Consider the following 57,671-nt stretch of genomic DNA (forward strand, 5'->3'; position numbering starts at 1 on the left):
CCGCTAAAGTCGCGGTTTTGCTCAATGCCGTTGATCCCCTGGAAATCGAGCAACGCAGCCGGCAGAAGCCGGCGACCCTTGCATCACTGAATTTTTCGTTTCCCTGGGTGGTCATGGTCGGCAGGCTTGACGCTCAAAAAGGCTTGGGGTATCTCTTGAAGGCTTTGCGTCTTGTTTGGGATCGCGGTCATCGTTTGGGGTTGGCGTTTATCGGCGACGGCCCGCAGCGACGCGGCCTTGAGGCCGCAACCCGCGAGTTAGGATTATCCGATGCGGTGCGTTTTATGGGTTTCGAGGCCAATCCCATGCCCTACCTTGCGCAAAGCCGGGCCTTGGTTCTTTCTTCGCTGGAAGAAGGCTTGCCCTTGGTGATTCTTGAGGCCATGGCCCTGGAAAAACCGGTGGTCGCCACTTCGGTCGGCGCCGTGCCGGAAGCCGTGGAGCACGGACGCACCGGATTGCTTGTGCCCGCGAAAGACGCGGAGGCCTTGGCAGAAGCCATGATCAGCCTAATTCAGAATCAGGACCGGGCGCGGGTCATGGGAGAGGAAGGAAGAAAATTATTGGAAAAGGTATTTTCCCTGGAGGCCGCCCGTCAAAGGCTGGAAGCTCTTTACGCTGAAACGCTTTCCGACGCCGGCCTCTCTTAAGAGCGAACCGGTTATTTGCCGGTTTTAAAATCGAGGCCGCAAAAAAGAGTTCTGAGCCGGTACCACAAGATCAGGCCGATCATATTCATGCCGGTTTTAAACGTCCCTTTCCAAGAGCCCGTGATCTTGGAAACGCCGACGCGTTCTTTATAGTTGATGGGTATTTCGATGACGCGGGAGCCGCTTAAAAAAGCCAGGATGGTGATTTCCGGAAGGCAGTGGCTGGCGCCCACGCTGAAGAATGGTTTGATGCGTTCCAACGCGCTTCGCCGGATCAGCCGGAACGTGCAGCCGCAATCCGTCAGGCAGGAGCCGCTGAAAAGAAACTCCAGCATTTTGGCCACGGCCACGTTGCCCCAGCGCAGAAAAAATCCCATATTGGCACCGCTCCAAATCAGTTCTTTGGCCGTCCGGGTGCCGATAACCACGTCAAAATCATCCGCATAAGCCAAAAATTTGTGGATGTCATTGGCCACAAAAGTCCCATCGGGCTCGGCCAGAACCACAATCTCTCCCGTGGCCTCGGCTAATCCCCGGTGCACGGCATTGCCCAGGCCTTGTTTCGTTTCCCGGATGACCGTGGCTCCGGCCTGTTTGGCGAATTCAGCGGTGCGATCCTTGCTGTTATTGTCGATGACCAAGATTTCATCGAAGATGCGGGTGTTCTTGAAATCTTCGACCGCCCGGCGGATATGAGGCTCTTCGTTATAGGCCGGAAGAATTAAGCTGACTTTTTTGCCTTGATGCATAGATGTCCTTAAGTTTGCTGTAGTATGCTGAAAATGACGCCGCGTTTGCAACAAATCGCCGCCGCTTTACTGGCCTTGGCCGGAGTCTGCTGGATCAATCTGCCCATCCCCAGCGATCATGAACTTTGGGCCGTGGAGTCGTTGATCAATCCCGAGGCCTGGTCGCGCGATGTTTACCGCGAGTTGTTGAGCTCCGGCGGTTATCTTCGCATGCATAGCGCGTTGGCCGGCCTGCTGAACATGCTGGGTTTCCAGGATGGCGCGCGTGAGGGATTGTTGGTGGCCGCGCTTCTGGGGCTGGGCGTTTTTTTCGCCGCTCTTTTTCGTCTGGCCTTGACCATCAGCGGCGGCCGTTTGGCCGTGGCTTGGGCGTCCGTGGCTTTGCTGATGGCCGAAACCGTCGTCTGGCCGGTCGGCGAGGGCCGGATTCTTCCCGCCGGGATGCGTCACGGACTTCCCATGGCCTTGATTTTGCTGGGTTGGAACGCGTATTTGTCGGGATCGCGCGGCCGCTGCCTGGCGTGGCTTGTCGGCGCCTGCGCTTTGCACGGCAACCCCGGCTTGGTGGCCTTCGGCATCATGGCCTTGGTCGACGGCTGGACGATTGTGCGCAAGCGTTCGTCTTGGCAAAAACCGTTGGCCCTTTGGGCCGCGGCAGGAGCGTGCGTCGTGGCTCTTTATATAGGGTCGCTTTTTCAGCCGGATACCGTGGATCCGCGTTATGCCGAAGCAGCCTCCAGGGCCATCGAAGGGCATATCAGTATTTTTACCGCCGGACGGCTGCAAATGGGGTTTTCCCTGATGGGGTTGGTTTTGACCGGCCTTATTTTTTGGGGCCTCTATCGCATAAAGGCATGGAACGAACGCGTGGACTTGCTCAATCTAAAAATGATCGCCGTGATCCTGATCGTGACCATGGCGAGTTCCTTATATTGGGATTTCGGGTACCGTTATTTTGCCTGGCCGCTGTTGCCGCGCCTGCAGGCCGTCAAAGTCGGGCGATTGATGGATATCGTGGCCGTCGTTTATTTTTGCCGTTTTGCCGATGAGTGTTGGAAACGGCGGTTCTGGCCGCCGGCCGTGGGTTTGTTGGTTTTGGCGTTCGCCTCCGGCTCCGCGACGGATTTTTTCTTCAGGGCCCTGGGCGCGTGTTTTGCGCTGGGCCTTATTTATGCCGAGCGGCGATGGGCCAAAATTTTGTTGGGATTGAGCTCGGCGGCGATGGTTTGTCTGCCGTTCGCGCGGCCCGCGGTTAAATTGTTGGCCGACAGGGTTTCATTGGCGGGCGCATTCCTGGATAAACCGTCCTTCGACCCTTGGGTCGTTGCGGTTTATGCGCTGGCGGCCGGCCTTTGGCATTTCCGGGGACGCCGGGTTAAAACCTCATGGCTTGCGGCTTCAACCGCGGCCGCTGTTTTTTTATCCGCGCTGACGCTGAAATTTCGCGGTCATTGGCCGGCGCCGGTTCAGCCGCCGCCGGCCGGGCTTGCGGCCGCATGCGGATGGATCGGCGCGCAAACGCCTGGTGACGCGCTGGTTTTTATTCCCCCCACGCTTCATCCGGCAGTCGTTTACGAGAAGGCCCGCCGCCCGATTTATCTCTCCAACGTCACCCTGGACGCGTCCAATTATTACGGCCGCCGCGCCGACGCCGTTTACAAGCGTTGGGAAGAGCTAGGTTTCGATTTCAACGGCATCGCGACGCAGGAGCGGCTGTTTGCGCAACTTGGGCGCATCCAGGAACGGCTGACGCCGGAATTGCTGGATGTTTTGAGGAAAAAATACGGCATTGATTATCTGCTTTGGCCGTTGGACGGGAAAGAATGGCCTTACTCCGTCGTTTACGAAAATGACCAGTATGCCGTCTATGACGCCTTGGATTCAAAACGAAAGCGTTCAAAAACGTAATAATTAAGAATCGTGAAGAAATTTCATGAACGCCGTATTTTATTGGCCGCGTTCGGCGCGGCCCTGATCCTTCGCGGCCTGATCCTTCAGAACTACCGGTGGGAGCAGCATCGTCCCAGCGAGCCTTTCTTTTTCGCCGAAGCCGCCAAGAATTTTTTAGCCGGCAAAGGGCTCAGTTGGAACCGCCACTACCGGGAGAAAGTCTACGCCCTTCATGAGCGATCGCATCGTTTTATGGAACTCGATGAAATCACTCCCCCGGATCAAGAGGAGTTAGAGCCCTGGCGGGGCCGAGCTCCAGGGTTCGCTTTGTTGACCGCCTCGGTATTTTGGATCACGGGGTCGATCAAATTTTTCTACGTGCGCGTTTTGGCCGTGCTCTTGGATAGTTTGGCCGTGCTGCTGATGTTCGGCATCGGGCGGCGTCTGTTCAACGAGCGGGTCGGCTTGGTGTCCGCTTGGGCGTACGCGCTTTGGGTGCCCAATGCGATCGTGGCTCATTTGCCGAATCATGACGCGGTCATGTCCTTTTTCGTTTTGCTGGCGTTGTTTTTATTTTTGAAGGCTCTGGACACGCAGCGTTTATCCGATTATGCGGCCGCTTCCGTTGCCGTGATCGCGGGCATGTACATACGTCAGGAGCCCATCCTATTCCCTTTCCTTTGGACGGCGGGGCTTGTCCTCATCAAGGGCGCCGGCCGCGCCTTGCGGCCGGGGCTGCTGATGATCGGGCTGCTGTTCGCCTCCATGCTGCCGTGGATGTGCCGAAACTACAAAATGGATCATCGCTGGTATTTTTTAATGCCCGAGGCTTGGATGACGATTTATACCGGAATTTGGACTTTTGATGACGCCCGGCGCTTCAATCTCGACAACCCCGAAGATTTTTTAGTCGCTAACCCGCATGTCACCAGGCGCAGCCCGCAAAGCGAAGCCCTGTACCGGAGCAAGGCCCTGCCCGTCATCTTGGAGGAGCCTCTGTGGTTCATGAAAAACGTTTTCATCCGGCAATTGCTGCGCAATACGATTTATTCCAAGACCAACTGGACGTTTTTGGCCGAAGAGCCTTGGCTTGTCGAATACAAGGCCAAGGGCGGAACCACGCTTGGTTACCTAAAAGACCATCCGGCTCAATTTTTTTGCCGGTTTTTCGGCAAAGGCAGCGAGAGTTTGTTTTTCATCTTGGCTTTGGGCGGCATTTGGCTTGCGCGCAGGAATTGGAGGAAGGTTTATTTTTTGTGGTCCATCCCGCTTTGTTATATCGGGGCCTATAGCATTATGCACGGCGGACCCTCTTATGTTTTGCCCGGTAAAGCGCCGCTTCTGATCCTGTCCTCTTTTTGCCTGGTCGCTTGTTGGGACCGGCTCATGGCGTCGCCCCCCGGCGGCGCCGGGCGCAAGGCGGTGCGGGCATGAATGCGGCATCGGGGCCGGTTTTTTCCATCGTCGCTCTTTTTTACAACGAAGAAAAAGCCGCGGAACAAGCGGTGGGCAAGTTGTGGACGGCTCTTAAGAATTTGACGGAACCGTTTGAGCTTTTGTTGGTGGACAACGGTTCCCGTGATCAGACGGGGTCGATTTTGCGGGCGTGGTCGTCGCGGCATGCGGGAACGATTCACGTGGTCCGCGTCGAAAAGAACCGGGGATACGGTTGGGGCTGGATTTGCGGGGCCCGTCCGGCGCGCGGCCGCTGGGTCGCGTTTATTCCCGGAGACGGGCAATTGCCGCCGGATGATTTGGTCCGCTTGTTGAAGCTGGCTTGCGAGCATCAGGCGAAAATTCTCAAGGGCCGCCGGCGCGAACGGTCCGAAGGCCTTTGGCGGCGCGCGGTTTCCTGCGTTTACAACGCGGTTTTTCGCGTTCTGTTCGGTTCGGGCGATTTAAGGGACATCAACGGCCAGCCTAAAATCGTCGAGCGGGAGCTTTGGCATGATCTGGGCCCGGTTTCCAAGGACTGGTTCATTGACGCGGAGCTGATGCTCAAAGCCTTGGAACGAGGCGTGACGATTGAAGAAGCCGATGTCGAGTCCACGGTCAGGGCTGGGGGCGGTTCTCATGTGAAATGGACCGCGATTATCGAATTTTTTATCAATTTGGCGCGCTGGCGCTTAACCGGCGGCCGGGCTTGGAAAGAGCGGTCTCAGGCAAGAACCGAAGTTTTTAGACCTTAACCCCGGCCAGCGAGCGAATGGCCGCGCGAACTGTTTCGATCATATAGTCCGCCATGGCCGGCGTAATCCCAGGGTACACCCCCATGAAAACCGTATTGCTCATCACCAGGTCGGAATTCGTCAGCGGCCCGGCGATCCGGCGTTCGATGCTTTGATAAGCCGGCTGCTTGATGATATTGCCGGCGAAGGTCCGGCGCGTCTCGATAAGGCGCTCTTCAAGGTATTGGCTAAAACGCACGGCGTCGATTTTTGACTCCTGGCGAATGGTCAGGGCAAAGGCGAACCAGCAGGGTTTGGCCTTGGGGTCCCAGCGCGGCAAAATTAAGTATTCCCCCAAATCTTTGAGTCCTTCGTAAATCCGGTGGAAATTCGCCCGGCGCGCCTCAATAAAGGCCGGGAGTTTTTCGATCTGGGCCAGGCCGACCGCAGCCTGCATATCGGTGGGCTTCAAGTTGTAACCGATGTGCGAGTAAGTGTATTTGTGATCGTACCCATGGGGCAAACCGCCCAACTGCCAGTCAAAGCGTTTGCCGCAGGTGTTGGACACGCCCGGCATGCACCAGCAGTCGCGCCCCCAATCCCTGACCGAGGCCGCGATCTTGGACATTTCTTCGCTGTGGCAGATAACGGCGCCGCCTTCGCCCATGGTGATTTGATGGGCCGGGTAAAAGCTGATAATCGAATAATCGCCGAAGCTGCCCAGGGGTTTGCCGTCATAGGTTCCGCCCAGGGCGTCGCAGGTATCCTCAAGCAGATAAAGCCCGTGCTTTTGCGTCAATTGTTTGATGCGGTCAAGCTCCAGCGCATTTCCCAGCGTATGCGGCAGGGCCAGGGCCCTGGTTTTTTTGGAAAGCGCATTCTCGATGGCTTTGGCCCCGGCGTTTAAGGTATCCAATTCCACGTCCACAAAAACAGGGACCAAGCCGTTTTGGATGATGGGATTAAGCGTGGTCGGGAACGTCACCGCCGGGGTGATGACCTCGTCTCCTTTTTGCAGAGGCCGGGGCAGTTTTGACGAGGTCAGGCTGGTCATGGCCACTAAACTGGCCGAGGAGCCGGAGTTGACCAACAGCGCATAAGGCGCCCCCAGGAATTTTTTGAGTTCCTCTTCGAAGCGATGGCCGAAACGGCCGAGCGTCAGCCAGAAATCGAGGCCGGCTTCAGCCAGGTACTTAAGCTCCTGCGCGTCGAATACCCGGCCCGCATAATGAATTTTTGTTTTTCCGGGCGCGAATATCCGTTCCCGCGCGAACTCTTCTTTCCAGTAGCGTTCGACGAGCGACAGAATTTCTTCACGCGTGCTCATGAGCGTTGGACCTGGCTTTCCAACGCGTAAGGGTTAGGCGTTTTTTTCATGGATTCCAGCCCTTCGCGTGAGCCCAGGAGTTTGCGTCCGAGCTCGCGCTCGGTTTTGGCGCAATCAAGTCCGGCATCCAAGGGCCTTGGCGCGCGCTGCTTGAGCTTTTCGGTGGAAGCGGGCGTGATTTTTGAGGCATCCAGATTAAAAATCGAAGCCGCCATGAGCGCGAAGCGGTATCGATCCAGGCGGTCGCGCCCGGCCACGTTATAAATCCCGTCGCAGCCTTTTTTGGCGAGGTCGATGACCGCAGCCGCCAAATCCTCGACATAAGTCGGCGTTCCGACTTGATCGTCGGCCACGCGCATGGGCCCTCCGGCGCCAAGCGTGCGCACAAGATTCATGATGAAATTCTTGCCCTGGGCTTCCCATCCGTAAATGACCGTGGTGCGGATAATCAAGTGATCCGTCAATTCTTTTTTGATCCGGGCTTCAGCTTCGGCCTTGCTTTGCCCGTAAACACTTAAGGGATGAACGGCGTCGTTTTCTTGATAGGGGCCTTTTTGACCGTCAAAAATATAGTCCGACGAAAAGAAAACAAGGCGCGCGCCGCGCTCTTGGCAGATGCGCGCCACCGCGGCTGTTGCGTCCACGTTGACGCTGCGGCAAAGTTCGGGCTCATCCTGGCATTTATCGGCATGGCCCATGGCCGAGGCCAGATAAACGATGTCCGGCCGGTGTTCATCGAATAGTTTGGCCAGCCCCTGGGTTTGTCTCAAGTCAAAGCGGACCAGCCCTTTGACCGGAAACGTGAAATAGGTGCCGGCCGCGGTTTCTCCGGAGCGGTGTAATTGGCGATGAAGCGCGCCGCCGACCAAACCTGAGGCGCCTAAGACCAAATGGCGCATGATACCCGGTTAGCGGTGCTGGAGCGACCAGTCGTAGGGAATTTTTTTCGAGAAGGGGTCCATGCGGACGATTTCATCGGGAGAATGGGCCAGCGTGGCGCAATTGGCCACGATAGCCGGGGTCAAACCGACTCCTTTAAATCCGTTCCATACCCCATGGGGGATGCTCACCAGCACGTAATTGGACTCTCCAATATAAAGCTCCATAAGTTTTCCCTTGGTTTTCGACTTGGGCCGCTCGTCGTAGAGCGCGAGTTTGATGGTTCCCGAAACCACGGCGTAATTTAAATCCATGAGCTTGTGCAAATGCCATCCCTTGATCACGCCGGGATAAACCGTGGAGAAATAAATTTCTCCGAATTTATCGAAATGCGGGTCGTCGGACCTGAGCATATGCATGATTTTTCCCCGCTCATCGGGGATTTGTTTGAGCGCGATGACCTTGACGCCCTCGATCATGCGATCACCCCGGCTTTTCCGAAAAACCGTTCGTACCAGGCGATGGTTTCGGGCAGCGAATTTTCGAGCCGGTACGCGGGCTTCCATTTCAGGAGTTTGTTCGCCTTGCCCGTGGAAAGGGCTTGTTCCTGGATTTCCGCTTTGGCGATGTCGAGAATCTTGGGTTTTAAATTGCTTTGCATGAGCCGGGTAATCAGCGCGACCACGTCCAGCACGGAGCGCGGCTGTTCGCCGGAGAAATTAAAGGCCTGTCCCTGGATTTCCTTGCGATGCAGGTTCTCGGCCAAGGCCAGGCAGGCGCGCACCGCGTCTTTGACGAAGAGATAGTCGCGCACCATCGTGCCGTTGGAGCGCAGCAGCGGGCGCTCGCGCCTGAGGATCGAGCGTATGGTGCCCGGAATGATTCTGTTGAAATTCAAATCCCCTGCGCCGTAGAGATTGCCGCAACGGGTGATGGCCAAGGGCGTCTCAAAGGTCCGGTGATAGGATTGGGCGATCAAATCCGCGCAAGCCTTGGAGACGTCATACGGGAATTCGGCCTTCAAAGCGCTGGTTCCTTCCACGTAAGATTTTCCCTCCACCTCGCCGTAGGCTTTGTCGCTGGACGCGGTTACGATGCGATTGACGGTCGGGCTTCTGCGGCAGGCTTCCAAAATCGTCCAGGTGCCCTGCACATTGGCTTCAAACGTGGAAAGCGGATTCCGATTGGCGATGGGCACCAGGGCTTGGGCGGCCAAATGAAGCACGGTGTCCACCTCATATTCGTTTAATGCCCGCTCCATGAGCCGGTAGTCCTCGATCGCGCCGTGGACGATGCTGACTTTGCGGTGGATGCCGTCGAGGAAAAAACGGCTGGAGCCGGGTTCATCGCGCACCACGCAAACCACCTGGGCTTCCAGGGCGACCAAGGCATCCGTGAGCCAGCCGCCCAAAAATCCGGTCGCGCCGGTGACCAAGACATTGCGGTCGCGCCAAAAAGCCGGGTTTGCGGACAATACAGCCATATCTTCCATGGGGTTTCCAAACCTGTTTATCATTCTCGATTCAAGAGGTCAAGAAGCGCAATTTCAGGATTTGAATGAAAAAGAGAAACGGGAAGAAGAGGCGCACATGAGAGCGCCCTCCGGCCCTCGCTAGATGAGGCACGTCCAGCTCCGCGATGACCAGATGGTTTTTTCTGGCTTCCCACAACATCTCAACGTTGATGACCCAGTCTTTTTTGTTTAGCCGTAGTTTCTGATAAGCGGTTCGTTTCATCAGCAACGGGTAGCCGTTGATGTCCGTAATATGGATTTTAAACAGCAGGCTGACGATGAGGTGATAGCCGAAGCTCATGAGCATCCTCAGCGCGCCGTCTTTGCGGCCGATGCGTTTGCCTTTGATCAAGTCCGCGCCTCCGGCTTCGATCATGCGGGCCATGGTCAACACCGAGGAATGCGGCACCTCCCCGTCCGCGCAGGTAAATCCCAGAATATCCCCTTTCGCTTGCCGGAATCCTTCCAGAATCGCGCCGCCATAGCCCGCGTTTTGTTCTAGGTGCGCGATGCGGATTTCAGGTTTTTCCAAGGACAGGCGCTTAAGAATTTCTTCGGTACGGTCCGTGGAGCCGTTATTGACCGCGATGATTTCAAACGGCGAACCGCCTCGCTTGAGCGTGCCGGCTAAATCCGTGAGCGTCCGCTCGATGCAGGCTTCTTCATTGTAAACGGGAATGGCGATGGAGAGCAGGGGCGTTTGACCTGTCAGTTGTCTTTCCAGGTTTTCCAGCGGGCGTTGCCCTCGTTCCAAAGGGTTTCCAGATGCACTTTATCCCGGTAAGTATCCATGCATTGCCAGAAACCCCGGTGCTGGTGCATGGCCATCTGTCCGTCTTTGGCCAAGCGTTCCAGGGGTTCCCCTTCCAAGGTGCATTCGTCCAGATCGCTTAAGTATTGAAAGAATTTTTGTTTGAACACGAAAAAACCGCCGTTGATCCAACTGGCGCCCAACATGGGTTTTTCATCGAATGATTGAACGATCGGCGAATTTTTCTTTAAACGCAGTTCGCCGAACCTGGAGATCGGGGAGACTCCGGTCACGGTGCCGATTTTTCCGTGCGTCTTATGGAATTTGACCAGCTCGTCGATTTTGAGGTCCGTGACCCCGTCGCCGTAGGTGAGCATGAATTCCGGCGCGCGGATATACGGCTGCGCGCGTTTCAAGCGGGCGCCGGTCATGGCTTTGACGCCGGTGTCCACCATCGTGACTTTCCAGGGCTCTTGATTCAAGGTTCCGTGAAATTGAATTTTCCCGGGACGCGCCAGATCAACGGTAAACGGCAAATTCATGGCGCGGTAATTTAAAAAGTAATTTTTGATCACTTCGCCTTTGTAGCCCAAAAGCAAAACGAAATCCCGGTACCCGTAATGCGCGTACCCTTTCATGATATGCCAAAGAATGGGCTGGCCCGCGATTTCCACCATGGGTTTGGGCCTGGTTTCCGTTTCTTCCCGGAGCCGAAACCCCATGCCTCCGCATAAAATCACAACCTGCATAAAAATTTCAGCGCCAGCCGGCGTAAGTGATGCCCGGCACGCGCTCGATCTCCTCCTTTAAAAATAGATACCACCCGTCATAAAACAGGGCGGGCCGCCGCATGCTTTGAAGCAGGCGGTAGATGTCCAGGTCCTGATAAGCGGGGTTATTGTTCATGATCACCGCGGCGTCTGCCCTGCGAAAGCCTTGCTCCGGCGTCGCGGGCGCGGCTCCCCAACGGGCGATTTGTTGTCCTGAAACAATGGGGTCGTACCCCACAACGTTCGCCCCGGCGGCCTTTAAACGATTCAGCACGTCCAAGGTGCAGGAGTCGCGCGTATCCGAAGTCGGTGGATTGCCTTTGAAGGCGAAGCCCAGAAGAAAAATTTTGCTTTTTCGCGGCGGCTTGTCGTTTTTATTGAGGAAGCCTATGATTTCATCGGCGATGAGCGGAGGGATCGATTCATTGATGCTGCGTCCGGTCGAGACCAGGCGCGACGGCAGCCCCACGGTTTTTCCGGCTTGAACGTAAATGTGCGGGTCTTTTTTGAGGCAGACGCCGCCGACCCCGGGGCTCGGCATCGGGACATGGCCGCGCGGGTAGCCTTCATTGGCGGCCCGGATCAGCCCGACGGCATCCAAGCCCAGGCGTTTCGCCAGCAAAGCCGCTTCATTGGCGAAGGAAAACGTTAGGTCGCGATAGGCGTTATTAATCAGCTTGACCATCTCGGCAGCTTCCAGCGATTGCACCTGAACGATGGTTTTGGTGATGGTGTTGAAGAGTTTGGCGGCCAGTTCCGTGCTGGCTTCGTTGACGCCGCCGATGATTTGCGGCAGGGTGCGCAATTCTTCCACGGCTTTGCCTTCGGCGGTGCGTTCCGGCGCCATGACCAGATAAAATTCATTGCCCGCTTCCAAACCCGTCGTCGATTCCAAAAGCGGCTTGATGACGTTGCGGCAGGTTCCCAGGGGAACCGTGGACCGGACCACGACCAGGTCCCCGCGTTTGAGTTTGCCCGCGATGAAGCGGACCGCGGATTCCAGGTCCGAAAGTTTCGGGTTGCCCTTGGCGTCGAGCGGCGTTCCGATGCACAAGATGTAGACGTCGGCGCCGGAAAATTGCGCGGTGGTGGTGACGCGGAAGCGTTTGCCCCGGGCGTGGCGCAGAATGGCCCAGATGCCGCGTTCATAAAACGTGGGCTGAAGTTTGGCCAAGCGCCGCACGATGGCCGCGTTGATGTCCACGCCGGTCACCTCAAAGCCCGAATCAGCCAGCACCGCGGCCAAGGTCAGGCCCACGTAGCCCAGGCCGATCACCGCAACGCTTCGGCCCGCTACGTCCTGGTTGCGCCACAGGTCATAGTGGGTGAGGATATCGTCCAATCGGCCCTGACCGTCGAGAACCAGAATGCGGTCGATGCGCCCGGTTTGCATCCGCCCCTTGCTTTTGGTCTGACTGGCGATGGAGGCCAGGATTTCTTTCGGGCTTAGTCCCTTGGCCACGGCAATGGGCTCGCGCGTCATGACTTTGCGCACCGGAGTATCGAGCGGGATTTTTTTAAGCATCAGGCGGCGGACATTGCCGTCCGTGACAATGCCCAAAACTTTGCGGTTTTGATCCGTGACCACGGCGATGCCCGGGGGAGCTCCGGCTTTGGCGGCGCGCCCGATGGCCTCGATGGTTTTGGCCAGAGTCAGGGTTGGTTGAACGCAAAGAAGGTTAAGCGTTTTATTCATGTGATAGGCAACGGCCCATTAGGTATTCGTGAAATTCCCCCCGCAGCGTTCAACGCCTCAATTTAACACTTTTTGACCGAAAAATTGTTTAGACGGCGCCGCGGTTTCGAGTTCTTTCAGCAGCGCTTCGCCGATGCGCTCGCCGGCTTTCCCGTCGTTTTTGAAGCAATGGGAACGGATGATTTCTTTGCGGCCCGCGGCGTCTAATCCGGGGTTCGCCAGGTATCCGTTGATGTGTTTGAGCAATTCTTCGTGGGACCTGGCCACGCGCAGGCCGTTGGTGCGCATCAGGTTCTGATAGTGGTTCCAGTCGTAATACCGGGCGATGGAACGGTAGTAGGGCATAGGGGTATTGCCGTCATAAGCGATGGAAACGACCGGGCGGTCGAACGCCGCGGCGTCGAGGGTGCTGGTGGAGAGCACGTTAAGCGCCACGTCGCAATTGGCCAAGACTTCGGCTAAATGCCGCTCATCATCCTCGCCCGCTTTCCAACCGGAAGAAAAACGGCCCGCGGTGAATGCGATGCTGGGCTCGTCGATTAAAACATCCGGGTGCCCGCGATAGCGCAGTAAATAATTAGTATCCAAACCCGGATGAAGCCTCAGCAGAAGTTGCGCGGGCGACGAATAGCGGCCTTCCTTCAACCATTGAACCAGGTGTTCCACCACCTCGATTTGTTTGGGCAGCATATTCGGATTGCCCGCCAGATAAGCGATGGTTTTTTTATCGGGATTTCCTCCGTAACGCTTGATGAACTCGGAGCGCGGCGTCCAGCGGCCGCCGGCGTAAACGTCGAATTGAGGGATGCCGACAATTTCGATCTCCGCGTCTTTGTAGCCCAAAAAATCCGTTAATTCCTTGTGCTGGATTTCATTCCAGATCAATAGTTTGTCGAAATGAAGCGGCAATAGCCTGCCCGGAAGCGGGCTGACGGCTCCGCGCAATCCTGTTTTGGTGTTGATCACGTCCCAACTGTGCAGCATGGCCGTGACCTTGATGCCCAGCCTGCGTCCGTAAAAAGCCACGGGAAATTCTTCCAAGGCCGTGGTGTGAGTCAGAAAAACCATGGACGGCTTGAATTCTTCAAACAAACGGTCGTAATAATCACAGCGGACCAACGCCGGCTGCCACTGCCGCAGCCAGGATAACAGCGGCTCCCAACCCAGCAAAAATCCGATGATTCGCCGCCGCTGAAAGGAGCCGGGCAAATCATGGCGCAGGCTTTCCTTTAAAATCTGCAGGGTGCGGATGCCGGATTTGCCGGTGAAGTAATACCCCTCCGCGATATCCAAAAATTTTCTCAGCGCGCGGAAAGCGAACGGCAGTTTATTGGGAAGATCGCGGAAAAGGATGTTGGGGCCTTGGAATTCCTTGACGAATTCCGGGTCTAAAGAGAGAGCCGATAAAATAACAACCCGGTGCTCGCGGCTGAGCATCTTGAGCGCCGCGCAGCGCAGGATATTCCTGGCCGAAATACCGTAAGGGACGCTGATAAAAACCGTTTTCATGGAATCCGCGTTCACGCCGGGATTATAAGAAATCAGACTACTATCCAAAATAAGTTACCAAACAAATAGTGTAAATATGTCGCAATGTTTGGTAATTAAACCTTGCGAAAAGTTACCAAACAAACTATGCTAATTAATAGAATTGTTTGGTAACTGCAATGAGCATTATAAGAAGCATCCTAGCCGAAGAACTGCAAAACTCTATAAATCGCCTTGGAAAGTACAAACAGACGCTTAAAAGCCTTCCGAGGGGCGTCTTAATTAACAAAAAGATTAAAGGTCATAAATTTTATTATGAAGCCTACAGAGATGGTAAGAAGGTCAAGTTTAGATATAAAGGCAAGTTAAACAAAGCGGAGATCGCCAAATATAAAGAAGCCCAAAAATTAAAAGTCAGGTATCACAAATCGATATCAGACATACGCCGCCAGATAAAGTTCCTCGAGCGAGCCCTTCATGAACGAAAAAAAAGATCAAGAAAACCTCTGTCTAGAAGTTCTAAAAAAGCTCCATAAGGTTGGTGTCTTGCAAGATTTAATTCTTGTGGGCAGCTGGTGCGTTTATTTCTATAAAGACCTGCTCAAAAATTCGAAATACGTATCTACCGTAAGAACTACGGATATCGATTTTTTAATCCAGACTCCCCCGAAAATTAGTACCTCCGTTGATTTGCCTGAACTGTTTAAAGAGCTTGATTTTATCCCGGACCATCGCTCGAGTGGTTTGATTAAACTGATTCATCCGCAATTAACGATAGAATTTTTGGTTCCGGAAAAAGGGAAAGGCGATAGCGGGCCTTATCCGATTAAAGCTTTGAAAATTACCGCTCAGCCGTTACGCTTTATGAACCTGCTGACAGATCAGCTCGTGATATTAAAAACTCAAGGCATGATGCTGAGACTCCCGCATCCTGCCAATTATGCTTTTCAAAAGTTAATCATCAGCAACCGTAGAAAAAAACCTGAAAAGCGCGATAAAGACCGTCGGCAAGCCATCGACATACTGGAAGCTATGGACAACAATGCTTTTGAAGAAGCAAAAATAATTTTAAAATCTCTACCGTCCAATTGGCAGAAAACTATTCTGAATACACTGGTAAAGATCCAGGAAAATACCCTAACAGATCGACTGGTAAACTAGCGTTTAGCCATTGGGCGAAGGCCTGAAGATTATCTTGTTTTCCTTCGGCTAGGGTTGAAATGGATGGATAAATTTTACAGTAGAATGCTTTCTAATGATTGATAGGCACACACAGGGGAACGAATGGGCCATTCGACACCGAGAAGTCTGACGTTGGACAACGTGGATGATGCGATCCGCACGTATGCGCTTTCTGTTGAACAGATCGGGAGCTCGATTGCTCATTTGCGAGGCATACCACTCTTGGAAGCACTAAAGCACACCGAGATCGGTGCTGGCCCATACGACGATGTTTCACTATTCGAGGCTGCAAACCGCATCATGACCGACCTTGTGATTCTCCATGGCGTTCGATGGATGCTGAAGAAGCGCACTTTCCCATTCAAAACGTATCTAGTCGAGTATGGCAATGATGATGAAAACGGATTTGACATTCGCGCAGAGCACGACGGTAAGATCTTGATCGGTGAGGCTTTCAACGTCGCGAAGTCATTCTTTTCGACGAAGCGTGGAGCCATGCTTAAGAAATTGCGCAATTTGAAGGCTGACTTCCGAATCCTGATATTCAACCATGACGCGGTAAAGACTAGGTACGTGCCCGAAACTGGCCCTGGAGAACATTTCGTATTGGTCGACGTTGGTTCTGAAAGTGCCAAGGTGGTGCCCAACCTTCCGCTGGAACGGACGGTGGCTTTGAAGGAGTTTCAATAGCCGCCGCCGTTCAGCGGCACGTTAGGCCGAACTGAAATGTCAATTCCTGATCCGGACAAGTACGTTGCAAAGCTCATCGAACTGCATGGTGGCAGAGAGAATTTCTTCTCCGTGATGGAAGCGCAGTACAAGAAGTTCTTGTCCATCTGGGAGCAAGATGCGGAAAAGATCGGACGGGTACTGAGAGCTCACTTGGCGGTCGAACACTTCCTCGCTGAGCACATTCAGGCGACAAATCCCAAGCTCGGTTCTTTGGACAACGCGCGTTTAAGCTTCGCGCAGAAGATCGATCTTCTGGACGAACATGATCGAATGGCCGAGTTTCTGAAACCTGGGCTCAGGCGGTTGAATCAGATTCGGAACCGTCTTGCGCACAAACTTAAGATGGACATAGACGCCGAAGATCGCGAAGCGTTTTTGGCCATAGAGATCTTCCGAGCGATGCGTGATGAGGGCTCGAAGCGCACCGGCCCACCGGCTGATGATCCCCTTTCGGTCATAGAGCAGTTTGCCAAATTTGCATCGGGGCTACTGCAGACTACCGCAAATCCCCAAGCCAATTTGTGGAAGGAAGCCTACGGGCCACCACCCGACTAGGCCTAACCCGCCGCTTGCAGCCGGCCCACCGCCAAAAGCAGCGGTGGGCGGCTGAAGCGGAATCGTTGGGCGTCATAAAATTGGACATGGCAAGCTCACCCAGCACCCAAGACGAATGGACGATACATGCCCTGAACATTCACGGTGGGTTCTTTCGAGGAAAAGCGGGGACTAAAATCACATTGACGGACGGGCGTTTAGGGGTTATAAATATAAAGTAGGCCGGCAGAAGTCTTGAAAATTTACGTAGAATGAGCCCCGTGTCTGTCGTTAAGGAAGCCTTTTAATTTAAGAGAATTCAATGGCTAAGGTATTGTTTTTGTATCCGAATTTGAGGGCGGAAAGCCTGATTCCTCCCTGCATCACCTTGCTTTCCCGGTTGCTTAAAGACCGGGGCCATACCGTTGATTTGTTCGATTCCACGAATTACGACATTCCTCTTGAGTTTCACCGGGTGGACACGGATAAGATGAAGGAGCAGAATCTCAACGTCCGGCCCACGGATTCTTGGAAGCGCGAGCGCAAAAAAGGCGACGTCTTCCATGATTTTGAGAGCAAGGTCGAAGAATTTTCCCCGGATTTGATTGCGGTCACCGTGACCGAAGCCACGTTCATGGTCGGGATCACGCTGATGAAATCCATCAAGCAGTACGACATCCGCAATATTTGGGGCGGCGTGTTCCCCACCTTCGCTCCGATGCGGGCCATCGGGTTTCCTGAAGTCGAGATGCTTTGCGTGGGCGAGGGAGAGAATTGCCTGACTGATTTATGCGAGCTGATCGATAAAAAACAAGACTATTCCAAGGTTACGAATCTGTGGTTTAAAAAACCCGGCGGCGAAATCATCAAAAACGCCATCACCAAGCCCGTGGACATTAATGAATTGCCGACGAATTTGGACGTTGGTCTTTTCTTGGAGCGCGAGCCGGACCGGTCCATCAGGCCCATGGGCGGCAAGCTTTATCGCATGCTGCCGGTGGAAACCCATCGGGGCTGCCCCTATACTTGCGCCTTCTGCAATTCGCCGTCTCAGAACGTCCTTTATGCGGAGCAGACGCAATCGAGCTTTTTCCGCAAGAAGAGGGTGGACCGTATTCGCCAGGAGCTTCTTTATTACAGGGACAATTGGGGCGTGCAATACAATTTTATGTGGGCGGATACGTTTTTCGCTTGGACGCCCCAGGAAATGGCCGAATTCGCGGAAATGTATCAGGACATCAAACTGCCCTTTTGGTGCCAGACCCGTCCGGAAACAGTCAAGCGCGATATTCTGGAAATGCTCAAGGGCGTCGGCTTGGACCGCATCAGCTACGGCATCGAGCACGGCAATTTGAAATTCCGCCGCGAAGTGGTCAATCGCCGCTACCCGGATGAAGTCATCGCCCAGGCCGGCAACATCACCAGGGAATTGAGCATCCCTTTCAACGGGAACAATATCATCGGTTACCCGACGGAAACGCGCGCGTTGTCCTTTGAGACCATCGAGCTCAACCGCAAAATCCCGACGGACACCATGTCCTGCTCCATTTTTCAGCCGTATTACGGCACTCCGTTGAGGGATTTGGCCGTCAAACACGGGTTCATGGACAAGGATTTCATCTGTCCGTCCAATTCGGACGATACCGTGCTGAAAATGCCCGGTTATTCTTCGGAAGAAATCCGAGGGCTGCGCCGCTGCTTTGCCATGTACACGCGTTTCCCGAAAGATCGTTGGCCGGAGATCAAAGAGGCGGAAAAAATGACTCCGGAAGGCGATAAGAAATGGGAAGCTCTGCGCGACGAGTTTATGGAAACGTTCTACGGCAAAAAGCCCGAAAGCGAATTCTAAAGAGTTCCTCCCGAAACCTCCGATCAAAGCGCGAACTTTGCTATCTTTTGACGAGTGAAAAAGCAGCACGCTCAAACCCTTTTAACGATCGGCCCCAGGAAAATCGGTCCGGGGCAGCCCGTCTTTTTTATCGCGGAAATCGGCGTTAATCATAACGGCAGCCTCGATCGCGCCAAGGAATTGATCGCGATCGCGGCAGAGGCCGGCTGCGATGCGGTGAAATTCCAGAAGCGGAATCTTTCAGCGACTTACCTGAAGCGGGTTTTGGACGACCCGAACCGGGAAGAACAGAGTTTCTCCTATATTCTGCCTATTTTCAAAGAATTCGAGTTCGACGAAGGCCAATACCACGAACTGGTTGATTTCGCAGCCTCAAAGAACGTCATTTTTATGTGCACCCCTTTTGATGAACCCAGCGTGGATTTCCTTGAAAAATTCGGCCTGCTCGCTTATAAAGTCGCTTCCGCTGATTTGACGAATTTTGTTCTCTTGGAAAAATTGACCGCTTTGAAAAAGACGCTGATTCTATCCACCGGCATGTCGACCCTCGATGAGATTGATCAAACCGTCGCGTTTTTGAAATCAAAAAAGGCGGCGTTCGCTTTATTGCATTGCAGCAGCACGTACCCGGCTCCGTTGGCCGATCTTAATCTGCGCCTGCTGCCGAAACTTGCCGAACGCTACGGCGTATGCGCCGGGTACTCCGGGCACGAACCGGTTCTGGGGCCCACGGTCGCGGCCGTGGCCTTGGGCGCGGCCATTGTCGAACGCCATATCACCTTGGATAAAAATATGGAGGGGCCCGATCATGCCGCGAGTTTGGAGCCGGCCGAAATCAAAGAGCTGATGCGTTTGATCCGCGACGTGGAAACCGCTCTAGGTTCCGGCGTCAAGCTCATGAGCCGGGGCGAAATTTTGAATCGCGAAGTTTTGGGCAAAAGCTTGGTTGCCGCGAAAGCGATTGCCAAAGGGCAGGCTATCGCCCGGAATATGGTCACGGCCAAAAGCCCGGGCAAGGGGCTGTCCCCCCAGTTTCTGTACAAAATCGTCGGTAAAAAGGCGAAAAGAGATTTGGCTGCGGATGATGTGTTTGAAGAGCGCGATCTTCACGGCGAGGGCAAACGCCTGAAGGTCCCGACAATGGGCGGACGCTGGGGTTTGAAAACGCGTTTCGCCGAAGCTGATTTCGCGGCAGGGTTTCATTCCCCCATCCTTGAGTTTCATATGTCCGACCGGGACCTTGATTTTCCCTGGGACAAAACCAAACGGTTCAACCAGGAACTCTATTTGCACGCCCCGGAATATATGGGCCGGCGCATGGTGGATTTGGCGCATCCGGACAACGAGCGGCGCATGGCCGCGGTCAGCGTGCTGCAGCGCACCATTGACAAGGCCAGGGAGCTGGCGCCCTCGTTCAAAGGGACGCCCAGCATCGTGATTCACGTGGGCGGCATGGATTTGGAGCTCAACGATAACGCCGGGAAGCTGCTTGATCTGGCGGCTGATTCCGTCAGACGTTTGGACGCCAAAGGCGTCACGCTGTTGCCGGAAAATTTGCCGCCTAGGCCCTGGTATTTTTCCGGGCAGTGGTATCAAAACGCTTTTGTCAGGGCCGAGGAAATGGCCCGTTTCTGCAAAGATTTGAATCTGGGCATGACCTTCGACTTATCCCATGCGCAGCTTTATTGCAATTGCTACGGCAAAGAGCTCGAGGATTACGCGCAAATCGTGGCCCCTTATACCCGGCACCTGCATATCGCGGATGGAGCCGGCATCCAGGGCGAGGGGCTTCAAATCGGCGAAGGCCAAATCGATTTTAAGCGCATTCTCTCGATTCTCGGTCGCGGCCGATGGTCCTGGGTTCCGGAGATTTGGCGCGGGCATCATTATGGCTACCGGGGCTTTATCGTGGCTTTGGAGCGTTTGTCCAAGATTCCTCAATTGAAAAACCGATGAACGTCCTCGTCACCGGCGCTGCCGGATTTGTGGGCTATCATTTAAGCAGCCATTTATTGGCGCGCAAATTTCGCGTGACCATGGTGGATGACAACTCGCGCGGCCCCAAGGACAAGTTTTTCGACGAGCTGACCCGGCAGCCGGGCGCTAAATTTTTGAAGCTCGATCTGGCGGATCCCCGCTCTTATGAACAATTGGGCAAAGGTTATGACGCGGTGTTTCATCTGGCCGCGATCAACGGCACCAAGAATTTTTATGAGAAGCCCGATGAAGTGCTGCGCGTCGATCTTTTAGCCGTGATTTACATGCTCGAATGGTTCGTAAGTTCGGGCAGCCGCAAATTTTTGTTCGCTTCGACCTCGGAAACCTACGCCGGGTCGGATGTGCCCATCCCCACGCCCGAAACCGTGCCCTTGGTCGTTGCCGATCCTTTTAATCCGCGCTGGTCTTACGGCGGCAGCAAAATCGCCGGGGAGCTTTTGGTGATCAATTACGCCCGGAGACGCGGGTTCCCTTTCTCCATTTTGCGCTACAACAATGTTTACGGCCCGCGCGCCGGCTACGATCATGTGATCCCGGCCTTCATCATGCGCCTGTTAAAGAAAGAAGACCCGTTTAGGATTTACGGCGCGGATCACACGCGGACTTTCTGCTACGCCGAGGACGCGGCCTCGGCGTCGGTTTTAGCCATGGAGAGCCCCAAAGCCGACGGCAAAATCATCCACATCGGCAGCGATCTTGAAGGAGAAATCGTGATACGCGATTTAGCCCGGATGATGTTTGAGCTTTTTAACGCGGCTCCGCGCGTGGAAGAACTTCCCGCGCCTGCCGGCAGTCCGTTGCGCCGCCGGCCCTTGCTCGCCGTATTGAACCGTGATTTAGGATTCACGCCAAAAATCTCCATTAGGGAAGGACTTTTGCGCACTTATGACTGGTATAAAAAGAATGGGCAATAAAGACATTCTGGCGATTATCCCGGCCAGAGGCGGATCAAAGTCCGTGCTTAAGAAAAATATCCATTTATTGGCGGGCAAACCGCTGATCGTTTATACGATTGAAGCGGCCAAACGATCGGCCTTGCTGACCAGGACCATTGTCTCAACCGATGATGAAGAAATCGCCCGCATTGCCAGGGATTTGGGCGCGGAAGTTCCGTTTATGCGCCCTGCGGAGCATGCCTCGGACCAAGCCGAGGACCTGCCGGTGTTTAAACACGCGCTTCAATGGTTCAACAAGCATGAGCGTTGGGTCCCGGAAATCGTCTGCCGTTTGGCGCCCACGTCGCCCTTGCGGCGCGCCGAGCATATCGACGCCGCCTGCCGCTTGCTTTTGGGTTCGCCCCAAGCGGATTCCGTGCGTTCTGTTTGCGAAGCCCCGAAGCATCCGTTGAAAATGTGGCGGATCAAGAACGGAGACTTGGCGCCGTTCGTGCCGCTCGAAGTGTTCGGGATTCGCGAACCTTACAATAAGCCCCGCCAGGCGCTGCCTGAAGCTTATGTTCAAAACGGCGTGGTGGAAGCCATCCGGTCGAAAACCATACTTGAAAAGAATTCCATGAGCGGCGAGAAAATATTGTCCTTGGTCGTCGCTCCCGAGGATTCCGTCAATATCGACGGCCCCCTCGATTTTTTATGGGCTGAATTTTTAATCTCACAAAGGAAGGGATCGGTAAAATGAAAATCATCGTGATCGGAACAGGATCCGTCGGAAAGCGGCATTTGGGCAATCTGCAATCATTGGGCGTCAAGGATTTGGCGGTGTGCGATCGACGCGAGGACCGGCTCAAGGAAGTGGCCGAAAAATTCGGCGTCAAAAATCTTTACAAAGAGCTTAATGCCGAAGCCTTGGCCGGCGCCACAGGCGCGGTGATCGCCACGCCGCCGCACATTCATGTGCCCATCGCCAATAAGCTGCTGGAAGCCGGCATTTCGGTGATGATTGAAAAGCCCCTGGCCCACGCCTCGGACGGGACCAAGCCCATGCTGGAATTGGCCGATAAGAAAAAATGTTTCGTCATGACCGGATATACGTACCGGTTTTGGCCGCCCTTAATGAAAATCAAAGAGCTGTTGACGCAAGGCGCGATCGGAAAAATTTACGACGTGCGCATCACCTTCAGCGAATATTTGCCCGATTGGCACCCGTGGGAGGATTACCGCAGCTTTTACATGGCCAAAAAAGAGGAAGGCGGCGGCGCTTTGCTCGATGAAAGCCATACCGTGGATTTCGCGCGCTGGCTATTCGGCGACATCGAGGAAGTGTACGCGGTCAACGGTAAAATCAGCCATCTGGAAATCACCAGCGATGATTTGGCTGTTTTGCTCGTTCGGTTCAAAGGCGGAACCGTCGGGACCATTCATATGGATATTTTCGGCCGCGCGCACCGCAAGGACATGGAAGTGATGGGCGAGAAAGGCAATATTTATTGGAATTTTTACGACAACGAAGTGCGGCTGTACCACGCGGATCAGAAAAAATGGGAATCATTCCCCTTCACCTGCGAGCGCAATCAAATGTTTATGGATGAGGTCAAGCACTTTTTGGCCTGCCTTGAAGGCAAGGAGCGGCCCATGGTGGACGGCAAAGACGGCTTGAAAACCTTGATGTGCCTGTTGGCCGCCCAGGAATCAGCCCGGACCAAAAAAGCGGTATCGCTGAATTAAGTTTTTCTTTTATAGATCCAAACCGGGTAATTCGCGCCGCTGAAATGATCGGTGAAATCCCAGAATCGCGGTTTGGGCCCGAATAAGCGCGCGGGTTCGTAAAATTCCTGAAACCGTTTGAAGGGCTCGGTCCATCGCACGGGCAAGGGTTCGAAATTCGGGTTCCTCACCAGCAAAAAATAATCCGGCATTTCATCGGTTTCAGGGTTGATGTTGTTGTTAAACGCATTGGTCCATAGGGCGTAATTCGCGAAATCAAAGGGCGGGCAAAGGTCCGTATGAGGCAGGTGGCTCATGCCGACGGAAGAACGTTTGGGGATGTTTTGGGATATCCAGCGTCCCGCCTCATAATAAGAAGCATTCCGGGCATCGGACCAATAGTTATGCGTATGCCAGCCGGCTACGGCCGCGATATATAAGCCGGCGGCTGCGGCCAAGGCCCGCTGCCATGGCTTAGGCGCCGAGAATAAGGAATCGAGCGTCCAGGCTCCGTAAACGCAGAATAGGCCGATCAGCGGCATGGCATGGCGGCCGAAACTGCTGAAACCTTCGACGACATGGCCCATGTATAAGGCGAACAGCATGAAATACCCTGCGGTGAATCCCGCCAAGAAGCGTTTGCCCATGTCCAATCGCGGCCAGGCCGCTAATGTTGAGAAAAATCCGAACGAGGCCAAGGCGAATGCCGCCAGGTTAAGGCCGCTGCCTAAACCCAGGAACCAAGCTTTCATCCATTGCCAAGGATTAAAGGACATGCGCGTGGCCACCGCGGAAAGACCGGTCACCGTGTGGTACCATTCGCTGAAAGCGCTGAAAATATAGGGGCTGACCGCGATAAATCCGAGAATTCCGAAGACGGGGCATAGCCACAGACGATAATCAAAAATAACGCGGCCCCAGGATTGCGGGCGCGCCCAGCGTTTCCCCCCGATATGCGCCCAGGGCACGGCCAAGGCCGAAAACCAGATATGAGGCTGTGTGCCCACGATCATCCCGCCTAAAAGGCTGCTCAACGCATACCATTTCAACTGTCCGGTTTCCGCTATGTTCAGGCAGCCGCGCAGCAGCGCAAAAACAAGGGCCGTGCCCAAGGCATGGCCTTTGAGAACATGGGTGATGTAATAAGTGACCGGAGCCGCTAAATAGAGGAATGCGGCCCAACGCGCGGTATTGCGGTTGAAAATCCGCAGCACCAATCCATAAAGCAGCCAGGCCCCGGCAAGCCCCCAGAAAACGCTGTACAGGCGTCCGGCATAAAAAAGTTTGCCCATTTCATGGGGGTGCTGATAATAAAATTTGATGTCGGGCACGAGGTTAAGGAGTCCGAGTTTTTTGGACACGAGCAAGACCCCGCCCAAACTGTAAATATAAAGCCCCGCGTGGAAATAATGGTGCGGGTTGAAATCAAGTTTTCTGGGGTTCATGCGGGAAAGAGAAGTGAGAAAAATTTGCTCGTCCCCGTCTCCGGTGCGCAGCAAAAATCCGCTGTAGGCGTAGAGCAGGAACGGATGAAAAGGATTTGTCCATCCCTCGACTTTGACGATTTTTCGCGGGTCGGGAAAATAAGGGTCGGGGAAGCCGGCCAGCGCCTGGCTGGCGATGGAAACCTGATAAGCCTGTTTGCGGTTCTCTTCGAGTTTGACGTAGAGGGCCGGGTCATTCGCGTCTGCGCGGCCCGCCAACACCATCTCCGCCCGTTTCTGCGACGGCAGTCCCCAATCAAGGCCGATGAGATGGGCCAAACCCATCACGCAGAGCACGGCGATCAGCGCCCGGTCGTTTCCCATTTTTTTTGTTTTTGGCATTTAAGACCAGCGCTGGATCAGTAGGATCAGCACCCGTTTGAGATACCCTGGAACCGCGGTGACATAGTTGAGTTTTGAGATGCCCAGATCCCGATTGGTCAGGACAAAAGGAATTTCCGTAAACCGCGCTTTGTTGGCGATGAGTTTGGTCATGATTTCAAGCTGCACGGCGAACCCATGTTCTTCGATGGCAACCGACTTAAGCAATGACGCATTGTAAGCTTTGAAACCGCCGGTATTATCCTTAACTGGAGACAAGAAAAAAACCCGGTACAAAAAATTGGCCAGCCGGCTCATGGCCCGGCGATGAATCGGCACGCGCAGCATGCCGCCGCCGGGCACGAATCGGGAAGCCGCGCAAACGTCGGCGTTCGCTAAAGCGGCCGTCATCGCTCCGATGAGTTCGGGAGGATGCGCGCAATCCGCGTCCATGGTGACGATGATTCTGCCTTTGGCTGCGGCAATGCCGGATTTGAGCGCGCCGCCCAAATTTTGGTTTCGAGCATGGGTGACGACGCGCAGGTTGGGGTGTTCGCCCGCGAGCTCCTTGAGAATGGCGCCCGTTCGATCCATGGAACCGTCATCGACGATAATGAGCTCCCAATCTTCTTGAAGGGAGACCTTGGCGTAAATCGAACGAACAAATTCGCGAATGACGTCCTCTTCATTGTAGGCGGGGGCCAGCAGGGAGATCACGAAACCCGCCTCATGCGCCGGTTGATGTTTTCAGGCGCAAGTGTTTGGCGTAAAATTTCAAATCTTCCTTCTGCGGCATCAGGGCCATGATGCCCAAAGAGGATTTTTGCAGGAAAGAAATCCCCATCAGAGCCATGGTCAGCGTATAGCTTGCGCTGGAAGCGATGGAAGCGCCGATAATGCCCCATTGAGGAAGAAGCGCCAAATTAAGGACGACGTTGAGGATTAAGCCCGCGGCAACCGCCCGCATCGGCGGCTTGGTCCAGGCCCTGGCATTGAAGTATTCCAGGAAGATTTTGGCGGCGCCCATGGTAACGATCCCGGGCAATAGAGCCAGGAAAGCGTTGACCAGAGGCAAATAATCCGGACCATAAAGCAATCGGGTGGCCGGAGTGATCAAGAAAACGCCGGCGGCCGCGCCTAAAACCAGCCAGTAACTCACATGCCGCAGGGTATTCGCGGCGAATCGAGCCGCCTCCGCGTCTGATTTGATGCCGGCGGACAGAGGAAAGAAGAAAACCCCGGCGACCTGGGGAAGCCGCCACAGAAGCTGCCCGGCGGTCGTGGCCAACGAATAAAACGCCACTTGGCGCGGATCAAGATAATAAGCCACCAAGAAGAGGTCGAGCCTTAACAGCAAAAAGTGAGTGATGGTGATCGCGTAGTACCTGATGCCGCGGCTGAATAGCTCTTTGATCAGGGAGAAATTCAGGCGGAAGGGTTGGCCTGGGTCGACGCCTTTGAGCCCGCGTTGAATATAGGCGGTGGTCGCCAGGTGCCCGATTAAGCCCGCTCCCAGCGCCAGGGTCACGTTCACGCTTCCCAAAATAAGCTTGAGCGCCGCTAAAATCGACAACTGGATGGCTCCGGTCAGCCAAAGACTGGTATTGTAAGGGCGGGCCATGCCGGTTTGGGTGAACAGCATGCGGCCGTTGATGATTTGAATCACCAGAGGGATGTGCAAAACAGCCAGGACAAAAGCCGCGGGCGGCACGTTTTGGGACTTGAGCAGATTGATGTAAATCGTTTCTTTAAGCAGGAAAGCCAAAGCGACCCAAACAGCGGCCAGGGTCAAGGAGATCAAAAAGAGGTGGCGCTGGACTTGGCTGAAACCGAACGCGCCTTTGCCCAAAAGATAAACAGCGGCTTTATCGATGGTGAAGCGGCCGAATTTTTCGGCATAGGCCGCAATGGCCATCAGCAGAATCAGGAATCCCAACTGAGTCGGGCCCAAAGCGCGGGCCATCCAAACGCTCAGCGCCAACTGCAGCGTTTGGCCCAGGGCGTCTCCTGCGAAAATAGCGGCGGTTTTTTTAGTGTAGTAGCCGATGGTTCGTTGTTCTCCTTCCCGTAAGCTTTTTAACACATTCAGGGACCATAAAGAAGTTTTATGGCGCGGTTTTATTTTCCAGGGTATAAATTGATTGATGGCGAAGCCTTCTGATCTTCGAAATTTGCTCGACAAACAGAAAGTCTTTGTTGAGCAATTCCTTAAGACAACAGGGTATACCGATCGTCCCTGTTACAGGGCTTTGTCTGATTTTTCCAGAGAATTTTTAGCGAAGACGCCGCCCGGTTCGACTGTGATCGACTTTGCGGCCGGCCATTGCCTTTGGGAGCCTTTCTTCGCCGATTGCCGGTATTTGGCCTTCGATCTGGGCGTCAGCAATGTTCCCGCTCGTCCCCACTGGAGTTGGGTGGGCGATGTCTATCACACTCCGCTTCGTAACGCTACGGCGGATTCCGTTATTTGTATGTCGACCTTGGGCCATTTGGCTTATCCACAGAGAGCATTAAGTGAAATTCATCGCGTTCTTAAGCCCGGCGGTCATTTTTTAATGATGAGTGAATTCGGCAAAGCGGGGCATCATGAGCCGCATGATTATTGCCGGCTCAGTGATCATGCGCTGCAAACCTACCTGGATGAATTGGGGTTTGATATTTTACGATTGGAGGGTTCGAATTCATTTTTAACGACGATTTTTGATCTTATCGAGAATTGCTGGTGGAAAACGGGATTTGAGGATTTGAAATCGCCCTTGCGTTGGTTTGCGGGCTTATTCATGAGATTGTCGTTGCGATTCGGTTTGATCAAATTGCTTTACGGGTTAGATCGAGGGCGGTCCTTGGGAAAAAATTTGATGCCTGTGTATTTTTTAACGTTAGCCCGCAAAAAATAACTTGCTCGCGCGCGTTCATCTTCTTTACCATGCCGGCGAAAAATGGGAAATTAAGGGCGTATGAAGCGATTGCTGCGTTTTGCCGGAGCCTTGGTGGAGATGGCCCGCATCCGGTTTTGGTGGGTGGGTCATCCGCATGTGAGTCAAGGGCGGCCCTTGCCTGAGGCGCCCAGAATTTTTGTTCCTTGTTATTGCGGCTTAGGAGATATGATTTTTCTTTTCCCCCTGTTCCGGGCCATCAAAAAAGCCCTCCCAAAGGCCAAGTTGACTGTTTTGGCGCGGCCCGGTTCGCCCGCCGAAGAATTGGCCCGTGGCAATAAGGACGTTGATGATGTGCGGGCCGTCGACCTCTATCGTTTATCGGGCGCCGAGCGCGGCGCGCTTTCACGTGAGATCGAAACCCGGTCTTATGATGCCGTCTTGGTTACTTGCGCGAATCCGGTTCGCGTTTTCCTGCCCGCTTTTTACAAGATTCCGCTGCGCATCGGGCATTGCCGGAATTTGGATATTCCATGGCGTTGGAGCCGTTGGCCGGACTATCTTAAAAATAAATTCCATTTCGAAATCTGGCAAGAGGGATGGTTCCGGCGTTTTTTGTTCAATCGCACGGTCACGATCGATGTCCGCGCCGACCACGCTCATGACATCGACAAATGCCTGCGTTTAGCCGAGGGCTTGGGCATTTCCGTCGCATCGGCCGAGCGCCATCCATTGATCGAGCTCGCGCCGGAGCATCGGGCGTTCGCTGAGCGATTCTTATCGGACAATAATCTGGCGGGCAAAAAAATTCTCGGATTGAGCCTGGGCGTCAGCGCGGATTTAGGCTTTAAGCAATGGGGCGTCGAGCGTTTGGCTCAAAGCGCCCAACGTTTGGCCGTGGATCATCACCTGGCCGTTCTTTTATTCGGCTCGCGCGAAGAAACGTCCGCAGCCGAGAAGTTCCGGCAGACTGCGCGCATTCCGTGCGAAAGCGCGGTGGGCAAAACCAATGTCCATCAAATGGCCGCCCTGCTTTCGCGCTGCGCTGTTTTCCTGGCGAATGACACGGGCCCGGCGAAATTAGCCATGGCCATGAACGTGCCGACCGCCATCGTCTGGGGACCGTCGGATCGATATGGCGGCGGCGCTTGGAATCAGCAAAACCAGTTGACCATTCATAATAATATGCCCTGCAGCCCATGTTTTTTAACCGGTTTGACCCTTCGCGGTGAGGGCGTGTTGAACCATCAAAATTGCGGGCATCGCAACTGCCTTAACGCGCTTTCAATCGACGATGTTTGCGGCAAGGTCAAGGAGTTGATCGGTCATGGCTCATCATAAGGCGAACGCGCCGGAGAATTCGCCGATGCGGCGCTTGTTCGGCCGGTTGACCTCGCCGGATCGAATGAGTTCGCGCCGCGCGATCATTTTTATTTTTTCTTTGGCCTTCATCGTCAGGGCCGTCGTTTTATTGACGGCTCGCGACGTCGATTATGGATTCAGCGCGGGCTTTAAGCTCGCGGAAACCGCGCGTAATTTTTTGGAAGGCCGGGGCCTTGCTTGGGATGCCCGTTATTTGGCGGCTTTAAACGAAGAAGCCTTCAGGGAGAATCCGTTAAAACCGAAACTCGAAGTTTTCGAAGCCGTCCCCCCTCTCGAACCGTCGCCGGAGAGCCTGGAATCGTTCCGCGGCCGGCCGCCGGGCTACAGCTTGGTCGTGGCCGCGACCTGGGCCATGTTCGGCAAAAAGTTGTTCCTGTATTCGCAAATTTTATTCGTGCTGCTCGATATCGCCGCTTGTCTCTTAATTTGGTGGCTGACCAAAGAGCTCTTCGGCCCAACAATGGCTTTGGCGGCCGGTGTTCTTTATGCGCTGAGCCTGCCGCACGCCACGTTGTCCATTTTTCCGGGCCATGACGCCATCAATGCCTTTCCCGTGGCCGCTTGTTTGGCTTTTTTTTGGATGGGGCTGAAACGCAATTCCTGGCCCTTGTACGTCGCTTCGGGCATTGCGGCCGGCGCCGGCAGTTGGATACGCCAGGAGCCTTATTTAATGCCCGTCGTTTTGGCGATTGCCCTGGCCGTGACCGGCCGCTTCAAGGAGGCCTTGCGTTATCTTGTTTTGGCCCAGGCCGCCGCTTTTTTGACGGTCGCTCCCTGGGGGCTGCGCAACGCCGACATGTTCGGGAAATTTCAAATCGTCTCCCCTGCCTACGCCCATAATCTTCTCCAGGGCCTGCTTGAGAGCGACAACCCGTGGGGCATCAAATGCGATGATCAGTGGGTCAAAGCGTTCGTCCGCAGCAAAGGCGTCGACGCTTTGTACCACACTCCGGAATTCAACAAAGTGTGCATGGATGAATTCCTTCGATTGCTTGAACTCGAGCCTTTGTTCTACGTCAAACGCATCGTGAAGCGCTCGATCACTTCGTTGTTCCCGACCATCATGCCGTTTGAGGCCGCGTACACGCGCTATTGGCGCAACCTGCTCGGCCGCGAAGGCGTTCTCGGCTTTTTCATGGCGCATCCTGTTGAAACCTTGGCGCCCTTATTTTATAAGCTGATGTGGCTTTTCCTATGGATCGGCAGCTGTTGCGTTTTTTTAGGAATCAACCGGATCAGCCAGCCCAAGAAAACGATGATTTGGGCGTTGGCCGGAACCACTCTTTATTATTGGACGACGCATGTTCCCATGCATCTTGAATACCGCTTCATTCTGCCGGGCTATTTTCCCTTGATGATTTTGGGCGCCGAGGGATGGCGCCGCATGGCCGCCTGGAAAAAGGTTTAAATGCCCTGTTTTTCGGTCGTTATCCCCGTCTTTAACGAACAGGAAAACATCGCGGAGCTCTACGGCCGGGTGTCGGCGGCGCTGAAAAATTTCGGCGGGGACGATGAAGTCATTTTCGTCGATGACGGCTCCACGGATGGAACCCGCCGCATGCTTGACGATTTGCATCGCTCCAACCAGGGGCGCGTCAAAGTCATCGGATTATCGAGAAACTTCGGCCATCAGGCCGCGATTACGGCCGGCTTGAAAATGGCGTCGGGCGATGCGGTCGTCACCATGGACGGCGATTTGCAGCATCCGCCGGAGGCCATCGGCCAATTCGTCGCTAAATGGAACGAGGGTTATGAAGTGGTGACCGGCGTCCGTCAAAACACTCAGGGCCAGGGTTTTTGGAAGGAAATCAACGGGCGTGCCGCCTACTGGCTCATCAGCTGTTTGGGCGGCATTCATTTGCCTTTCGGTGCGGCTGATTTTCGTTTGATCGATCGAAAGGTCCTGGAATACATCCAACGCCTTGAAGAACGCCATTTGTTCCTGCGCGGATTAATTCCTTGGCTGGGTTTTAAGCAGACCACGCTTGAGTACACGGTCGCTCCCAGGCGTCACGGGCGGCCCAAATATACGCTGGCGCGCCAGATCAATTTGGCGCTGGACGGTTTGATTTCGTTTTCAATCTACCCTTTGCGCCTGGCCATTATTCTCGGCCTGGCCATTTCGGCCGCCGGCTTTTGTTATGCCTGCTACGCTCTGTACACCCATTTTTTTTCAGGCAGAACGGTGACCGGCTGGACCTCTCTGTTGGTCGGCGTTTTGCTGATGGGCGGCGTCCAGTTGATCGTTTTGGGCATTATGGGCGAGTACCTAGGCCGCGTCTATGAAGAGGTCAAGCGCCGCCCCTCTTATGTCGTCGAGCGTCTGCTGGGTTTTAAATCCGGCGGGGCAAATTCATGAGCGCGGACACGGTATTAACCTGCGCGGTTTGCAGCAGCCGGCATTCCCGTTCGATTTACCGGGGTTTGCGCCGCTGCGAAGAGTGCACGTTCGTTTGGGCGGATTTGACGCTGAGCGAGGCCGAGCTTGAGGACATTTACGGAAAGAATTATTTTTTAGGCGGCGAGTACACGAATTATCTGGCCGAGGAGAAGGCCTTCAAGTTCGGTTTCCGGAAAATTTTAAATTCCATCAGGAATTGGTATCCGGCGGGGCCCGGCCAGACTCTTCTTGAAATCGGATGCGCTTATGGATTTTTCCTCGACGTGGCCAAGGAAAGTTTCTCAACCACCGGCGTCGAGATCAATGACGAGGCTGCGGATTTTTCGGCTAAGCGCGGGCACCGGATTCTGCGCGGCGATTTTTTGAACGTGGACGTGCCCAAGCAAAGCGTGGACGTGGTGGTCGCATTGGCGGTGATGGAGCATTTGCAGTACCCGGACCGCTACCTGGAGAAAGCCGCTCAAAGCCTTAAGCCGGGCGGACTTTTCTGCCTGACGACGGGAGATATCGACAGTTTGGTTGCGCGCTGCTCAGGCCCCCGCTGGCGTTTGATTTACCCGCCCACTCATGTCAGTTATTGGTCCGCCGATACCCTGCGGAAAATTCTTGATCGGTATGGTTTCGACGTGGTGGAATGCCGAAAATCTTGGCAATGGCGGGGTTTGGACGCGGTGCTTTACCCTCTCTTGCACAATGTCCTGAAAATGAAAAAGCTTTATGAATTTTTTCGACGCCTGGGCGTCACGGATTGGCCGTTTTGTTTCAACCTTTGGGATATCGTTTATATCGTGGCTCGCAAGCGGGCCTAAGGCGTTCTAAAGAGAGTCGTAACGTTTAAGAATTACCGGCAAATAAGTTTCCCACCCAAAATCCGTCTTAGCGATATTCCGGGCGCGTTGGCGCCAGGAATCCGCATCCGTTGAAAGCTGGGCTCTGAGTTCGCGCAGCGCTTGTTCAAGTCCGCGCTGATCGTCCGGAGCCGCGACAACGCGGCCGACTTTTTCTTTGTTGATCAATACGGCCAAATCCTCGGGATGCGCGGTGCCCAGAATCATCAAGCCCGCGGCCAGGTATTCCCCGGCCTTGGTCGGACAGGCGACTTGATTGACGATATGCAGCGGCCGGATTAAGAGTCCGATATCCGCAGCCGCCAAATATTCGGGCGTGGATTCATGGCTTGTGGTCAGGATGCGGTAATCATCCGGTGAGCAGCCCTCAAGGCGCAGGGCTTCTTCGGCGTCTGCGCGATCAGGCGTCAGAATCAACAGGCAGGACGCGGGGTTCAATTTTTTTATGGCCGACAGCGCAATCGCCAGCCAGCGGGCCGGCTGCCAGGCGCGGATCGATCCCGCATAAATCAGCGTCAGCCGGTTCCCGATGCCCAGCTTTTTTCTCAACTCATCGCGGGTTTTTTGGGTTTGATCGAATCGATCCAAGTCCACGCAGCAAGGGATGACGTCGATTCGTTGGGGCACGGCGCCGTAATGCGCGATCAGGTGGCGCTTCAAGGATTCGGAAACGCAAAAAATATGATCCGCCTGCGTGGTCGTCTCGCGCTCCAGAGTCCTGAGCGTTTCAAGCCAACGGCGATCGATGGCCGTAGGCCGGCGTTTTTTTTCGCCTTCAAGAATCAGCGCGTATTCTTGCGCCTCAAGCCCGCGGCAGTCCAGAATGACTTTAATGCCGGGGCGGCTTTTTTTAAGAGCCAAGGCCAGGGCCGCGCTTTGGAAGCCCCGCGCGTGGATGACGGACGCGCCCTCGCCGACGGCGCGCTTCAATTGTCCGGTGTTCAAGCCGAGCATATTCCTGGGCACGCGCGGCAAAAACACGGGCGCTTGGCCGGTCGCTTCTAAACATTCGCGTTTTTTTTGGGCGATGTAGGGCCTGTTAAATAAAAAATCCTTCCAGGGATGAAAGACGAACAATTGAGGCGCGACGCCCCGCCCGTTGATTTTTTTGAGGAAGTTGACGACCTGTGAGTCGAACACCGTCCGTTCCGCGCCGCCGTAGGCTAAGTAAGCGATGGCCTTAGCCATAACAGCCTCGAATCTGCCGCCATTTAATGGCGATGAGGTCGCGCAGGGCGCCCGCCGAATCGGCGAAGAGGCGCACGGATGAGGTGCGGTTTTCCCTCAACACAACGGGCACGCGGGCGATCTTGAGGTTTTGGAGCGCCGCCGCTAAAAGAAGTTCGATATCGAAAGCGAACCGATCCACGCTCAAAAGAGGCAAAAGCCGTTGGGCCGCTTGGCGCGTCATTCCCTTCATGCCGCATTGCGTGTCTTTGATATCGAGAGCGCGGGGAAAGAACAGGCGTGTCACCACGGTCGACGTCGCCCAGGATAGCGCCCGTCGCGCAAGATTAACTCGCACCTCATAACGCGAGGCGCTCTGGTGCCTGTCGCCGACCGCGAGTTCGCAGGTTTTTAAAAGCGCCGCCGCTTCGGCGATAACGTCGAGTCCGTAGGGAAAATCGACATCGGTAAAAAAGAGGTATTTTCCTTTCGTATGTTCGAGACCGTGACGCACGGCGAACCCTTTGCCCCGATTCTCAGGCAAGTGAATCGAGCGTATGGCCGGTTCGTGCCTTTTGAGGATTTGAGCCGTTTCATCGGCGCTGCCGTCATTGACGAAAATAAGCTCCCAGTCCGCGGAACGATTCTTCAGCCAGCCGCAGGCATAGGCGATGGATTGTTCCAGAATGGGCGCTCCGTTGTAAACCGGGATGACGAGGGACAATTCGGGCACCTATGGATTTTCCTAAACTTAGCGGGATGAAGTTAAGCCCGGTTGAGTTCCTCAGGCGTTGTCCGAAGCCGTTTCTTCTGATTGTATCGGCCGGACTATTGTTGCGTTTGGCCGGAATCGATTTCGGGCTGCCCGGCACTTACCATCCGGATGAGCCGCATCACATCAACCTGGCCGTGTATTTCGGTTCGGGCGATTTCAATCCTCATGTGTTTAAATACCCGACGCTTTGGATGTATGTGTTGTTCATTCTTTACGGCCTTTTTTTCGTTGTTTGGTCCGGGTTCGGTTTTTTGCGCGGAGCCGATGATTTCGGAGCGCTTTTTGTTTGGGACCCGAGCGCTTTTTACCTCATCGCACGGGGCGCTTCCGCTTTTTTAGGCGCCGCCGCTATTTTTCCTTTATACGCCATGGTCAAGCGTTTGGCCGGCGAGCGCGCCGGGCTTTTAGCCGCCGGGCTTTGGGCTGTTTCACCCCGGTTGGTCAATTACGGGCATGTGGCCAAGCCGGATATGCTGATGTTGGCGTTTTCCACGCTGGCTTGGTTTTTATGCGCCCGCATCCTCAACGGCGCGCGCGACCGGCGTTCCTATGTCCTTGCGGGAGGAGCGATGGGTCTGGCTTGTTCAAGCCAATACACGGCGGGTTTTATCGCGCCGCTGCTTGTCTTGGCCCATGGCTTGAGCCAGGGCCGTTCATGGCTGCGAGCTTCGGCCCTTGCGCCGTTGGTTTTGGGTTATGCCGCCGCCGTAGCCGCCTTTTTTCTGGGCACGCCATTTGCGCTTTTTGATTTTCAAACGTTTGCCCGCGATTTGCGTGATCTTTTATCTTATGGACAGGGCGCGCTGACAGGCACTCCTGAGAAAGCGGGTTTGGCCGCAGCCGCTAATTTGTTGGTGGTTTTAGGCTGGCCTGCGCTCTTGGGCGCTTTGATCGTTGCCGCCGGCGCTGTTTTGGCCTGGCGGAAAAACAGACGGGCGGCTTTATTCGGGTTGTTACCCCTGGCTTTGGGTTTTGTTGTGATGGCCGTCCAAAGCCGGCAGGCAGCGGCTGAGCGCTATGTGGCCGCGTTGTTCCCAGGCGTTGTCTTGCTGGCGTCATTCGCGGCGGAGGCGCCTTGGTTGAAGACGGTCAAGGCAGCGGCTAAAAACTGGTGGTGGCTTTTATTGATCCCGGGCGCCTGGGGCGCGGTCGGCATCAGCCGGGATTATCTTAAGCCCGACACCAGGACCCTGGCTAAGGAATGGATCGAGGAGCATATCCCCGAAGGCAGCCGCATTCTCCTCGATCAAATTTATTTAGGGCCGCCTCTGGCCATGACCAAGGATCAGGTCGAGCGCCTTTATCAAAAGACTTCATCCATCGGCCATCCCCGCGCGCGTTATTTTCATTTGATGCTTAAGGGGCACCCGGGCGGCGGCTATGAGATTCTGCGCATGCTGCGCACCTCCGGCGAGTTGATTTCCATGGAACGGCATACGCAATGGTCCCAGCAAGGCTATGATCTTTTGGACGTCGAGCGCGGCTTGCCGGCTTTGCAGGAGGCCGGCGTGCGTTATGCGCTTACCAGCTCGGAGGGCGCCAGGGCCGATACCAATCCGCGTCTATCCAAATTTTTCAGCGACTTGGAAAGTAAAACCGAGTTGTTGCGTCAGTTTCAACCGGATGACCGGACGACGGGTCCTGCCCTTAAGATTTACCGGGTTTTTCGCCGATGATGTAGAGCAGATTTCCGAAACGGCCGAGTCGATTGAATTCAAACTGATTGATGGCCTTGAGGATATCCGTGGGTAGAAATCCGATCCATGGACTGATGGAATTGAAACTGCCTTCCTCTGTGATTTTGAAATGATGGGCTGCAAATAATTCCCTCAGCGACCGCCGGTTAAATTTGGAAACATGCTGGCAGCCCGCTAGAGCCGGCGCCAGATGCAGGTGGTCCATCGTCCACTCAATGACAGGCCATAGGCTTCGATAATTCGGCGTTGTGATCAAAAACAGCCCGCCCGGTTCCAGCGCCCGGTAGGCTTTTGCCATCAACTGGTCGATCTCGGGGCGATAGAGATGCTCGATGACTTCCTGGGAAATGATTTTGGTGTAGGCGTTTTGAGCGAATCGGGCATCCGATACGGAACTGACCATTAATTGTACGTTGTTTCTCCCCGCGCACTGGCGCCTGGCGAATTCGACGGCGTCGGGAGAAATGTCCACGCCCGTGACTGATTCGGCTTTTGCGGCCGCCCAAGCCAGGAAATTGCCGGAACCGCAGCCTATTTCCAAAAGTTTGTCGTTGCCGGTGATCGGGAATTTTTCCGCCGCCAGGTGCAGTTTGTTCCAATGCCATATGCGTTGGACGAAGAAGCCTTGATGGAGCGCTTGGAATTGATAGTCGCCGGCGATTTTTATCCTTTCGGTTTCCCTCTCCGGAGGTTGCGACGGGATGGTTTTTCTGGAAAGTGGGCGACCCAAGCGCTCTTCAACGACTTCAAGAAGATCGGCTGCTTTGAACGGTTTGATCAGCACCGAACAGCGAAGCGTCAGATCTTTAGGTAAGGCGTCGTCGAGAATCGGTTTAGACCCCATTAAAATATAGGAGGTTTTTTTAAATCCATTGGTTTGGCGCAATTTTTTGATGAGCCGGTCTCCGCTGAAGTCAGGGAGCAGGTGATCTGAAATGATTAAGGAGGGATGTTCTTTGAGCGCAAGGCGCAATCCCTCCTGGCCGGAAGTGGCGCTGTAGACGTTGCAATTGAAACCCGACAGCGCGTGAGATATGGATTCGATGACCGCGCTGTTGTCATCGACGATAAGAATTTTAGGAGCAGTCATTGGTCCCTCAATTAATGAATAACAGGAAAGACCGTAGATTGCAACTATTTTTTAGACGCTGTGTTGAAAAGCGTTCCAGCCGATGCCGGAAACTGATGGACGAGGTTTCAGGACGATGCGCCGGTGAGGTTTAAGCGTTGATCCACCTGCGGTGCCAAAGCTCTAAGGCCAGCAAATTCCAAATTTTGGCGCTCTGGAAACGGCCCTGCCGGTGCTCTTTGATGAGTTCCTGAATGGCCGGGTAATTGAGCGCTTGGATGCGGCGTTCTTTAAAGAAAATATCGTCGAGCATGCCCGTTAATTCTTTTTGAAACCATTCGTTCAAGGGCACGTTGAAACCGACTTTCGGGCGGAAAACGAAATTTTCCGGAAGGTAGCGAAGTGCCAATTTTTTCAGGATGTATTTGCCCGTGCCGTTTTTGATTTTCAAACCGCCGGCCAAGCCCAGCATGGATTCGACCAACTCATGGTCTAAAAACGGCACGCGGCATTCGATGGAAGCGGCCATGGTCACCCGGTCGGTGCGGATGAGCAAATCCGACGGTATGCGCGTGGCCATGTCGAAATAAAGCATTTGATTGACCAGGCCCAGCGTCCCTGGTTGGCCATAAATATGATGGACCCAGGGTTCTAATGAAATATCTTTCTTCAAGTAGTGGCTTCGCAGGGATTCGCCGAACACATAGGCCGTGCCCCTAAACGGGTGATTTCCGGCCAGGCGGTTCCAGAGATCGCGCCGGTCGTCTCCGGACAGGAGCCCGGCCCAAGGCGCCCAGCGTGCCAGGCCTCTCAACGGGTTGAGCCGGATCATTTGAAGGTAGCTGTCATAACCGCCCAATAGTTCATCGGCCCCTTCCCCGGAAAGAACCACTTTGATGTTGTGGCGCTGGGCTTCCTTGGCCACGAAATAAAGCGGCAGCGATGAAGGATCGGAAACCAAATCATCCATGTACACGACCCAGTCCGTCAGAAAATCCAGGAACGTCCGCGCATTCATGCTGAATACATGGTGCTCGGTTTTAGCCGCTTCGGCGACATGGTCGAAATAAACGCGCTCGCTGTAAGCCGCTTCCTCGAAGTCTACGGAAAAGCTATGAACGGGTTTGCCTTGGGATTCCTGCGCCGCGAACAAGGTGACCAACGACGAGTCCACGCCGCCGGAGAGGAAACACCCCACCGGAACATCGGCGACCAGCCTGCGTTTAACCGCCCGGCGCAGCAAGGTTTCCAGCTCGTTGAGCGCTTCGCCTTCGTCAGCCGGCCGTTCTTTCGAGTGATCGCTTAATCGCCAATAGGCTGTCTGTTCCGGGGTTTTGTGCGGGCGTTCGAACCAAAGCGTTTGCCCGGCGCCCAGGCGTTTGACCGGGCTCATGAGCATGTCGTCGGTCGGAACCGAGCGCATGGTTAAATAGAAGGCCAGGGCGTTTTCGTTCAAGCGAAGTTGCTTTGTCGTTTTCAAGTAGGGCTGCAGGCTTTTGAGCTCCGAGGCGATGATCACGCGTTCATTGTCCTGAACCCAGTAAAGAGGCTTGATGCCTAATCGGTCGCGCGCGGCCCAAAGCGCCTGTTTTTTGGCGTCCCATAAAACGAAAGCGAACATCCCGTAAAAATGCTTTAAGCAATCCATTCCCCATTGCGCATAAGCTTTGAGTAGAACCTCGGTGTCCGAGGTGCTGCGGAAAACATGGCCGAAGCCTTCGAGCTCTTTTTTTAATTCTTTGTAGTTGTAGAGTTCGCCGTTATAGGTGACGACGTTGCCCGTTTGAAGGTCTTTCATGGGCTGCCGGCCGCTGGGGGATAAATCGATGATGGCCAGACGCCGGTGGCCCAGGCCCAGTTGAGGCGTGACCAGCAGCGTGCCTTCGCCGTCGGGGCCGCGGTGTTTCAGGCAATCGGTGAGCTCGCGCAGTTCTTGCTCGCCAACCGGCTGTTCCCTGGACCAGATCGCGATAATGCCGCACATAAAATTTATTTTTGATTCGAGCCCGACGGCGGCTCGATTTGATCAGCCAGCAATTCTTTGAACGATTGTTGATCGCCCAAGTACCGGTCCAAGGAAAGTTTCTGAATAAGGAAGCGATTTTTTCCCGACGGCGCGGATTCGACGGCGTCCACGGCCGCCAGAACAAGTTTCGTGTCCGGGCCCAGTTTCTCTCCGATTCCACGGAGGATATTCGCGTCGTCCTGCGGACCATAGGCCGGTTTTTTGACCAAGCGTAAGACAACCTCGCCGGGTTTTTCCTGATAGAACTGGAATTGGCGCACATTGTCAAAGACGGGTGTGTGCATGTTGATCGCGACCATGGAGATCGGACGGCCAGAGCCGGTGACGATGAATTCTTGAAGGCGGCCTTGAACCCGGCGCCAAAGCGGGTAATTGCGGTTGCAGCGTTCGCAACGGCCGGGCCCAAGCACGGCCAGATCGCGCGTTTTGTAGCGAATAAACGGCGTCGCCCAGCCGTAGAAGCCCGTGCCCACGATTTCTCCCGCTTCCCCCTCCTGCGTCACGGGCCGGCCTTCCCGGTCCAGAACTTCGGCTAAGCCGTATTCGGCGATGACGTGATAGTCGCTGGAATGTTCGCATTCCGTGGCCAACACAGCGGCCTCGCTGTGGCCGTACCAGGTGAAGGCCCGGCACCCGAACACGTTTTGAATCAACTCCCGTTGGCCGGGGTAGATATTTTCGGAACCGGCCATGACGCCCTTGAGGGGTTTTCCCGGCCAGCCGCCTTTTTCTTTGACATAGCCGGCTAAAAGAACGAACGCGGATGGGTATCCGTAGAGAAAATCAGGAGCGAATTTAGTCAATTGTTCCAGAAACATTTCCAGGAAAGGCTCCTTAAGATGGTAGGAAGAAAAATGAAGTTCGTTATGCGCGGGGTCATAGCGCCAAAGCCCATTTTTTTCCGCTGTGCCGACGAAGCCGCCCCGAAACACGGCGACCTTGTCGCCGGGGTTGAATCCGATGCGTTTTCTCTGAGCGTCGATGAAGGCGCGTTCCTTGGGGATATTGTAGCCCTTGACCCAGTAAAGCCCGAACGGGATGCCGGTCGATCCTCCGGTCGTGACATAAACGCGGCGGCTCTTGGCCACGGCGTCGGAGCTGAATTCCTCAAGGCCGTCGCGCAGGTCCTCTTTGGCGATGGTGGGAAATTTGCGGATGTCCTCCGGAGTTTTGAAATCGGACGGTTTCACGCCCCATTCATCGAAGCGGCGGCGATAGCCGGAGGTCGTTTGGTAGGCGTGCTCGAGGATGCGGCTCGTGGCGTTGATTTGAAAAGAATCGAGCCGGTCTTTGGACCAATTTTGATGTTGTTCAAGCATGGCCATGGTTTCCCGATAAACCCTGCCTTGGCGCCAAGACGGCGGCAGGAACGACCAAAGGTAACGCAGCCAGAAATGTTGAGTCATGAATTTTTCAGTCGACCGTTAATTTTCCTAAACTTTACAGGGTTATGCGAAAGAAGACAGGCCGTCGTTCCCTGATCCGAGCCGCTCATGCGCGTCCTTGGGGTCGGTGGCTCGTTATTGAGCGAGGCGCGGGTTATCAAGTCAAAAGAATTGAAGTGCTCCCCGGCAGACGGCTGAGCCTTCAAAAGCACCGTCATCGCGCCGAGCATTGGACCGTGATCCAAGGCATCGGCCAAGTCGTCTGCGGCCGGAGGAAATTTCGCCTTAAAGCGAATCAATCCTGTTTTATACCGAAGGGGTCTTTGCATCGTCTGGGCAATCCGGGTTCGACAAAACTTATCCTGATCGAAGTGCAGGTCGGCTCTTATCTGGGCGAAGACGATATTATCAGGCTGGCCGATGATTATGGGCGCGTTAATTCCGGTGAGCAATGACGCTGCCGCGCGGCTCCAGCGCGAACGTTAAAGGGCGCAGGCTGGATAAAGCCCGGCGCACGGCTCCCTGGCGTCCGCGAGCCGCGTAAAGAAGAAGGAAACCGCCGCCCCCAGCTCCCAAAATTTTGCCGCCGATCGCCCCGGCTTTGCGGGCGTCATCGTAGAGTTCTTCAATCCGGGGGTTGGTGATGCCCGGAGCCAGCGATTTTTTCAGCGCCCAGCTTTGATCCAGGATTTCCCCTACGCGGTCGAGTTTTTGCCCTTTCTCCAGGACGCGGGCCAGTTCATCGGCCATGTCCCGCATGGCCTTTAAAACCGACATTTTATCCGCGGTTTGCCTTTTCTGTTCGCTGAGAATATCCGAGGCCCGGCGCGTCATGTCGGTGTAGAAGACCAGGAGGTTATCGGCCAGCGCCCGGCGGACTGCGGGTTTGACCGACAAAGCCTTGGTTCTGACCAGGCCGTTGGGCAGAAAACGGATTTGGCGCAGATTGCCGTAGGCCGCGATATATTGATCCTGTTTGCCGATGGGCTCTTTCAAGCGCTCGATTTCAATGGCGCAAGCTTGCCGCGCCAAATCCTCGGCCCCGACGCGTTTTCCTTTATATGACCAGAGGGCATGCAATAACCCCACGGTGAACGATGACGAGGAGCCCAATCCGGTATTGGCCGGAATATCGGCCATGGAAATGATTTCGATATGGCTGTCGATGCCCGTGGTTTTCAGGGCCTCGCGCACGATCGGGTGCTCCAGGTCGTCTGGCCTGTCCACGATTTCGGTTTTGGAATAGCTGACGCGGATCGTTTTTTCAAAACGCGGGTGCACCGTGATGTACATGTACTTGTCGATGGCAAAGCTCACCACCGCGCCTTCCTCACGCGCGTAGAATTCGGCCAGATCCGTGCCGCCTCCGGCCAAGCTGATGCGAAAAGGAGTGCGCGTGATGATCATGCGCGCGTTCCCTGCGTTTTTAAGTATTGTTCGAACGCTTCAACGCGCTCGGGCGTGCCGATGTCGTAGAAGCGCGCTTCGGCTTTGTAGACGGCCAATGTTCCTTCTCGAATCAGGCCGGGGTAGATATCTTCCTCCAGGGAGACGGGTTTCCCGGGCGGGATCAAATCGATGATTTGCCGGCGCCAGCAGGAGGCGCCTGCATCCACAAAGGGCGCCGGCTGGCTGCGTTTTTTGCTGTAAGCAAGGATGCGGCCTTGCCCGTTCAATTCGATATTGCCCGGCGTTCCGAGGTTTTCCTTGCCGGCGTCATAAATGGATAAAAGGCCCGAAGAGGAGCTGCTGTTGAACGCATTCAGAAATTTCACGTAGTTGATCGGCAAATAAGAGTCGCCGTTTAAGAGCATGAAAATATTATCGAGGAAAGGTCCGGCTAATTTAAGCCCGCCTCCCGTGCCCAGCGGATTTTTTTCTTTGGAGTAGTTGATCTCAAGGCCCCAGCGCGTTCCATCGCCGAAATAATTTTCGACCGCCTCCGCTTTATAGCCGGTCAGAAGCAGCATGCGCCGAAAACCTTGGTTCTTAAGCATGAGCATTTGATGTTCGAGAAACGGCTTCCCGGCGACTTCGATCATGGGTTTGGGCATGGACAAGGTCAGGGGGCGCAGCCTGGTTCCCAGGCCTCCGGCCAGAATGACGACTTGGCAGTCCTTCATAACTGCCCAAGCAGATCATCAACCGCTTTTTTCACGGCTTGATCCGAGCGTAAGGGCGGTTTCCAGCCCAGTTTTTTCATGCGGCGGCCGTCGAGCAGCACGCGAGCCACGTCCCCGGGCCAGCCCCTCGATCCTCCGGTGTAAGCGAAGCGGACCGATGGTAAACCCATCCGCCGCACGATGATGCGCGCGATATCCCGGACATTGGTCCGGTCATCGGGCGTTAGATTGAAGACATTGAGCGGCGCCCGGCTTTTTTCCCAGCCGTGCATCATGCCGTCCACGCAATCGGCGACATGCAGGTAGGGCTTGGCTTGGCGCCCGTCGCCCAAAATCTCCAAACGGCGCGGGTTGCGCCTTAGCTTGCGGATGAAATCAACGAGGGCTCCGTGCGTGCCGTTTTTGCCGACGATATTGGCGAAGCGGAAAATCCATGCCTTGACGTTGTAACAATGCCCGAAGGATGAGATCAGGGCCTCGGCCGCCAGCTTGCTCGCTCCATAAAGCGAAATCGGCAGCAGGGGGCCGTAGTCTTCCGGCGTCGGCAGCGCCGTCGATTCACCGTAAACGGCGGAGGTCGAGGCAAAGACGATTTGCCGTATGCGGGCTAAGCGCATGGCCTCAAGCACATTGTACGTGGCCAGCGTACCCAGCTTCAAATCGGTGTCCGTAGCCAGCGTGCCTTTTTGAATATCCGAGTTGCAGGCCATGTGAAACACCGCTTGATGGCCGGTAATGGCGCGTTTAAGGGCCGGTGGATTAAGCAGGTCGCCCTTGATAAAGCGAAATTTTGCGTCCGATCGAAGGGGAGCGATGAATTGAAGGCGCCCTAAGAGCAGGTTGTCGAACGCGGTTACGTGGTGTCCTTCTTGAAGCAGGCGTTCGCAGAGATTGCTTGCGATAAATCCGGCTCCCCCAGTGACAAAAACCCGCATAGGAAAAAGTAGTATGCCATAATGATTTTCCATGTATAAAGGACTAAAAGTTTCATTGGTCCTGCCTTGTCTCAACGAGGAATCGGGCATCCGGGCCTCGCTGGAAAAAGTTCCGGCTTTTGTCGATGAGACCATTGTCGTGGACGGCGGCTCAAAGGATCGGACAGCCCAAATCGCTCAGGGAATGGGCGCCAAAGTCATTGTTGAGCGGCGCCGGGGTTATGGCTTGGCTCATAAAGTCGGTTTTCAGGCGGCTCAAGGCGATCTCGTCGTGGCTGCGGACGGAGACAGCACTTACCCTTTTGAAACCGCCGGAGAAATCATCGACTACATTCGCGAAAAAAATTTAGATTTTGTCTCAGCCTCGCGTTTCCCCTTAAGGCATCAAGAGAGCATGCGTTTTAGGAATTTTTTCGGCAATGTGGTGATCACGCTGTTGATCGTGATCCTATACCGACAAAAAATAACGGACGGACTCTCCGGCATGTGGGTGTTCAAGAAAAGCGTGCTGCCCAAGATGAAGCTTCTTTCCGATAATTGGAATTTTTCCGAAGAGATCAAAATCGAAGCCATGACCAATCCGGACATTCGTTTCGGCGAATACCCCATCGTTTACGCCGAGCGCTTGGGCGAAACCAAACTTTTGCCCTGGAAAGTCGGCCTCGAAAATATTTGTTTTCTTTTCTACAAGCGTTTTTTAACCTGAATTGATGCCTCAGCAGAAACCCTCCGGCGTTTTCGCCTGGATCAAAACATACCCCCGCTTAAGCCTTTTCAGCGCGGCGTTGATCGCCCGGCTGTTGATGGCATGGCTCATCGGCCCCGGAGATCATGGGGATGACGATGGGACTTATCTGAATATGGCCGAGCATATTCTTAAAGGCGAAGGGCCGTGGACTCATCCCATGAACCTGGAGAATGTCCGCTATCAATCTTACCTGCCCCCGGCCATGGGTTATTTGACGGCGCTGTGCGTGTTTTTTTTCGGCCGCACCTTCGATCCTCTGAGGTGGCCGATTATTTTATTGAGCTCCTTGGCCTGTTTATGGCTGGCCGCCTTGGGCGAGCGTTTGATGGGCAAAAAAGGAAGGATCGCGGGCTGGATTTGGGCGTTTTATCCGCCGCAGCTTTTTTGGTCGACCAGAGTCAATCCGCACGCCATTGCCACGGACATGCTGATCGGGCTGCTGTTGCTGGCGGCTAAATGCCCAAAACCGGAGAAATCGTGGCAGCGTTACGTATTTCCATCGTTAGGGGGCCTGCTCTGGGCTTTGATGACTCTTTTTCGAGGAGAATATTTGTTGGCCGCAGGCATCCTCATCGTTTATTTGGGAGCGTCTTGCCGGCGCTTGCTGGAGCCCGCCTTGTTCGCTTTGTTTTTGACGCTGGGCCTGGCTCCTTGGACGGTTCGTAATTGGTTGATCCACCGGCGGTTCATCCCCATCAGCACGAATTTTGCGCGCATGTTTTGGGAAACGTATCACCCTGATTACCGTTTTTCCGGCAAAGAAATTCCTTTCGATTCCGCGACCGTCGCTAGGCTTGAACCGATGACGGAGATCGAGTCCAAGCAATGGCTGATGAACGATGCCTTAAATTACGTGCGCCGCAATCCGGGCCGGGCGCTGTATATCTGGGCCGGTAATATGGTCCATTTTTGGAGGCCGTTTTTGACCCCAAACGCCGTTTCCATAAAACAAAATATTCTTTATGTCGTCAGTTACTTGCCGGTTTTCGCCTTGTTTATCCTGGGCGTATTCGGGCTTCCGGTCAGAAAAGAGCCTCTCTGGGCGGCGATTGCTTTGATTATTCTTTATAAATGGGGCATTCATTCCGGCTTTTACATGATTGTGCGCTTTCGCGAGGCCATTATGCCGTTATTGATGCTGGTCGCTTCTTCCGGACTTTTGCGCATAAGGGACCCTAAGGATGCCTTGGTTAAAAAAACAACCGCTGCCGATTGAAGCCGGCCGTTATTGATTTTTGACGGTTGTTCTGTTACATAAATAGTAGCGGTAGAAAGGAGGTCCGGGCAATGATCAGCAAGATTCCACGGCCATTATCAGTTTTCGGGTTGGTTGTTTTTTTCGGCAGCGCATCCCTGCATGCCGCTGTTAATTGCGGAGAAAACGACGGCCAGCAAGTGAACGCCCAGTGCATCGATGTTCTGCATAAAGAAATATCCAAAATTTGCCAAGCCCTTGATCAGTGGCACGAGGATGGCCTTTTTACGGGATCAAGCTACCAGCATACCCAGACTCAGCAAGAATGTGAAGAGGTTCTTCCGATTTTACTCGAGTTAAAATCTGAGACGCCTTTCGGCATTGATTTTAATTTCGAGGAAGAAGATTTCAGGGATATTTGGTTGAGTTACAAGATCCGCCATGGGGATTTAGCCCAGGAGTTTCTTGGCGCCATGGTCGGACGGCGAAGGGCCGGCGAAGCCGGGAAACTTAAGCGTGAAGTCGTTCGCGGTTTTATTCACGATGCGCGCACCCGCAGGACGAGGGAGGAAAAGGTTGCGGTGGTCAACAGGGCTTTTGATGCCGCTCACACTAGTTTGGTCGGCGTAGCAGCGGGCGCCGCCGTTTCCGATTCATCGCTGAGTTTTATTTTGGAGAGGATTAAGAGCGGACTTTTATCGAGAACAGAAGAAGCCGGGGATTGATCCGGTTTTTTGTCACGTTCTTTTTAGTTTAAAGAGAATTCCTCCCTTTGATTTGAAAATAGCCTCCAAAAAACCGAGGTTTTGCGAATGTTCCCACCAGCGGCATTGAACAAAGCCGTGGCTATACGCGCCTTCCCAAAGGTATCCTGAGGCGGATTTGAGCAATCGCCATTGCGAAGTCACAAAAAGAACATGGGTAATTTTTTCCCGCCGGAGCGTTTTTTCAATTTCCTTTGGGTCATTAAGAAGGAGCATGCGATAGGGCGCTTGCCTGATGAACCCGCCCAAGTCTCTATAGTGATAAGGCATGAAATGATGATCGAGCGCCGCCACCCGGCTTTCCGGGGGCAGGCGATTGACGAATTGAACCATCTCCCAGCCTTCGCTGGGGTAGTATCGTTCAAGAAATTGAGCGTCTCCCGATGATTTGAAATTGGATTTAAGGGCGGGCAAGGCGTTGAGGCCGGAAGCGGCTAGGTTAGGAAAAATAATTCCGGCGGCAAATAGAATATTCAATAATCCGCGCGCCTTGGGATAAGTTTCCCGCGCCAGCCACCAGGCTGCCAACGCGAGCGCAGCCGCGGCCGCATGCATGGAGAGATTGTAGCGGGCGATGAGATGATGCTCGCCGGTGGCAAAGCACCGGGGAATAAATCCCAGCGCAATCCAGGCCGACAGCAGAAGCCGGTTGTTGCGCCAGAATCCGTTCAATAAAAGAGCGGCCGGAATAAAGGCCACGTAGGGACCTGTTTCAAGAACGCGGCCGGAAAAAAAACGCGACCAAAAATACGATCCCAATGTCGCCGAGTCCCGGCGCATGGACGTGCCCAGGCGGTCCGCCCATTCCAGCTCGATGAAGGGCAATCCGAAGGCGGGCATGGGATAGAGAGGGTTGCCGCGAATAACCCAAAGATAGAGGCAAAAAGGGCCCAGCGCAAAAGCCGCCGAAAGCCCGAACATGGCGAGTCCGCGCCCGATCGTTGATATGTTTTTGCGCTCGACGGCGATGAAACAAACGATCAGGGCCGCCCAATAACTCCAAACCGTGTATTTGTTGAGCGCCAGGGCGGCCAAGGCCGCGGTGATCCATAGAGGCGTTTTTTCTTCGCGATAGAGCAGAAAAGCCAAAAATCCCCCAAGGCAAAAACCCGCGGCCGCGATATCGGTTGATGCGATGGATGAATGTTGAAGCAGCACGGGAGATCCGAAAAGAGCGAGCCCGGCCGCAAGCCCGGACCGGGCGCTGCCCGATACTCTTGCGGCCAGGCATGCGGCCAATAAGGCAAGCACAATAGCCCAAAAAAAGTTCATCATCTTTGCAGCCAATTCGCCGCCGAAAGCCATGAGCGGCACATAAATTAAATTGAGTATTTGCGGGTAATAACTTTGAGCTTGATCAAAGGGCGGCGGCGCCATGCGACCCATGTTCAGGTAAGCTTTAGGCAGGTAAAGGTGGTAAGACAAATCGTCGCGAACAATGCCGGGCGTGTGGCAGGTGAATAAATGGATGACGGCGATGATGAGCGTCAGGGCTAACGCCGTTGAGAGAAGTATTTTTTCCGTTTGCCCTGGGCCTAGGCCGCTCACCCGGCGCATGCCTTGGCGCACGAGCGTCAGGCTTTCGTTGATGAAGCTGACAATGCTGCTGCGTAATAAAATTGCGGAGGCGACGGCCCAAACCAAAAAAGCCCAGCGATTGAAGAGTCCTAAAAGTCCCATGGCAAAAAAGACATAAAGCCAAAGTCCATAACCGAGCAAGAGCTCGATCAGCAATTGCTCCGGAGGGGCTTGCTCATTTTTTAAATTGAAACGAAGAACGGCCTTTCCCAGGGCGCCGCACAACAAAAACATGGCCATGGCTAACAGCAGATTTTTTGGAAGAAGAAGAATCGGAGCCATGGGTCAGGGACCCCTATAGCCGGCCGATCGCCGGTTCGATTTTAAATAGCACGGCGCCCCACGTCCAACTTACGGATTTGAGGAAATCAAGCCGTTTATTCGTCCACCAGCGGCATTGGATATAAGGCGCAAAGTAAACGGCGTTCCACAGGACGCCATTGGGAGTTCGCGTCCGTTCCCATTGACTATGGATGAACAATACATGAGTGATTTGTTCGCGTTTCAATGCTTCGGCGATTCTCAATGGATCGTCTTGAAGGAGGATTTCATGCGGCACTTGCCACAAATGGCGGCCCAGGTCCTTGTAGTGATAAGGCGTGGCATGATGGTCGATCACGGCCGTGCGGCTTTGAGGGGGCAGATGATTGACGGTTAGAAGCATTTCCCAGCCTTCATTCGGGTAGTAGCGATCAAGAAAATCGGAGCCGCTGAGGCGTCCGGCGTTATAGAAAGCCTGCGGCAAGGCGCTCATGGCCATGGCCGTGAGACCGGGCACAATGAGTTGGGCGGCCAACATCAAGCGCAGCATCCACCGGCGTTTCGGCCATTCGCCCAACGCTCGTCCCCAGACCAGGATCCCTAAAACAGCGCCTGCGGCGTACACCGGCAAAATGTAGCGCCAAATCAGTTGCGATTGTCCCCCCGCGAAAAAACGGATCGCCAAAGCCAGCGCCAGCCATAGAGCGATTCGTCCGGTTTTCCCTTTAAGAAGGTCCGGCCATAAGAGAATCAGCGGGCAAAACGCCAGGTAAGCCCCGCCGTCAAGCCCGCCGCCGCTTAAGAATCGTTCCCAACAATAGGATAAAAGCATGGCCGGGTTGCGATTAATGGTCGTAGCCGCTAAATTGGCTTTTTCAAGAGAATCGTAAGGGAATCCATTGAGAAAAGGCAGCGGGTAGAAAGGGCTGCCCATGGTCCACCATAGATAAGCGCATAGGGGCAGCAACGCGGTCATGGAAAATAAGGCGAATTGAAAAACGCCGCGGAACAAGAAGCGCGCGTTGTTTCGCGTTTGCCAGGCGAAGATCATGGCCGTTGCCAGAGGAAAACTCCAGGACGTGTATTTATTGAGCGCCAGGGCGCTTAATATGGCGACGGGCGCCGGGGTTTTGTTTTGATAAGCCAGCAGCGCCAGCAGGCCGCCTAGAGCGAAACAAGCGGCGGGCAGATCAGCCAAGGCCGTTTGGCTCATTTCCCCCACCAGGGGCGTGGCCAAGACAGCGGCTCCGGCGGTGCAAGCCGTGAGAGCGCTTGCTCCGGCCCGCAAAGCCAGGCAAATGCCCAGGCCGGCTAAAACCAAGCTCCAGCAAAAATTCATCATTTTTGCGGCCAATTCGCCGCCGAAGGCCAGGGCCGGGATATAGCTGATATTAAAGAGATGCGGGTAATAGCTTTGGGCTTGGTGAAATGGAACTGGCGCAATGCGGCCCATCTCCAGATAAGCCTTGGGCAGATAGAGATGATAAGAGAGATCATCTCTGTAAACGGCCGGAGCATGGCTGGCGATCGCGAAGGTGATCGCCAAGGCGATTGAAATCATGATCAAAGCGCCGATGTAGACGGCCTGTTTGTCCCGGTATTCATTTTTTATCTCTTGAGCCAATGCGCCGATGGATCGGCGGATTTCGCCGATCCAGGCGGTCATTTGGCGCCGACAAAACGCTATGGAAAGCATGGCCAGCAATCCCAGAATCCACGGTTTAAACAGCCCGATCAAACCGGCGAACCAAAGGATGTAAAGAGGCTGACGAGCGGGATCAAAAGCCGCTAAGCCGGTCCAAAACCAAATCTTTGAATCTTCCCGTGAACAGCCCGTGGTAATAGCGGATGGTCAGAAACGCCAGGATCAGCCAGAAGGCGGCGTCTCTGGCTTGTTTGAATCGTTGTTTAAGCGGCGTTTTTCTTTTTAAGGCGGTCAAGATATTTGACGGCTTGTTCACGGGATTTTATTTTTCCATCAACCTGGAGGGTCTGGATTTTTTTGAGTATTTTGCCGACGTCGCGGCTGGGCCCGATTTTGAGGACGCGCATCACATCGTTGCCGTCGACGATTTTAGGGGGCACGACTTTTTTCTTTTCTTCGAAATAGCGCGTCAGCAGGTACCGGACGGTTTGGATCGAAGGCTCGCGTTTATCCCACCGGCGGTTTTTGGCGATGTAGCTTTGATGGTCCGCCAGCGCGCACAACAGCACGCCCACGCCGTCTTCGCCCAAATCGCGGAAAAAACGGTAAACGGCCCGGTCCGTGACCGCCGGCTGCTCGGCCAAATTGCCGGGTCTTAAATGAGCATCGATGATTTTTGCGATGTAGGCGATTTCTTCATTGGAGAAGCGCAGCCGTTCCCCTATTTTTTTAAACAGCGCCGCGCCCTTTTTATCATGCCCGAAGAAGCGCAGCCGTCCGCTGATTTTTTTGGCCGTATGCGGTTTGGCGATGTCGTGGACTAAAGCCGCCAGTTTGAGCACGGCGGAGCGTTTGAACCCGCCGGACATGGAGGTATTGACGTAAACTGAAATTTTACGGCCCAAATTGGGCCAGCGCCGGGGAATTTCTTCGAGGCCCGCTTCAAAGCATCCGACCGCGGCCAGGGCATGGCCCAAGACGCCTCCCTGGCGGTAATATTGCGGGGCCAGGTTCCTTGCGCGTTCCAGCGCCGGAAAAATTTGCGTGAGCAGCCCGGCTTTGTCCATTTCTTTGAAGGCGCCTGTTGCGCGCTGCGTGGAGCAAATGGACAACAGTTCGAAGCGGATTCGTTCCGGCGCCGCTTTTCGGATTTTTGCGGCATGCTCGGCGACCCAGCGGAAGGTGCTTTTATCGATGTTAAAACCGAAGGCGGCTGAAAACCTGAACGTGCGCAAAAGCCTCAGGGGATCATCGGTCAGGTTTTTCTCCCGGCCGGTTTTTAGAACCCGGCGGGTCAAGTCCTTGAGTCCGCCGGAGGGGTCGATGATGGCCCCGGCCAGCGGCCGGGCCCGGATTTTAGCCACGGGCAAAGCCATGGCGTTGATGGTGAAGTCCCTTGATAATAAATCTTCCTCCAAATTCGGCGCCTGGAAATCGGCGAAGTCGAAATAGGCGCGTTGTCCGGGCGAGCCGAGAACCACCCGAAAAATTTTTCGTTGATCATCAAGCTCAACGAGGCGTCCTTGGTTTTCCTGGGCGAAGCGATGGGCGATTTGCAGGGCGTTTTTTGGGCTGATCAGATCGAAATCCCTGGTCTCGTGCTTGAGCAATTCATCGCGAATCGCGCCTCCGACGAGATAAAGCGGCCCCCCTAAGCGCTCCAGGGAGACAAGTTTTTTTAACAGCGCCTCAGGCAGCACCTCGATACTCTATTGCAGCGGAGTTTATACTTTGGCCGCCATGCGCCGGGCCTTTAATTTTTCTTGGGCCTCACGGCGCAATTCGCGTTTGAGGATTTTCTGGAGCGCATTTTTGGGCAGCTCGTCACGGAATTCGATGTCCCTGGGCCTTTTGTACGCCGGCAAAGAAGCCAGGATATCCTGGACTTCCTCCTTTTTCACCTCGGTTCCTTTCTTAGGCGTCACATAAGCCTGGATGATTTCATCCCCGTCTTCCTGCGGGACGCCCAAAACAGCGGCTTCCTGGACATTGGGGTGGCGCATGATCATTTCTTCAATTTGCACGGGGAATACTTTCAGGCCCTTGACGATGATCATGTCTTTCTTTCGATCGCAAATGGTAAGGTAGCCTTCCTCATCGAAGCGGCCGATGTCGCCCGTTCTAAAGTAACCGTCCGAGGTGAAGCATTCCCTGGTGGCCTCGGGGAGCCTCCAATAACCCTGAAAAACATTGGCGCCTTTGACGCAGATTTCCCCTTCTCCTCCCTGAGGGAGCTCCGTTGCATTGTCATCGAGGATTTTGACCTTGACGCCCGGGATCACTTTGCCTACGCTGCCCGCTTTGCGATAGGCCAAGGTGTTGACGGAAACCGCGGGGCTTGTCTCCGTTAAACCGTAGCCTTCGAGGATCGGCACTCCGAATTTTTTTTCAAAGGTTTTCAAGACTTCCAAGGGCAGCGGCGCGGCGCCGGAAATGGCCCGTTTGACCGTCCTGAAGAACCAGTACCTCAAAACCAATCGTTTAATGCCCTTGGCTTTTGTGGATAGCGCATGATAAAGAGGCGGCACGGCCGGAAATAGCGTGACCTTCCATTTAGCCATGAGCTTCAACCAGAGATCGGGCGGGGTGATGGATTCGACGATCAGGATCAGGCAGGGAGCGGCCATACCCACGAGGACGATCGACGCCCAGGCGAAAATATGGAACATGGGCAAAATGCAAAGAATTCTTTCTTTGCGGGAAACGAGTCCGAGGTATTGGATGGAAGTCACGGCATTTGAGTAGAGATTATGATGGGAGAGCATGGCTCCCTTGGGTTTGCCCGTGGTTCCCGATGTATAAAGGATGGTGACCGTGGTGTTCTCTTCCGCGGCAAATTTCGGGTAGGGCTGGCCGGCGTATTTTGATTTGAGCTCTTCGTAGCGGTATTCGTTTTTGTTTTTGGGTTCTTCATCCGTCAAGACGAGGAGCCCTGTCCCGGATTGGGCCGCAGCCTGGCGCACTTTGCCCAGGAATTCTTTCTGGCTGATAATGCCTTTTGAGCCGGAATCCTTAAGGATGTAGGCCAGTTCCTCTTCGTTGACCATGAAGTTGATGTGAACGGCGATGGCCCCGAGCTTAGCCAGAGCGAACCAAGTGATGATGAAGGCCGGAGCATTACGGATGCAGATGGCGAAGCGATCCCCTTCTTTGACGCCAAGGCGCGATAAAGCGGCTGCGACGGAGTCGACGTCCGCGTTTAATTGTTTGAAGGTAATTTTGGAGTCTTTGAAAACATAAGCTACGGTGTTGTGGTTTTCCTTAGCGCGTGTCTCCAGCAGGTCGGTCAGGGTCACAGGGTCCTCCTCTACTCTTTCATTCTTGGGTCCAGAATGTCTCGGAACGCATCGCCAAGCAAGTTCCATCCTAGCACAAAGAGGAAAATGGCGAGCGCCGGGAAGAAAAACGTGTACCAATAAGCGAAAGCATTGCCGGGCGTGCCGATAATCCAGTTTCTCGAAAGGCTGATCAATTGCCCCCAATCGGCATAACCCACCGGCGCGCCTAAGCCCACGAAGCTGAAGGCCGCGGCCGTAATCACCACTTGGCCCATGTACATGGAGCCGACGATGACCAAGGGATAAATCGCATTGGGCAGGATATGCTTGGCCAGGATTCTTGTGGTGCCGGCGCCGAGCGCCCGGGCCGCTTCAACATAGTTTTGTTGTTTGACGGTTAAAATCTCCCCTCGCAACAGACGGGCGTACGAAGGCCAGGAAACGGCAGCCAGGGCGGTCATGACTTTGTCCAAACCCGGTTCTAAGACCGCCACAATGACCACGGCCAAAACGAAGCTAGGGAACGCCAAGATAATATCCACAAAGCGCATGATAATTTCATCAATCCAGCCGCCGTAATAACCGGCAATGCTGCCGACCAAAACGCCGATGAACATGGAAATGCCCACGATGGTGAGCCCGACTTTAAAGGCCGTGCGCGTTCCCCATACGATGCCGTAGTAAAGGTCATAAGATTCCTGGCTGGTGCCGAAGGGAAATCCCCGGCGCGGGGGTTGAGGGTCGATGGCGAATGATTCCTGAGGAATCAGATAGGGGTCGCGGGCATTGGCCTGGGGTTTGGCTAACACCGGGGCTAAAAGAGCCACGAACGCAAAAAAAGCGATTAATCCCAGTCCGACCAGAGACAGGGGATTGGTTTTAAGCCGCCGCCACATGAGAAAAGCCGGTCATTGAAGCCTAATCCTCGGATCCACAATAGCGTAGAGAACGTCGGCCAAGGTGTTTCCGATGACGAAAAGAACCGCGGATAGGCTCGCAAAACCCAGAACTCCGGGGATATCCAATTGCTGCGCCGCGTTTAAACCCCATCGCCCGATGCCGGGAAAGTCGAATACGGTTTCCGTGATCGCCACCCCGCCCAACAGCGCCACGAAGAGAATGGATGAGAGCGTGATCACCGGGATCATGGCGTTTTTCCTGGCGTGTTTGGTGATCACGGTTCTTTCATCGAGGCCCTTGGCCCGCGCCGTGCGCACGTAATCTTTGCCCAGCTCCTCCAGCATCGAAGAGCGTGTGACGCGCATCAACAGCGCGATCTCCACATAGGTCAGGGTCAAGGCCGGCAGGATAATATGTTTGAGCCCGTCCCAAGCGACGGCTAATTTGCCGTTTAAAATTCCATCGATGATCATGCTGCCTGTATACAATTTGTATTCCCCGAAGCCCATCAAGAGCTGGATTTCCGGGCAGGATCGTCCGGGAGGCAGCCAGCCGAATTTGCCGTAAAAAATCATGAGCAAGACAAGGCCGATGACGAAGGTCGGGAACGAGGTGCCTGTGATCGAAATAAAGCGGCTGACATGATCGATCATTTTGTCTTTGTGCACCGCTGAAATCGTGCCCAGCCAAAGCCCGATGACTAGAGTCATGGCAAAGGAAATAACGGTCAGCTCGAGCGTGGCCGGAAAATAAACCTTGATGGCTTCCCAAACCGTCATTTTGGCGGTCTCCGACCAGCCTAAATTGCCTTTGAGAACTTCTTTCAACCAGCCTGCGTATTGAACGTAAATGGGGTCCCTTAAATGATAGGTCTGAATCACTTCTTCAATCGCGGAAAGCTGCCGAGGGTCTTTGATATAGAGGGCGGCCCGCATCTCAGGCGAAAGCTGCTGGAGCAGGGCGAAAATAAGAATAGATAGGCCCGCCAGGACCAAAGGTATGAAAGCGAGGCGCCTTAAAAGAAATCCGCCCATAGAACTGTGATGATTTTAGAATTTCTCGATGCCAACGCGCAGTATTTGATCGTATAATCCAGGGAATCAATCGAAAGAATTTAAGTCATTAGGAGGGTTTCGTGTTCAAAGATAAGCATTCATCGTCCGGCGACTCGCCGAAAGAATTTCAACCTTATATTCCCGCCGATAAAATTGTTCCCGAGATGACGGTTCGCGCCGTTGTTTTGGGTTCCCTGTTGGGCATTGTTTTCGGCGCGGCTAACGCTTATCTGGGCATGAAAATCGGCATGACGATTTCAGCATCCATCCCGGCCGCGGTGATGTCCATGGCCATTCTGCGCGGGGTCATGCGCCGGGGCACCATCCTTGAAAACAACATGGTTCAGACCATCGCATCATCGGGCGAGTCTTTGGCCGCGGGCGTTATTTTCACCATTCCCGGTTTTTTGGTGCTGCGGTATTTGTTGCGTTGGGACGGGGTGCCTGAGGCGAGTTTGCCTCATTTGCCGTCCATGACGCTCACGTTTTTAATGACCTTGATCGGCGGTTTTATCGGCGCGTTGATGATGATTCCTTTGCGGCGTTATTTGATCGTCAAAGAGCATGGGGTGCTGCCCTTCCCCGAAGGAACGGCTTGCGCCCAGGTTCTTGAAGCGGGCGAAGAAGGCGGTGTTCGCGCCAAACATGTGTTCACCGGAATCGGAATAGGCGGCGTCTATATGCTGTTGATGAAAGGTTTGAAGCTCTGGAAAGACGAAGCCATGTGGATTATCCCCAGATTCAATAAAGGCGGGATCGGGGTCGAACCATCGGCCGCTTTACTGGGCGTGGGTTTTATTATTGGGCCGAAAATCGCGGCTTATATGTTCGCCGGCGGCGTGTTGGGATGGCTGGTTTTGATTCCTCTCCTGGGCATGGTGGGCAGTTATGATCCTTCGTTGATCATTCCCCCCGCCACCAAGCCGTTGGCGGAGCTTAATTCCTGGCAAATCGCCTCCAGCTATGTGCGCTACATGGGCGCGGGCGCCGTGGCTTTGGGCGGCATCGTGAGCTTGATCAAGGCTATGCCCGTTATTATTTCTTCATTCGGGCACAGCTTGCGCGGCCTGCGTTCCCGCATGAAAGAAGGCGGCAAAGGCGGCGAGCCGCGTACGGATCAGGATTTGCCCATGACCGTTGTTTTCGGCGGCTCATTCCTTTTGGCTATTTCCATCGGTTTCATCCTTTATGTGATCGGCAAGGGCGTGGGGTTGCCGAATGTGGGCACCATGTCCGCGGCCGGCGGTTTCGTTGCCATTCTCTTTTCGTTCTTCTTCATCACGGTGGCCGCGCGCATCGTGGGCATCGTGGGTTCCTCATCATCGCCGGTGTCCGGCATGACCATCACCAGTCTTTTGGCGGTATGTCTGACCTTGGTCGGATCGGGTTTGGTGACCAAAGAAACCAGCGTGGGGGCCATGGTGATTGCCTTGGCTGCCGGCGCCATTATCTGCATCTCGGTTTGTTCTTCCGGGGATATTTCCCAGGATTTGAAAACCGGTTATTTGGTCGGCTCCACGCCCTGGCGCCAGCAGATCGCTGAATTGATCGCGGTGATCGTTCCTTCGATTTCAATCGTGGGCACTATTTATCTGCTGTTGCTTCGCGGCGGAGGCCTCAATACATTGCCTGTCTACGAAGGGCGGCTGAACTTTGAGAACGATCCGATCGTGGAGGAAGTTTATCAAGGCAAGCTCGGCTCCGATGCTCAGAATTTGGAAAAAGTGATGGTCAAGGTCAGGGCCGGAGGCGAAAATAAGCCTGTGGAAGCATTGGCTTTTGATAAGGATGGCCAGCGCTATTTGACCGCCTTGGATGCCGTGACGTTAGGAGGTTCCGGGTCGGCAGCACGCCCGCGCCGCCGCAGGGGGCGCCGGGTCCCTTCTGCTCAAGGCCGGGTCGTGGAAGGCAAGCTATTGTCCAAGGGACCGGAGGGTTTGAAGTTTTTGGCTTTGGATGGGCGCTTGGTGGCGGCCAGGCCGAATGAAGTGACGGGCTTAAGCCGCGGCGTCCGCATCACGGCTTTGGCTGATGGAGACAAGACAGCTTTGGATAACGACGGGCATGTCCTGATTTTTGAGTCTGCCTCCTATGGGCGGATTCCCGTCGGCTTAAGCCTGGTGATTCTGCCTGATCAGACGGCTTTGGAAGGCAAAGTTTTCGGCAGGGGCAAGACTGAAAAAGGCGAATGGATACTCTTTCGCAGCGTCGAAGGCGAAGTGCGCCGCCTGGAGCCCGGTCAATATGAGCGCGTGATCTCCTATGACGACAAAATGGGCGAATTGCGCGCGCCTCAGGCCAATATCATGGCGATTCTGATCAAAGGCATTATTGACGGCAAATTGCCTTGGGCCCTTGTCTTTATCGGCGCGTTGATTGCCGGGGTCATCGAACTGTTGGGCATTTCTTCATTGCCCTTTGCCATCGGGCTTTACTTGGGCATCGCAACCAATGCGGCTATTATGGTCGGCGGGGTTCTTTTTTGGATTTGTAAAAAGATTCTATCCGCGGCCCGTTGGGAAGAGGCGGAGCAAAAGGGAACGCTGCTGGCTTCCGGTATTATTGCCGGCGATGCGCTGATGGGCATTTTGCTGGCCTTTCTCTCCATGTCCGCTTGGACCGGTCATATGGCTTTGCGCGAACCGGCCGAGCATCTTTGGGAAGACGGTTTGACCTTGGCCGTATTTATGGGTTTGACGTTGCTCCTGGGCAAATTGATCCTAAAAAAAGATAAAGGCCGGGCCGCTCTTTGAAATTTACCGGTCCAAGCACGCTTTGCGCCTGGTGACCGAGCGGCGGAAGTCGCGGCGGGGATCGCCATCGTCTGTTTTTCCCCGTCATTCCCGCGAAGGCGGAAATCCAGGCCCTTTTTTAATTCGGATCCGTAGACCAATTTTTAAGAATACGGGAATTTTTAACAGCGCGTGAAGCAACCCTGCGTCTATATTTTGGCCAGCGACCGCAATGGCACGCTTTATATT

The 57,671-nt window shown here is 54.5% G+C and carries 51 protein-coding genes (2 of these 51 cut by a window edge); 24 read left to right on the plus strand and 27 right to left on the minus strand.

What is annotated here, in order from left to right:
• Nucleotides 1–650, plus strand: partial view of a glycosyltransferase family 4 protein gene (locus tag HYT79_04060; protein ID MBI2069755.1) — the 3' portion only. The gene continues 493 nt to the left of window position 1, outside the view; the window shows 650 of its 1,143 coding nt (coding positions 494–1,143); its start codon lies off the left edge, out of view; the stop codon is at nt 648–650.
• An 11-nt stretch (nt 651–661) separates the two neighbouring features.
• Here HYT79_04060 and HYT79_04065 read toward each other — a convergent pair whose 3' ends face one another.
• Nucleotides 662–1,399, minus strand: a complete 738-nt coding sequence (locus tag HYT79_04065; protein MBI2069756.1) for a glycosyltransferase family 2 protein — start codon at nt 1,397–1,399, stop codon at nt 662–664.
• 33 nt (nt 1,400–1,432) lie between these two features.
• Between HYT79_04065 and HYT79_04070 the strand changes: the two genes are divergently transcribed.
• The 3 genes from HYT79_04070 to HYT79_04080 are packed head-to-tail and all read left to right on the plus strand — an operon-like array spanning nt 1,433 to nt 5,478.
• Nucleotides 1,433–3,307, plus strand: a complete 1,875-nt coding sequence (locus HYT79_04070) for a hypothetical protein (protein ID MBI2069757.1) — start codon at nt 1,433–1,435, stop codon at nt 3,305–3,307.
• Nucleotides 3,308–3,319: 12 nt separating this feature from the next.
• Complete coding sequence (locus HYT79_04075) at nt 3,320–4,723, plus strand: glycosyltransferase family 39 protein (GenBank protein MBI2069758.1); 1,404 nt, start codon at nt 3,320–3,322, stop codon at nt 4,721–4,723.
• Complete coding sequence (locus tag HYT79_04080) at nt 4,720–5,478, plus strand: glycosyltransferase family 2 protein (GenBank protein MBI2069759.1); 759 nt, start codon at nt 4,720–4,722, stop codon at nt 5,476–5,478. Before HYT79_04075 ends, HYT79_04080 begins: the two co-directional genes overlap by 4 nt.
• Here HYT79_04080 and rfbH read toward each other — a convergent pair.
• From rfbH to HYT79_04120, 8 genes are read right to left on the minus strand one after another with little or no spacing between them, the layout of a single operon-like run.
• Nucleotides 5,468–6,784, minus strand: a complete 1,317-nt coding sequence (gene rfbH, locus HYT79_04085; GenBank protein MBI2069760.1) for a lipopolysaccharide biosynthesis protein RfbH — start codon at nt 6,782–6,784, stop codon at nt 5,468–5,470. The genes HYT79_04080 and rfbH overlap by 11 nt on opposite strands.
• Entirely contained in the window at nt 6,781–7,683 is a 903-nt protein-coding gene (locus HYT79_04090; protein ID MBI2069761.1) for an SDR family oxidoreductase, read from the minus strand. Before HYT79_04090 ends, rfbH begins: the two co-directional genes overlap by 4 nt.
• 9 nt (nt 7,684–7,692) lie before the next feature.
• The gene (locus HYT79_04095; protein MBI2069762.1) at nt 7,693–8,142 is read right to left on the minus strand and encodes a dTDP-4-dehydrorhamnose 3,5-epimerase family protein; all 450 of its coding nucleotides are present in this window, start codon (nt 8,140–8,142) and stop codon (nt 7,693–7,695) included.
• A complete protein-coding gene (locus HYT79_04100; protein ID MBI2069763.1) occupies nt 8,139–9,146 on the minus strand; it encodes an NAD-dependent epimerase/dehydratase family protein in 1,008 nt (335 codons plus the stop codon). Before HYT79_04100 ends, HYT79_04095 begins: the two co-directional genes overlap by 4 nt.
• 40 nt (nt 9,147–9,186) lie before the next feature.
• Nucleotides 9,187–9,930, minus strand: a complete 744-nt coding sequence (locus HYT79_04105; GenBank protein MBI2069764.1) for a glycosyltransferase family 2 protein — start codon at nt 9,928–9,930, stop codon at nt 9,187–9,189.
• Nucleotides 9,885–10,676 (minus strand): glucose-1-phosphate cytidylyltransferase, encoded by a 792-nt coding sequence (gene rfbF, locus HYT79_04110; GenBank protein MBI2069765.1) that lies wholly within the window; start codon nt 10,674–10,676, stop codon nt 9,885–9,887. The genes HYT79_04105 and rfbF overlap by 46 nt, the downstream gene beginning before the upstream one ends.
• Nucleotides 10,677–10,683: 7 nt before the next feature.
• Nucleotides 10,684–12,393 carry a nucleotide sugar dehydrogenase gene (locus HYT79_04115; protein ID MBI2069766.1) on the minus strand — a complete coding sequence of 570 codons (1,710 nt, stop codon included), beginning with the start codon at nt 12,391–12,393 and terminating at the stop codon, nt 10,684–10,686.
• A gap of 57 nt (nt 12,394–12,450) precedes the next feature.
• Nucleotides 12,451–13,917 (minus strand): CDP-glycerol glycerophosphotransferase family protein, encoded by a 1,467-nt coding sequence (locus tag HYT79_04120; GenBank protein ID MBI2069767.1) that lies wholly within the window; start codon nt 13,915–13,917, stop codon nt 12,451–12,453.
• Between the two features lie 441 nt (nt 13,918–14,358).
• On the opposite strand from HYT79_04120, the gene HYT79_04125 reads away from it, so the two are divergent.
• The 8 genes from HYT79_04125 to HYT79_04160 all read left to right on the plus strand — a co-directional run bounded on the left by HYT79_04125 (nt 14,359) and on the right by HYT79_04160 (nt 22,797).
• Nucleotides 14,359–15,042: a hypothetical protein gene (locus HYT79_04125; protein MBI2069768.1), complete on the plus strand. Its 684-nt coding sequence runs from the start codon at nt 14,359–14,361 to the stop codon at nt 15,040–15,042.
• Nucleotides 15,043–15,195: 153 nt separating this feature from the next.
• A complete protein-coding gene (locus HYT79_04130) occupies nt 15,196–15,753 on the plus strand; it encodes a hypothetical protein (GenBank protein MBI2069769.1) in 558 nt (185 codons plus the stop codon).
• Between the two features lie 36 nt (nt 15,754–15,789).
• Entirely contained in the window at nt 15,790–16,350 is a 561-nt protein-coding gene (locus tag HYT79_04135) for a hypothetical protein (protein MBI2069770.1), read from the plus strand.
• Between the two features lie 301 nt (nt 16,351–16,651).
• Entirely contained in the window at nt 16,652–18,178 is a 1,527-nt protein-coding gene (locus HYT79_04140; protein MBI2069771.1) for a B12-binding domain-containing radical SAM protein, read from the plus strand.
• Nucleotides 18,179–18,232: 54 nt separating this feature from the next.
• Nucleotides 18,233–20,134 carry an N-acetylneuraminate synthase family protein gene (locus HYT79_04145; protein ID MBI2069772.1) on the plus strand — a complete coding sequence of 634 codons (1,902 nt, stop codon included), beginning with the start codon at nt 18,233–18,235 and terminating at the stop codon, nt 20,132–20,134.
• Nucleotides 20,131–21,090, plus strand: a complete 960-nt coding sequence (locus tag HYT79_04150; protein MBI2069773.1) for an NAD(P)-dependent oxidoreductase — start codon at nt 20,131–20,133, stop codon at nt 21,088–21,090. Before HYT79_04145 ends, HYT79_04150 begins: the two co-directional genes overlap by 4 nt.
• On the plus strand, nt 21,080–21,811 hold the full coding sequence (locus HYT79_04155) for an acylneuraminate cytidylyltransferase family protein (GenBank protein MBI2069774.1): 732 nt from the start codon (nt 21,080–21,082) through the stop codon (nt 21,809–21,811). The genes HYT79_04150 and HYT79_04155 overlap by 11 nt, the downstream gene beginning before the upstream one ends.
• Complete coding sequence (locus tag HYT79_04160; GenBank protein MBI2069775.1) at nt 21,808–22,797, plus strand: Gfo/Idh/MocA family oxidoreductase; 990 nt, start codon at nt 21,808–21,810, stop codon at nt 22,795–22,797. Before HYT79_04155 ends, HYT79_04160 begins: the two co-directional genes overlap by 4 nt.
• Here HYT79_04160 and HYT79_04165 read toward each other — a convergent pair.
• From HYT79_04165 to HYT79_04175, 3 genes are read right to left on the minus strand one after another with little or no spacing between them, the layout of a single operon-like run.
• A complete protein-coding gene (locus HYT79_04165; GenBank protein ID MBI2069776.1) occupies nt 22,794–24,602 on the minus strand; it encodes a glycosyltransferase family 39 protein in 1,809 nt (602 codons plus the stop codon). The two genes, HYT79_04160 and HYT79_04165, sit on opposite strands and share 4 nt — an antisense overlap.
• Nucleotides 24,603–25,298 (minus strand): glycosyltransferase, encoded by a 696-nt coding sequence (locus tag HYT79_04170; GenBank protein ID MBI2069777.1) that lies wholly within the window; start codon nt 25,296–25,298, stop codon nt 24,603–24,605.
• 10 nt (nt 25,299–25,308) lie between these two features.
• Nucleotides 25,309–26,664 (minus strand): polysaccharide biosynthesis C-terminal domain-containing protein, encoded by a 1,356-nt coding sequence (locus tag HYT79_04175; protein ID MBI2069778.1) that lies wholly within the window; start codon nt 26,662–26,664, stop codon nt 25,309–25,311.
• 61 nt (nt 26,665–26,725) lie between these two features.
• On the opposite strand from HYT79_04175, the gene HYT79_04180 reads away from it, so the two are divergent.
• The 5 genes from HYT79_04180 to HYT79_04200 are packed head-to-tail and all read left to right on the plus strand — an operon-like array spanning nt 26,726 to nt 32,050.
• Nucleotides 26,726–27,478 (plus strand): methyltransferase domain-containing protein, encoded by a 753-nt coding sequence (locus HYT79_04180; protein MBI2069779.1) that lies wholly within the window; start codon nt 26,726–26,728, stop codon nt 27,476–27,478.
• 60 nt (nt 27,479–27,538) lie between these two features.
• The gene (locus HYT79_04185) at nt 27,539–28,798 is read left to right on the plus strand and encodes a glycosyltransferase family 9 protein (protein MBI2069780.1); all 1,260 of its coding nucleotides are present in this window, start codon (nt 27,539–27,541) and stop codon (nt 28,796–28,798) included.
• Entirely contained in the window at nt 28,785–30,248 is a 1,464-nt protein-coding gene (locus HYT79_04190) for a glycosyltransferase family 39 protein (protein MBI2069781.1), read from the plus strand. The genes HYT79_04185 and HYT79_04190 overlap by 14 nt, the downstream gene beginning before the upstream one ends.
• Nucleotides 30,249–31,199, plus strand: a complete 951-nt coding sequence (locus HYT79_04195; GenBank protein ID MBI2069782.1) for a glycosyltransferase family 2 protein — start codon at nt 30,249–30,251, stop codon at nt 31,197–31,199.
• Nucleotides 31,196–32,050, plus strand: coding sequence for a class I SAM-dependent methyltransferase (locus HYT79_04200; GenBank protein MBI2069783.1), 855 nt, complete (start codon nt 31,196–31,198; stop codon nt 32,048–32,050). Before HYT79_04195 ends, HYT79_04200 begins: the two co-directional genes overlap by 4 nt.
• 6 nt (nt 32,051–32,056) lie before the next feature.
• On the opposite strand, the gene HYT79_04205 is transcribed toward HYT79_04200, so the two are convergent.
• Nucleotides 32,057–33,277, minus strand: coding sequence for a glycosyltransferase (locus HYT79_04205; protein ID MBI2069784.1), 1,221 nt, complete (start codon nt 33,275–33,277; stop codon nt 32,057–32,059).
• Nucleotides 33,270–33,989, minus strand: coding sequence for a glycosyltransferase (locus HYT79_04210; protein ID MBI2069785.1), 720 nt, complete (start codon nt 33,987–33,989; stop codon nt 33,270–33,272). Before HYT79_04210 ends, HYT79_04205 begins: the two co-directional genes overlap by 8 nt.
• A 26-nt stretch (nt 33,990–34,015) precedes the next feature.
• Between HYT79_04210 and HYT79_04215 the strand changes: the two genes are divergently transcribed.
• Entirely contained in the window at nt 34,016–35,707 is a 1,692-nt protein-coding gene (locus HYT79_04215; protein ID MBI2069786.1) for a glycosyltransferase family 39 protein, read from the plus strand.
• Here HYT79_04215 and HYT79_04220 read toward each other — a convergent pair.
• The 3 genes from HYT79_04220 to HYT79_04230 all read right to left on the minus strand — a co-directional run bounded on the left by HYT79_04220 (nt 35,679) and on the right by HYT79_04230 (nt 40,229).
• On the minus strand, nt 35,679–36,818 hold the full coding sequence (locus HYT79_04220; GenBank protein MBI2069787.1) for a methyltransferase domain-containing protein: 1,140 nt from the start codon (nt 36,816–36,818) through the stop codon (nt 35,679–35,681). The genes HYT79_04215 and HYT79_04220 overlap by 29 nt on opposite strands.
• Nucleotides 36,819–36,948: 130 nt before the next feature.
• Nucleotides 36,949–38,781 carry an asparagine synthase (glutamine-hydrolyzing) gene (gene asnB / locus HYT79_04225; protein ID MBI2069788.1) on the minus strand — a complete coding sequence of 611 codons (1,833 nt, stop codon included), beginning with the start codon at nt 38,779–38,781 and terminating at the stop codon, nt 36,949–36,951.
• 5 nt (nt 38,782–38,786) lie between these two features.
• Nucleotides 38,787–40,229 carry a phenylacetate--CoA ligase family protein gene (locus tag HYT79_04230; protein ID MBI2069789.1) on the minus strand — a complete coding sequence of 481 codons (1,443 nt, stop codon included), beginning with the start codon at nt 40,227–40,229 and terminating at the stop codon, nt 38,787–38,789.
• Between the two features lie 44 nt (nt 40,230–40,273).
• Here HYT79_04230 and HYT79_04235 point away from each other — a divergent pair, with 44 nt between their 5' ends.
• Nucleotides 40,274–40,663, plus strand: a complete 390-nt coding sequence (locus tag HYT79_04235) for a phosphomannose isomerase type II C-terminal cupin domain (protein ID MBI2069790.1) — start codon at nt 40,274–40,276, stop codon at nt 40,661–40,663.
• On the opposite strand, the gene HYT79_04240 is transcribed toward HYT79_04235, so the two are convergent.
• Genes HYT79_04240 through HYT79_04250 form a run of 3 tightly spaced genes read right to left on the minus strand, consistent with a single transcriptional unit; the run spans nt 40,644 to nt 43,266 of the window.
• Complete coding sequence (locus tag HYT79_04240) at nt 40,644–41,615, minus strand: GHMP kinase (protein MBI2069791.1); 972 nt, start codon at nt 41,613–41,615, stop codon at nt 40,644–40,646. The two genes, HYT79_04235 and HYT79_04240, sit on opposite strands and share 20 nt — an antisense overlap.
• Complete coding sequence (locus HYT79_04245; GenBank protein ID MBI2069792.1) at nt 41,612–42,331, minus strand: nucleotidyltransferase family protein; 720 nt, start codon at nt 42,329–42,331, stop codon at nt 41,612–41,614. Before HYT79_04245 ends, HYT79_04240 begins: the two co-directional genes overlap by 4 nt.
• Complete coding sequence (locus tag HYT79_04250; GenBank protein MBI2069793.1) at nt 42,328–43,266, minus strand: NAD-dependent epimerase/dehydratase family protein; 939 nt, start codon at nt 43,264–43,266, stop codon at nt 42,328–42,330. Before HYT79_04250 ends, HYT79_04245 begins: the two co-directional genes overlap by 4 nt.
• 31 nt (nt 43,267–43,297) lie before the next feature.
• Between HYT79_04250 and HYT79_04255 the strand changes: the two genes are divergently transcribed.
• The 3 genes from HYT79_04255 (at nt 43,298) to HYT79_04265 (ending at nt 45,934) form a co-directional block, all read left to right on the plus strand.
• Nucleotides 43,298–43,972 carry a glycosyltransferase family 2 protein gene (locus HYT79_04255; GenBank protein MBI2069794.1) on the plus strand — a complete coding sequence of 225 codons (675 nt, stop codon included), beginning with the start codon at nt 43,298–43,300 and terminating at the stop codon, nt 43,970–43,972.
• A gap of 4 nt (nt 43,973–43,976) precedes the next feature.
• On the plus strand, nt 43,977–45,230 hold the full coding sequence (locus HYT79_04260; protein MBI2069795.1) for a glycosyltransferase family 39 protein: 1,254 nt from the start codon (nt 43,977–43,979) through the stop codon (nt 45,228–45,230).
• Nucleotides 45,231–45,301: 71 nt separating this feature from the next.
• Nucleotides 45,302–45,934, plus strand: coding sequence for a hypothetical protein (locus HYT79_04265; GenBank protein MBI2069796.1), 633 nt, complete (start codon nt 45,302–45,304; stop codon nt 45,932–45,934).
• 12 nt (nt 45,935–45,946) lie between these two features.
• On the opposite strand, the gene HYT79_04270 is transcribed toward HYT79_04265, so the two are convergent.
• The 7 genes from HYT79_04270 to HYT79_04300 are packed head-to-tail and all read right to left on the minus strand — an operon-like array spanning nt 45,947 to nt 54,669.
• On the minus strand, nt 45,947–47,833 hold the full coding sequence (locus HYT79_04270; protein MBI2069797.1) for a hypothetical protein: 1,887 nt from the start codon (nt 47,831–47,833) through the stop codon (nt 45,947–45,949).
• A 13-nt stretch (nt 47,834–47,846) separates the two neighbouring features.
• Nucleotides 47,847–49,550, minus strand: a complete 1,704-nt coding sequence (locus HYT79_04275; protein MBI2069798.1) for a hypothetical protein — start codon at nt 49,548–49,550, stop codon at nt 47,847–47,849.
• Nucleotides 49,551–49,590: 40 nt separating this feature from the next.
• Nucleotides 49,591–49,773: a hypothetical protein gene (locus HYT79_04280; protein MBI2069799.1), complete on the minus strand. Its 183-nt coding sequence runs from the start codon at nt 49,771–49,773 to the stop codon at nt 49,591–49,593.
• Nucleotides 49,721–51,157 (minus strand): CCA tRNA nucleotidyltransferase, encoded by a 1,437-nt coding sequence (locus HYT79_04285; protein MBI2069800.1) that lies wholly within the window; start codon nt 51,155–51,157, stop codon nt 49,721–49,723. Before HYT79_04285 ends, HYT79_04280 begins: the two co-directional genes overlap by 53 nt.
• 24 nt (nt 51,158–51,181) lie before the next feature.
• Nucleotides 51,182–52,753: a long-chain-fatty-acid--CoA ligase gene (locus tag HYT79_04290; protein MBI2069801.1), complete on the minus strand. Its 1,572-nt coding sequence runs from the start codon at nt 52,751–52,753 to the stop codon at nt 51,182–51,184.
• Nucleotides 52,754–52,764: 11 nt separating this feature from the next.
• Nucleotides 52,765–53,631: an ABC transporter permease gene (locus HYT79_04295; protein ID MBI2069802.1), complete on the minus strand. Its 867-nt coding sequence runs from the start codon at nt 53,629–53,631 to the stop codon at nt 52,765–52,767.
• 12 nt (nt 53,632–53,643) lie between these two features.
• Entirely contained in the window at nt 53,644–54,669 is a 1,026-nt protein-coding gene (locus HYT79_04300) for an ABC transporter permease (protein MBI2069803.1), read from the minus strand.
• 101 nt (nt 54,670–54,770) lie between these two features.
• Here HYT79_04300 and HYT79_04305 point away from each other — a divergent pair, with 101 nt between their 5' ends.
• Together HYT79_04305 and HYT79_04310 are read left to right on the plus strand one after the other, a co-directional pair.
• Nucleotides 54,771–57,443, plus strand: a complete 2,673-nt coding sequence (locus HYT79_04305) for an oligopeptide transporter, OPT family (protein ID MBI2069804.1) — start codon at nt 54,771–54,773, stop codon at nt 57,441–57,443.
• Between the two features lie 171 nt (nt 57,444–57,614).
• Nucleotides 57,615–57,671: the 5' end (the start) of a GIY-YIG nuclease family protein gene (locus HYT79_04310; protein ID MBI2069805.1), read on the plus strand. Its footprint extends 276 nt past the window's final position; only the first 57 of its 333 coding nucleotides appear in the window; its start codon is at nt 57,615–57,617; the stop codon falls past the right edge of the window.

Source organism: Elusimicrobiota bacterium (assembly GCA_016180815.1).
GTDB lineage: Bacteria > Elusimicrobiota > Elusimicrobia > JACQPE01 > JACQPE01 > JACPAN01.

What these genes read in the sequence shown, in the direction of transcription:
- HYT79_04140 (MBI2069771.1), top strand. Translation starts at nt 16,652, where the DNA reads ATGGCTAAGGTATTGTTTTTGTATCCGAATTTGAGGGCGGAAAGCCTG.
- HYT79_04220 (MBI2069787.1), bottom strand. Translation starts at nt 36,818, where the DNA reads ATGACTGCTCCTAAAATTCTTATCGTCGATGACAACAGCGCGGTCATC.
- HYT79_04155 (MBI2069774.1), top strand. Translation starts at nt 21,080, where the DNA reads ATGGGCAATAAAGACATTCTGGCGATTATCCCGGCCAGAGGCGGATCA.
- HYT79_04080 (MBI2069759.1), top strand. Translation starts at nt 4,720, where the DNA reads ATGAATGCGGCATCGGGGCCGGTTTTTTCCATCGTCGCTCTTTTTTAC.
- HYT79_04095 (MBI2069762.1), bottom strand. Translation starts at nt 8,142, where the DNA reads ATGATCGAGGGCGTCAAGGTCATCGCGCTCAAACAAATCCCCGATGAG.
- HYT79_04260 (MBI2069795.1), top strand. Translation starts at nt 43,977, where the DNA reads ATGCCTCAGCAGAAACCCTCCGGCGTTTTCGCCTGGATCAAAACATAC.
- HYT79_04235 (MBI2069790.1), top strand. Translation starts at nt 40,274, where the DNA reads ATGCGAAAGAAGACAGGCCGTCGTTCCCTGATCCGAGCCGCTCATGCG.
- HYT79_04135 (MBI2069770.1), top strand. Translation starts at nt 15,790, where the DNA reads ATGTCAATTCCTGATCCGGACAAGTACGTTGCAAAGCTCATCGAACTG.
- HYT79_04200 (MBI2069783.1), top strand. Translation starts at nt 31,196, where the DNA reads ATGAGCGCGGACACGGTATTAACCTGCGCGGTTTGCAGCAGCCGGCAT.
- rfbH (MBI2069760.1), bottom strand. Translation starts at nt 6,784, where the DNA reads ATGAGCACGCGTGAAGAAATTCTGTCGCTCGTCGAACGCTACTGGAAA.
- HYT79_04100 (MBI2069763.1), bottom strand. Translation starts at nt 9,146, where the DNA reads ATGGCTGTATTGTCCGCAAACCCGGCTTTTTGGCGCGACCGCAATGTC.
- HYT79_04255 (MBI2069794.1), top strand. Translation starts at nt 43,298, where the DNA reads ATGTATAAAGGACTAAAAGTTTCATTGGTCCTGCCTTGTCTCAACGAG.
- HYT79_04250 (MBI2069793.1), bottom strand. Translation starts at nt 43,266, where the DNA reads ATGCGGGTTTTTGTCACTGGGGGAGCCGGATTTATCGCAAGCAATCTC.
- rfbF (MBI2069765.1), bottom strand. Translation starts at nt 10,676, where the DNA reads ATGCAGGTTGTGATTTTATGCGGAGGCATGGGGTTTCGGCTCCGGGAA.
- HYT79_04150 (MBI2069773.1), top strand. Translation starts at nt 20,131, where the DNA reads ATGAACGTCCTCGTCACCGGCGCTGCCGGATTTGTGGGCTATCATTTA.
- HYT79_04185 (MBI2069780.1), top strand. Translation starts at nt 27,539, where the DNA reads ATGAAGCGATTGCTGCGTTTTGCCGGAGCCTTGGTGGAGATGGCCCGC.
- HYT79_04245 (MBI2069792.1), bottom strand. Translation starts at nt 42,331, where the DNA reads ATGAAGGACTGCCAAGTCGTCATTCTGGCCGGAGGCCTGGGAACCAGG.
- HYT79_04295 (MBI2069802.1), bottom strand. Translation starts at nt 53,631, where the DNA reads ATGTGGCGGCGGCTTAAAACCAATCCCCTGTCTCTGGTCGGACTGGGA.
- HYT79_04190 (MBI2069781.1), top strand. Translation starts at nt 28,785, where the DNA reads ATGGCTCATCATAAGGCGAACGCGCCGGAGAATTCGCCGATGCGGCGC.
- HYT79_04160 (MBI2069775.1), top strand. Translation starts at nt 21,808, where the DNA reads ATGAAAATCATCGTGATCGGAACAGGATCCGTCGGAAAGCGGCATTTG.
- HYT79_04180 (MBI2069779.1), top strand. Translation starts at nt 26,726, where the DNA reads ATGGCGAAGCCTTCTGATCTTCGAAATTTGCTCGACAAACAGAAAGTC.
- HYT79_04125 (MBI2069768.1), top strand. Translation starts at nt 14,359, where the DNA reads ATGAACGAAAAAAAAGATCAAGAAAACCTCTGTCTAGAAGTTCTAAAA.
- HYT79_04240 (MBI2069791.1), bottom strand. Translation starts at nt 41,615, where the DNA reads ATGATCATCACGCGCACTCCTTTTCGCATCAGCTTGGCCGGAGGCGGC.
- HYT79_04205 (MBI2069784.1), bottom strand. Translation starts at nt 33,277, where the DNA reads ATGGCTAAGGCCATCGCTTACTTAGCCTACGGCGGCGCGGAACGGACG.
- HYT79_04270 (MBI2069797.1), bottom strand. Translation starts at nt 47,833, where the DNA reads ATGGCTCCGATTCTTCTTCTTCCAAAAAATCTGCTGTTAGCCATGGCC.
- HYT79_04215 (MBI2069786.1), top strand. Translation starts at nt 34,016, where the DNA reads ATGAAGTTAAGCCCGGTTGAGTTCCTCAGGCGTTGTCCGAAGCCGTTT.
- HYT79_04090 (MBI2069761.1), bottom strand. Translation starts at nt 7,683, where the DNA reads ATGCGCCATTTGGTCTTAGGCGCCTCAGGTTTGGTCGGCGGCGCGCTT.
- HYT79_04300 (MBI2069803.1), bottom strand. Translation starts at nt 54,669, where the DNA reads ATGGGCGGATTTCTTTTAAGGCGCCTCGCTTTCATACCTTTGGTCCTG.
- HYT79_04230 (MBI2069789.1), bottom strand. Translation starts at nt 40,229, where the DNA reads ATGACTCAACATTTCTGGCTGCGTTACCTTTGGTCGTTCCTGCCGCCG.
- HYT79_04165 (MBI2069776.1), bottom strand. Translation starts at nt 24,602, where the DNA reads ATGCCAAAAACAAAAAAAATGGGAAACGACCGGGCGCTGATCGCCGTG.
- HYT79_04070 (MBI2069757.1), top strand. Translation starts at nt 1,433, where the DNA reads ATGACGCCGCGTTTGCAACAAATCGCCGCCGCTTTACTGGCCTTGGCC.
- HYT79_04195 (MBI2069782.1), top strand. Translation starts at nt 30,249, where the DNA reads ATGCCCTGTTTTTCGGTCGTTATCCCCGTCTTTAACGAACAGGAAAAC.
- asnB (MBI2069788.1), bottom strand. Translation starts at nt 38,781, where the DNA reads ATGTGCGGCATTATCGCGATCTGGTCCAGGGAACAGCCGGTTGGCGAG.
- HYT79_04265 (MBI2069796.1), top strand. Translation starts at nt 45,302, where the DNA reads ATGATCAGCAAGATTCCACGGCCATTATCAGTTTTCGGGTTGGTTGTT.
- HYT79_04115 (MBI2069766.1), bottom strand. Translation starts at nt 12,393, where the DNA reads ATGAATAAAACGCTTAACCTTCTTTGCGTTCAACCAACCCTGACTCTG.
- HYT79_04065 (MBI2069756.1), bottom strand. Translation starts at nt 1,399, where the DNA reads ATGCATCAAGGCAAAAAAGTCAGCTTAATTCTTCCGGCCTATAACGAA.